We start from the raw sequence: 45,642 nt of genomic DNA, 5'->3' as shown, positions 1-45,642 counted from the left end.
GCCCCATGGGGGATGTGGTTGGTCTCGGGGTTGGACCCCCCCAACACCCCAGGCCCCCCAAAACCCCCCCCCCCCCCCCCCCCCCCCCCCCCCCCCCCCCCCCCCCCCCCCCCCCAGGACCTGTCGTAGGGGAGTCCGGATGGAACTGGCGGTGGAGACCAGAGCGCTGGGCAAGCGTTACGGGCGCACCTGGGCGGTGCGGGACTGCGCGCTGGAGGTGCCCGCCGGGCGGATCGCCGCGCTCGTCGGCCCGAACGGCGCGGGCAAGACGACCCTGCTGCACCTGGTCGTCGGGCTGCTGCGGCCCGACGCGGGTGAGGTGCGGGTGTTCGGCCGCGACCCGCGCGAGGGCGCTTCGGTGCTCGCCGACATCGGGTTCGTCGCGCAGGACACCCCGCTCTACCGCGACTTCACCGCGGCGGAGCTGATCACCATGGGCGGCAAGCTGAACCGCCGCCGCTGGGACGCCGCGCTGGCCCGCGAACGGCTCGCGGCGCTGGGTATCCCGCCGGACCGGCCGGTCGGCAAGCTCTCCGGCGGCCAGCGGGCGCAGGTCGCGCTGGCGCTGGCGCTCGCCAAGCGCCCGCGGCTGCTGCTGCTCGACGAACCCATCGCGAGCCTGGACCCGTTGGCGCGCCGGGAGTTCATGCAGGCGCTGATGGGCGCGGTGGCCGAGAGCGAGACCACCGTGCTGCTGTCCTCGCACCTGCTCGCCGACCTCGAACGCAGCTGTGACCACCTGGTCTTGCTGCAGGGCGCCCGCGTCCGGCTCGCCGGGCCGGTCGACGAGCTGCTCGACACGCACCGCACGCTCGTCGGACCGCGGGCGGGCAGCGAGTCCATCACCGGCGTCGCCGAGGTGGTCCGCGCCAGCCACACCGAACGCCAGTCGACGCTGCTCGTCCGCCGCGGCGACGGCCCGATCGATCCACTGTGGACCGAACACGAGGTGACCCTGGAGGACCTGGTGCTGGCCCACCTCGCCGTCGGCGAAACCCGGGCGACGGCCGAAGCGTGGGGGGTGCCGGCATGATCTGGCTGACCTGGCGCCAGCACCGCAGGCAGGCGCTGTTCACGCTGGTGGCCCTCGGGGTGCTCGCCGCGATCATGGTGCCCACCGGCCTGGCGATGCATTCGAAGTACAACGGACTCGGGCTGCCCGCGTGCCGGGCCGCGCTCGGCAGCGCGTCGATGATCACGCAGACCGAGGCGACGGCGAACTGCGAGAGCCTCGGCCACCAGTTCCAGCAGCAGTTCGGCGGCATGGTGTTCGTCGCGGTCCTGTTCGTCATCCTTCCGGTGCTGGTCGGGGTGTTCTTCGGCGCGCCGCTGGTTTCGCGCGAGGTCGAGCAGGGCACCCACCGGCTCGTGTGGACCCAGGGCGTCAGCCGCCTGCGGTGGGGCCTGGTGAAGTTCGGCCTGGTCGGCGCGATCACGGCGGTGCTGGCCGTCGGGTACGCGCTGGGCGTGTCGTGGTGGTTCCAGCCGCTGGTCAGCGCGAGCACGGGCCGGCTGACGTATCTGTCCTTCGACGTCCAGGGGATCGTCCCGATCGCGTACACGCTCTTCGCGCTCGCGCTCGGCGTCTTCGTGGGGACGTACTGGCCGAAGGTGCTGCCCGCCATGGGGACGGCGCTGGTCGGGTACGCGGTGGTCCGCATCGCCGTCGAGGTCCTCGCGCGGCCGCGGTACCTGCCGGCGCAGACCCTGACGTTCGCGCCGGAAGGAAAGCAGACCCCGAACCCGGCGTCGGGCGACTGGGTGATGTCGGAAGGCGTCCGCAACGCGGCGGGAGACCTGGTGCTGCCCGACGCCCGCATCGGCCCGTGCCCACCGGGCGGCTGCGGCGCCGGCGGAGGCGTGGGACCGGGCGCGTACAACTGGATGGAGTACCAGCCGGGCAGCCGGTTCTGGACGTTCCAGGGGATCGAGACCGGCATCTTCGTGCTGCTGACGGCGGCACTGGTGTACTTCGCGACCCGCCGGCTGCGCACGATCGCTTAGGCGTTCTGGCGGCGGACCATCTCGGTGATCCAGACCGGCGCGAACGGCGACGTGCAGTTCGGGGTGGTGAGCGCCCAGCCGGCGCTCGCGACGACCGGGTCCGGGTCGGCGTACCAGGCCAGCCGCAACGCTTCGGCGTGCGGGCTCTTCTTCACGACGTAACCGACGAGCCAGTCGTGCACCTTGGGGTGCGCGCCTCGCGCAGCATGGTGTCCAGCTCGGCCCGCTCGAACGCCCTCGGGCGGCAGATCAGGGTGGCCGGCAGCTTGGCCGCGGTGTCGCCGGTCGCCCAGAGCTCGCGGGCGAGCTCCTGCTGCGTCTTCAGCCGTTTCGCGACCGCGCGCAGCTTGCCGAGGTTCACGCCGTGGTCGTCACCGTGCTTCTCGTTCACCGCCCGCGTTTTGGTGTCCTCGAGCGCGGAGAGCTCGGCCGTCACCTCGGCCGCCGCCGCGGCACGCTCCGACGAACGGCGGATTTACAACGTTGTATCGAACGGGTAAGACTGTTTTTACAACGTTGTAACGACAAGCGGAGGCTGATCCCGTGTCGCTGAGCCGCAGGCAGTTCGTCACCGGAGCCGTCGCCGCCACCCTGCTGACCGGCGCGAACGTCCGGGAAGCCGGGGCCGCCGTGCTCCGCTGCCGGAAGGTCGCCCCCGCCTCGGGTGGGTTCTACACGCCGAACGCGGCGCCCCTGAAACCCGCCGCCTTCCTCAAGCTGCCGCCCGGCGCGGTCACCGCCCGCGGCTGGCTCGCCGGCCAGCTGCGGCTGCAGCTCGACGGCCTCTGCGGGCACTACGCCGAGACGTCGCACTTCCTCGACTTCACCACCAGCGGCTGGGTCCACCCGGAGCGCACCGGCTGGGAAGAGGTGCCCTACTGGCTGCGCGGGTACGTCGACCTCGCCGCCGTCACCGGGGACGCCACCGCGAAAGCCACCGCCGCCAAGTGGATCGACGCCATCCTCGCCACCCAGCAGTCCGACGGCTTCTTCGGGCCCACTGCCCTGCGCACCGCGCTGAACAACGGCCCCGACTTTTGGCCGTACCTCCCGCTGCTGCAGGCGTTGCGCTCCTGGCAGGAGTACACCGGCGACACGCGCGTCGTCCCGTTCCTGACCCGGTTCCTCCGCTACATGAACGCCCAGGGCAAGAGCGCGTTCGACTCCAGCTGGGTGTCCGTCCGCTGGGGTGACGGCCTCGACAGCGTCTTCTGGCTGTTCAACCGCACCGGCGACACCTTCCTGCTCGACCTCGCCGACAAGATCCACAGCTTCGGCGCCAGCTGGGTGAACAACCTCCCGAGCCTGCACAACGTCAACATCGCCCAGGGCTTCCGCGAACCCGCCCAGTACGCGCTGCGGTCCGGCAACGCGAGCCTGACCCAGGCCACCTACTCCGACTACAACACGGTCATGGCCACCTACGGCCAGTTCGCCGGCGGCGGGTTCGCCGGGGACGAGAACGCGCGGCCCGGGTTCGGCGACCCGCGCCAGGGCTTCGAGACCTGCGGGATCGTCGAGTTCATGGCGAGCCACCAGCTGCTCACCCGGCTGACCGGCGACCCCGTCTGGGCCGACCGCTGCGAGGACCTCGCCTTCAACTCCCTGCCCGCCGCGCTCGACCCGGCCGGGCGCGCCGTGCACTACATCACCAGCGCGAACAGCGTCGACCTCGACAACGTGCCCAAGAGCGAAGGCCAGTTCCAGAACGGCTTCGCGATGCAGGCCTACCTGCCGGGCGTCGACCAGTACCGCTGCTGCCCGCACAACTACGGCATGGGCTGGCCGTACTTCACCGAAGAGCTGTGGCTCGCCACCCCGGACAACGGTCTCGCCGCCGCGATGTACTCCGCCAGCAGCGTCACGGCGAAGGTCGGTGACGGCACCGCCGTGACCATCACCGAGGACACGACCTACCCGTTCTCGGAGCAGGTCACCTTCACCGTCCGGACGCCGAAGCGGCTGGCGTTCCCGCTGTACTTCCGGATTCCCGCGTGGTGCGCCGCGCCGCGGCTGGTCGTGGCCGGGGCGGCGGTGGCGGCGACGGCCGGGCCGTCGTTCGTGAAGGTCGACCGGACCTGGGCGAACGGTGACGTCGTCACGCTCACCCTGCCGCAGCGCACGACCACGCGGACCTGGTCGGCCAACCACGACTCCGTGTCCGTCGACCACGGCCCGCTGACCTACTCGCTGAAGGTCGGCGAGAGCTACCAGCAGATCGGCGGGAACGCGCAGTTCCCGGAGTACGCGGTGCACGCGACGACGCCGTGGAACTACGGCCTCACCCCGGGCGCCGCGCTGACCTTCTCCGCGGCCGGCGGCGCGTTGCCCGCCAACCCGTTCACGCCCGACACCACGCCGGTCAAGATCACCGCGCCCGCGCGGAAGATCGCCGAGTGGACGACCGACGACCAGAACGTCGTCACGCCACTGCAGGCGTCCCCGGCCCGCAGTGACGCGGCGGTCGAGACGGTCACGCTGATCCCGATGGGCGCCGCGCGGCTGCGCGTCACGTCGTTCCCGACGGCCGATCCGAACGGCCACCCGTGGTCGCCCGGCGGCGGGGGAGCGGGCTTCCGGATCGTGAACCGCAACTCCGGCAAGGTGCTCGGCGTGGACCAGATGTCCACTGCGGACAGTGCGCGGGTCGTGCAGTTCGCCGACAACGGCACCGACGACCACGTCTGGCACCTGGTCCCGAACGGGGACGGCTGGTACCGGATCCGCAACCACCACTCCGGCAAGGTGCTGGGCGTGGACCAGATGTCCACCGCGGACAGCGCGATCGTCGTCCAGTTCACCGACAACGGCACCGCGGACCACCTGTGGCAGCTCGTCGACAACGGCGACGGCGCGTGGCGGCTGAAGAACCGCAACTCCGGCAAGGTCATGGGCGTCGCGGGAATGTCCACGGCGGACAGTGCGCAGGTGGTGCAGTTCGCGGACTCGGGCACCGCGGACCACGTGTGGTCACTCGTGCCCGACGGCCGGGTCCGGGTCGAGAACCGCAACTCGGCCAAGGTGCTCGGGGTGGATCAGATGTCCACTGCGGACAGTGCGCGGGTGGTGCAGTTCGCCGACAACGGCACCGACGACCACCTGTGGACGTTCGAGCCGGCCGCGGGCGGGTGGTTCCGGATCCGCAACGTCCACTCGGGCAAGGTGCTCGGCGTGGACGTGATGTCGACGGCGGACAGCGCGATCGTCGTCCAGTTCGCCGACAACGGGTCGGCGGACCACGACTGGCGGCTGCGCGACGACGGCAGCGGCTGGTTCCGGATCGTGAACCGCAACTCCGGCAAGGTGCTGGGCGTCGCGGGGATGTCCACGGCGGACAGCGCCCAAGTGGTGCAGTTCGGGGACACCGGGACCGCCGACCACCTGTGGCGGCTGCGTTAGCCGGCGAACCGGGTCAACGCTTGACGCCGACGATCCCGGCCACGCACTTCGCCGAACCCGACAGGGGCGTGAGCCGGGGCCCGTCCGGCCACCACTCGTCGCACACCGCGAGGCCCGGCGCGGAGGTCGCGTTCGGCTGGAGGAGCTCGAGGCCCGGCAGCATGGCTTCGATCTCCACCCGCGTGCGGAACCGGCCGGCGCCGAGCGGGCCCTGCGTCAGGATGTTCTCGATGCGCTTGGCGATCTCGGTCAGCTCCGGCACCTCGGGGTCGAAGAAGTGCGACAGCACCACGTACGAGCCGGGGGCGAGCGCGTCGATGTACTGCCGCATGACGTCGGCCGCGCCGTCACCTTCGAAGTGGTGCATCGTGCCCACGTGCAGCAGCGCGACCGGCTCCGAGAAGTCGACGTGCTGGCGGACGACCTCGTTGCCGAGCACCGCTTCGGGCTCGAAGATGTCCGCTTCGACCATGTGCGTGAAGTCGTTCTCCACGAGCAGCGCCCGGCCGTGCGCGAGGACGACGGGGTCGTTGTCGATGTAGACGACCGTGTGGTCCTTGTCGATGCGCTGGACGATCTGGTGCGTGTTCTCCGCCGTCGGCAGGCCCGAGCCGCAGTCGACGTACTGGCGGATCCTGGTCTGGCTCGCGAGCATCCGCAGCGCGCGGTTGTGGAAGCCGCGGTTGCCACGGGCGATGTCGACGGCTTCCGGGACCGCGGCACGGATCTTCTCCATCACCACGCGGTCGACTTCGTAGAAGTTGTTGCCGCCGAGGAACCCGTCGTAGATCCGCGCGATGCTCGGCCGGGCGGGGTCGACTCCGACCGGCTTCTGGCTCGGGGACAGCGTCTCGGACATGGCGACCTCGCAGGACTCCGGCGCGTGGCGTTGGGCCACCCAGCGTAGTAGCTCGGGTCCGCGCGGTGAAGACGAGGTCAGCCGCTGGGGCGAAGCCGCTGGTCGGGGATGTCGTCGCGGGCGCGCTCGGCGCGTTCGCGGCGCAGCCGCTCGAGGTGCTGCTCGATGCGGCGGTCGAGGTCTCGCGCGGCCTCGGACAGTTCCGTCAGGTCGCGACGGGACGCCGGGTGCTCGATGGCCCCGGTGTCCACTTCGTCCCCTGCCCTGTCCACTACCGGCACCTCCCGGATCGGCCTGGCCCCCGCCTTCCCTGCGTTACTGCCCCACCGGGCGCTCGCCAAAACACCCCGGGTCGTGAGCCTCGGCACGCCGCTGCCGCCGTCCGGTGGACCCGTCCCGAAATCCCTGGTGCCAATTCTGACCACATGGTAGAAATTGAGGACCCGCCACCGTGACCCCAGGAGCTGGGATGAGCCCGCTTTCCGTGCAGCTGTACTCGGTCCGCGACGCCTTCGCGGCGGACCCCGCCGACACCCTGCGGCGGCTCGCCGCGATCGGCTTCACGCAGGTCGAGCCCTACGGCGTCGTCGAGAACGTCGAGGCCCTCCGGGCCGGCCTGCCGGCGAACGGGCTGACCGCCCCGACCGCGCACGCGCGCCTGCTCGGCGCCGACCAGGCGGCCGTCTTCGCCGCGGCGGCGGAGCTGGGCATCGGCCTGGTGATCGACCCGCTCGTCAAGCCCGAGCAGTGGCAGGACCCGGCCGACATCGCCGCGACGGCCGAGGCGCTGAACGCCGCGGCGAAGGTCGCGGCCGAGCACGGCGTCGGCGTCGGCTACCACAACCACTGGTGGGAGCTGGAGTCCCGGATCGACGGCCGCAGCGCCTTCGAGGTGTTCGCCGACCAGCTCGACCCGGCCGTCGCGCTCGAGGTCGACACGTACTGGGCCACCGCCGGCGGCGAGGACGCGGCCGCGCTGCTGGGCCGGCTCGGCGACCGCGTCCGGGCCATCCACGTCAAGGACGGCGGCCTCGCCACCGACGCCTCCGGCCAGCTCCCCGCCGGCCAGGGCCGGGTGCCGGTCGCCGAGGTGCTCGCGGCCGCGCCCGCCGCGCTGCGCGTCATCGAGTTCGACGCCTACGACGGCGACCTCTTCGAGGCCATCGCCGCCAGCCACGCCTTCCTCACCGGCGCCGGCCGGTGACCGGCGGCCCGGTCGGCGTCGGGGTGATCGGCGCCGGCGTCATCAGCGGCACCTACCTCGAGAACCTCACGAGCTTCCCCGACGTCCGCGTGCTGCGGATCGCCGACCTCGACGCCGCCCGCGCCACCGCACAGGCGGAGAAGTTCGGCGTCCCGCACGCGAGCACGGTGCCCGAGCTGCTCGACGACCCCGGGGTCGAGATCGTCGTCAACCTGACCCTCCCAGCGTCGCACGTCGAGGTCGGGCTCGCCGCCCTCGAAGCGGGCAAGCACGTCTGGGCGGAGAAGCCGCTCGCCCTCGACCGCCAGACCGGCCGCAAGCTGCTGGACCGCGCACGGGAGAAGAACCTGCGCGTGGCCAGCGCGCCCGACACCGTGCTCGGCGCCGGCCCGCAGACCGCCCGCCAGGCCGTCGACGCGGGCCGGATCGGGCGGCCGCTCACCGCGCTCGCGCTGTTCCAGGTGCCCGGGCCGGAGAGCTGGCACCCGGCGCCGGAGTTCCTCTTCCAGGCCGGCGGCGGGCCGCTGCTCGACATGGGCCCGTACTACCTGACCACGCTGGTGCAGCTGCTCGGCCCGGTCCGGCGGGTCACCGCGGCCGGCGGCCGGGCGCGCGAGACCCGCGTGATCGGGTCCGGGCCGCGCGCCGGGACGGAGTTCCCGGTGACGGTGCCGACCACGGTCACCGCGCTCGTCGAGTTCGAGGCGGGCGGCTCGGCCCAGCTCGTGCTGAGCTTCGACTCGGCGCTCAAACGGGCCGGGTTCGTCGAGGTGACCGGCACGCTCGGCACCGCCGTGCTGCCGGACCCGAACCGCTTCGACGGGCCGACCCGGCTGCACCTGCTCGGGCACGAGGAGCCGGAAGAGCTGCCGGCGCACGGGCACGCGGCGTCGCGCGGCACCGGCGTGCTGGAGCTGGCCCGGGCGATCCGCGCGGGGGTGCCGGAACGCGCGTCCGGCGAGCTGGCCTACCACGTGCTCGACACGATGCTGGCCATCGACGAATCGATGACCCGCGGGCAGTCCGTCGAAGTCGTCAGCAGTGTCGAGGTCCCGCCCGCGCTGCCGGCGGCCTGGGACCCGTACGCGAAAACCCTCTAGATCGGGACGGTGAGCAGGTTCTGCAGGGCGAAGCGCAGCGAACCGACCAGGTCCACGTCAGCGGGCGCGGTCAGCCACTGCACCTGCAGGCCGTCCATCAGCGCGATGAACGTCAGCGCGGCCATCCCGGGCTCGACGCCGTCGCGCAGCTCGCCGCGGGCGGCCAGGGCTTCGAACGACTCGTGCACGCTGGCGCGCGCGGCCCGGTAGTGGCGCACGAAGTACTCGTGCGCCGGGTGGTCCGCGGCGACCGCCTCGGCGGCCAGCCGCGAGTAGAGGTCGACGATGCCGGGGTGCCGGACGTTGTGCCCGGCGAGCGCGACGAAGTGGCGCAGGACCTCGATGCCGGGCGGCACCGTCAGCTGCTCGCGCTCGGAGTCCTCGGCGTCGCGCCGTTCGAGCACCGCGGCGAGCAGGGCCTCCTTGGTGGGGAAGTGGTACAGCAGGCCCGCGTGGGAGATCCCGACGCGCTTGGCGATCTCCCGCAGCGACGAGCCGTGGTAACCGAGCTCGCCGTAGGCCGCGGCCGCCGCCGTGATGATGTCCTCACGGCGGATCCGGCCCTTCAGGTAGCCCCCGGTCACGGGGTCGCGGTGGTCTCGGCGGCGTGCACGGCACCATCATGCCGCAGCGGCTTTTCGCACAACCGACGTGAGCGGACGAACAAACCGGTTGTGCGAAATCCGGTGGCTTGCGAGCATCGCGGGGTGAAGAGCGCGGAACGCCAGCGGATCATCGTCGAGCGGCTGCGGGACGCCGACCAGGTCGCCGTCACCGAGCTGGCCGAGGTGACCGGCGCGTCGGAGATGACCGTGCGCCGCGACCTCGACCACCTCGCCGCGAGCGGGGTCCTGCGCCGGGTGCACGGCGGCGCCGTGGCGGCCTCGCCGTCCGGGATCGAGCCCCCGTTCGCGGCCCGGGCGACGGCCGCGACCGCGGCGAAGCGGGCCATCGCGGCCGCCGCGGCGGAGCTGATCCACGACGGCGAAACGATCGTCCTCGACAGCGGCACCACCGCCCTCGAGCTGGCCCGGCTGCTGCGCGGGCGCTCGGTCACCGTGATGCCGCTGTCCCTGCACGCGGCCCGGGAGCTGGCCGAGGCCCCGGGGATCCGGCTGCTGCTGCCGGGCGGCGAGCCGCGGCCGGGGGAGCAGGCCCTGGTCGGCCCGCTGACCCTGGCTTCGCTGCGCGCCCTGCGGTTCGACGTCGCCGTGCTGAGCCCGTGCGCGTTCGGGCTCGACACCGGGCTCACCGCCTTCGACCTCGGCGACGCCGAAGTCAAGCAGCAGGCCCTCGACGTCGCGGCCCGGGCGATCGTGCTCGCCGACGGCGCCAAGTGGGGCCGTGCCGCCCTCGCCCACGTCTGTCCCGCCGATCGCGCGGACGTCGTGATCACCGACCCCGGCGCGCCCGAAGACCAGCGCGCGGCCCTGGCCGAACGCGGCGTGCTCGTGCACGTCGCCGTCCCCACCCCCACGGAGAGCCGATGACGACCGCACCGCCCCGCCCGCGCGCCGCCCGCGCCGCGACCTTCATGTTCTTCGCCCTCAACGGGTTCGGGATGGGCATGTGGGTCGTGCACATCCCCAACGTCGAGCGCGCGACCGGCATTTCGCACAGCACCCTGGGCGCGCTGCTGCTGGTGCTCGGCGGCGCGGCGTTCGCCGGCATGCAGATCTCCGGTCCGCTCGTCGACCGGCTCGGGCACCGCAAGCTGGTCCCGGCGGCGGGGGTGTTCCTCGGCCTCGCGCTGTGCGCGCCGGGGTTCGCTAACTCCTGGTGGACGCTGGGGCTCGCGCTCGCGCTGTTCGGCTTCGGCAACGGCGCGATCGACGTCGGCATGAACGCGCACGCCGTGGTGGTGGAGCGGGCCTACCCGCGCCCGATCATGGCGGCCTTCCACGCGATGTGGTCGATCGGCGGCGCGTTCGCGGCGGTCATCGGCGCGGCGACGCTCGGCGCCGGCGTCCCCACCGGGGTCACGCTCACCTGCACCGGCCTGTTCTGCGTGCTGCTTTCCCTGCTGGCGGCCCGGTTCCTGATGGAGCCGTCGGACGCGCCCGCCGTCGAGGAGACCGCGGCGGAGGCCGCGCCGGTCCGCCGCCGGCCGCCGGGGCGCGTGGTCTGGCTGCTCGGCCTGCTCGCACTGGCGCTGATGCTGTCGGAGGGCGTGGCGAACGACTGGGCCGCGCTGCACATGGAAAAGGTGCTCGGCACGTCGGCCTCGACGGCGGCGTTCGCCTACGGCGCGTTCGCGGTGGCGATGACGACCGGCCGCTTCCTGACCGACCGCGTCGCGGCCTGGGCCGGCCCGGCCGCGATCGTCCGCTACGGCGCGGCGCTCGCGGCGGTCGGCCTGTCGATCGCCGCGGCGGCTCCCTGGGTGCCGCTGTCCCTGGTGGGCTGGGCGCTGTTCGGCCTGGGCCTCTCGGGCGGCGTCCCGCAGCTGTTCACCGCGGCGGGCAACCTGGACACGCGGGCGTCCGGCGCGCTGATGGCCCGCGTGGTCGGCCTCGGGTACGTCGGGCTGCTGGCGGGGCCGGCGGTGATCGGCGGCCTGACGCGGTGGATGCCGCTGAACGTCACCTTCGTGCTGCCGGTGGTGCTGTGCGTCCTGGCGGCGCTGTTCGCCGGGGTGCTGAGCCCGAAGCCGGAACCGGCGGAACAGCCCGTCGGCTGAGCCTCACCCCTCCCGCAGGCTGCGCGCGAATTCGCGTGCCCGGGCCACGCACTCGGCGTGCCTCGCCGCCGCCCGGGGCCGGAAGTCGCGGTCGCCGGCCGGCTCGGTGCCGGTTTCCCCCTCGTCCATGGTGAGGTGGGTGAGGAAGGCGACCAGCTCCGGGCGGGTCGCGGGCGACGCGGCGAGCTCTTCGCGGACGTCCGGCGGGAACCCGCTCGAGTACCGGGCGCCGTGGTACTCGTCGACCACCCCGAGAAACAGCGCGTCGAGGTTCGGGAACGACGCCGGATCGACGACCTCGGGCGGGAGCGGGACGGCGAACGGGCGCCGGGCTTCGTTCCAGCAGTCCTGTTCCAGGTCCAGCTCGACCAGCGTCCGGGCCGCCCGGGAGGCGGCCAGCTCGGCCAGGCCGTCGTCGCCGATCACGTTGTCGTGCAGGTTCAGCTCCCACAACCCGGGCAGCGCGCTCCAGGCCGCCAGCGCCTTGGCGCCCGCCGAGCCGATGTTGTTGTAGGCCAGGGAGATCCCGGTCAGCGCGGGCATCGGCCCGAGCGCTCGGACGTCGTGGTCGCCGAGCTCGCAGGCGGCGACGTCGAGCGTGCGCAAGGGCGGCCGGACCGGCGTGTCCGCGGGCCAGCCTCCGACGGGGTTGTTCGAGACGTCCAGCTCCGCGAGGTGACGCAGGTGCTCCGACGTCAGCAGGGCGCGGAGCCCGGCGGCGCCGAGCCCGGTGGCCGCCAGCCCGAGCCGGGCCAGGTTCTCCGCGTTGGGGGAGCGGGCCCAGGCTTCGGCTCCGGCGTCCCCGAGCGGTTGGACGGTGGGCCTGGTGTAGTACGGCGAGCCGCCGCTGCCGGACAGGTCGAGGTCCGTCAACGCGGGGAACCGGACGCCGGTCGCCAGGTGCCGGGCGCCCGTCTCCGTCAGGGAGTTCTTGCTGAGGTCCAGCTGCCGCAGCCGGGGGAAGGACCCGGTGAACGCGGCGGCGGTCCGGTCGGTGGCCACGACGTCCGTGAGCGTCAGCCGCTCGACGCGGTCGCGGTCGAGCGCGCCCACGACGTGCGTGAGCGCGGCGTCGCCCAAGGGCAGCAGGGTGAGGTTCAGCTCGGTCAGCTGCGGCAGGACTCCGGAGATGGCGGCCAGGCCGCGCGCACCGAAGCCCTCCCGGCCCATCGGCAACGGAATTCCCTGTAGCCGCAACACTTTCAGGCCGGACAGGTCCGCCTCGGCGAAGAAGATCTCGCAGGCTTCGTCGGCCTCCTCGTGGACGTTGCCGAAGAACGGCGTCCCGCCGGGGTGGCTGCGCTCGGCGGCGCAGCGGAAACCGAGCGCCAGCCGCTCGAGCCGGGCGAGCCCGGGGCAGGCCGCGAGCTCCCGCGCCTCCCCGGCATCGGCGATGAGGACGTCGGCGGAGCGCAGGTCCGGGACGAGATCGGCGCGGAGCAGGTGCACCAGGTCCGGTGCCCGCACGCCGGCGTGGCGCAGTCGCAGGGGCCGCCCGGCGGGCGGGCGGAACGGCGGTTTGCCGAAGTGCCACAGGTCTTCGCGGATGTCGAGCAGGTCCAGCGCCTCGAGCCGCGCGAGTTCGGGTGCGGCGGCCAGGTTCGCGACGAGCGTGGCGTCCGTCGGCATCAGGGCACCGAGACGCAGTGAGCGCAGGTTCTCCCAGCCGGGCAGGTCCCGGACGACCGCTTCGAGCGGTTCCCGGGCGAACCAGCCGAGGTCGAGGTGGGTGATCCCGCGGAACTCCGGCCGCGCCCGCGGGTCCGGGAACGCCGGGTTCGCCGTGCCGGGGTGTCCGGAGCGCCGCGCGATCGACCGCGCGAGCCGCCAGCCCGGCCGCGAATGGCCCGCGTCCAGCGCCGCGAGCCAGGACCACGGCGCTTCGCGCACCTCGTCGGGCCAGGACGCCAGCCGCCGCTCGCAGAGCTCGACGAGGTGCGCCGGGCTGCCCGCGCGGCCGAGAAGCGCGCAGAGCGCCCGGAACGCGAGCTTGCCCGGTGGCCCGCTCAGCGCCCGCTCGATCTCCGCCTGGTGGTCGATCATGGGCGCCACGCTAGCGAGAGGCACCGACAAAAACCGGTGAGCCGATCACCAAGTGGCTAGTGTCGACAGTTGGCGACTTGCTCGATTCCGAATCCTTGACACAGCGCAGGACGGAGTCGCACACTCTCCCGAAGTGTCGACACCTTGCGATCCGCAGTGCAGCCATCGGCAAGGAGGAGCGGTTGTGACCCACCCACCAACCCCGGACGAGGCGAGGGCCCGCTGATGTCCGAAACGAACGTCTGCCTGGACGCACGGGACCTGCTGCTCGGGCACAAGGCCCGCCGCGGCGGCGCCTTCTCGACCGCGTGCCTGGACCTGAACCTGCAGATCCGCGACGAGGAGTTCGTGGTCATCGTCGGGCCGAGCGGCTGCGGCAAGACCACCTTCCTGGAAGCCGTCGCCGGGCTCGTCCCGGTCGCCGGCGGCGCGCTGGAGCTGGCCGGCCGCCCGATCACCGGGCCGGGGCCGGAACGGTCGCTGGTGTTTCAGCACGCCTCGCTCTACCCGTGGCGGACCGTGCTCGACAACGTCCTCTTCGGACCGCAGGTGCAGGGCAGGCTCAGCGACCGGACCCGGAAAAGGGCCGAAGAGCTGCTCGACGTCGTCGGCCTGGCCAAGGTCGCGAAGAAGTACCCGCACGAGCTGTCCGGCGGGATGAAGCAGCGCGTCAACCTGGCCCGCGCCCTGGCCACCGACCCGACACTCCTGCTGCTCGACGAGCCGTTCGGCGCGCTCGACGCGCAGACCCGGGAGACCCTGCAGGACGAGCTGCTGCGGATCTGGCAGGCCGGTGCGGTCGGCACCAAGAAGACCGCGATGTTCGTGACGCACGACGTCAACGAGGCCGTGCTGCTGGCCGACCGCGTGCTCGTGTTCTCCCCGTCGCCCGCGCACGTCGCGCTGGAAGTGGTCATCGACGTCCCCCGGCCCCGCGACGCCGCCTGGCGGCGCAGCGCGGAGTTCCTGGCCTACGGCGACAAGATCCTTTCGGCCCTCCACCACGAACCCGCCCCAGCTTCGGAGCCGAGCCATGACAACAGCGTCACTCCCGCGCACGACACCACCACCCGCACCGGCGACACTGCCGGCGAGCTCAGGCTGGGTGCAGCGACACCGTAGCGGCCTGCTCGGCACGGCCGGCATCCTGATCGTGCTGGTGCTGTGGCAGCTCGCCACGGCGACCGGCCTCGTCGACGTCTCCTTCAGCAGCAACCCGCTGCGCATCGCCGCGGCCGAGGGAAAGCTGTTCGGCAGCGGCGAAATCTACCCCGCGCTCGGCGCGACCGGCCTGGAACTGCTGTGGGGACTGGGCATCACGTTCGTGCTCGGCATCCCGATCGGGCTGGTGCTCGGCCGCAGCCGGGTGCTGCACGACATGACCGAGCCGATGGTCAACATCCTGTATTCGGTGCCGTACGTGATGTTCCTGCCGATCATCATCTTCTGGTTCGGCATCGACAACACCTCCCGCGCGATCGTCATCGTGTGGGCCGCGATCCTGCCGCTGATCATCAACATCACCGCAGGCGTGCGGAACCTCGACAGCGACTACACCCGCGTCGCGACAGTGTTCTGCACGCCGCGGCTGAAGTTCTTCTACACCATCGCGTTGCCCGCGACCCTGCCCTACATCCTCGCCGGCGTCCGGCTGGCCGTCGGCCGCGCGCTGGTCGGCGCGATCGTCGCCGAGCTGTTCCTGGCCAGCCAGGGCCTCGGGTACTTCGTGCAGACGCAGACCTCGAACTTCAACATGGACTCGGCGATGGCCGGGATCGTCATCCTCGCCGTGCTCGCCCTGGTCCTGAACTGGGCCGTCCGGCTCGTCGAACGCCGTTTCACCCACTGGGCAGGTGCAGAATGAAGACACTCCTCGCGGCCGCGACCCTCCTGCTCGCGCTCACCGCGTGCAGCGGCGGCGCGGGCGGCACGGTCACCGCCGACGCGAGCGGCGCGCTGCCGGTCACCATCGGCTACACCGCGCTCGGCGCGGGCTACTCCGACCTCTACACCGCGCAGGACTACGGCATCTTCGCCAAGCACGGCCTGAACGTGAAGCTCACCCGGCTCAACGACAGCTCGCAGCTGGTCGCCGGGCTGGCCAGCAACAGCGTCCAGGTCGGTGTCGGCGTCGCCGCCGACACCGCGGCGGCCATCATGAAGGGCGCGGACCTCAAGTACGTCGCGATGTCCGAACCCCACTACAACCTGGAGATGTGGGCGAGCCCGGACGTCCGGTCGGTGGCCGGGCTCAAGGGCAAGAAGGTCGCCATCACCTCACCCGGCTCGGAAAGCGACTTCGGGCTCACGGCGTTGCTGGAAGCGAACGGCCTCAAGCGTGAAGACGTCACGGCGGTCTTCGTCAAGGGCGTCCCGGCCGAGGTGGCCGCGCTGGGCAGCGGCGCGGTGTCGGCGATCCTCACCCAGCCGCCCAACGGCACCGAGAGCCGGAACAAGGGCGCGCACCGGCTCGCCGCGCTGTCGAACATGCCGTTCCCGCTCGGCGCCTACACCGTGCAGTCGCGGTACCTGCAGAGCAACCGTGAGGTCGTCAAGCGGTTCGTCGCGGCGGAAGCCGAGGCGCTGCAGTACATCCGCGGGCACAAGAACGAGACGGTGAAGAGCATCCAGAAGTACAGCGGCGTGCAGAGCACCGAACTCGCTTCCTACGCCTACGACTTCTTCCTCGACGTCTGGGCGAAGACGCCGGTGGTGGACGAGAAGGTGATCAAGCAGGCCTTCGACGAAGCCGCGGCGAACGCGAAGACCACCGCGCCGCCGGACATCACGAAGTACATCGACAACAGCCTCACGGCGTCATGACCTTCGAAGCCGAGTGGGCGAAGTACCTGACCGAACGGGACCGCGCCGTGCTCGCGACGACGTCGTGGGCGAAGCGGGCCCCGTTCGGCCTGGGTACCAACCCGGCGGTGCTCGTCGTCGACCTCTACTACGCGGCGCTCGGCCTGCCCCGTCAGGACATCCTCGGCGCGGTGGAGGACTGGCCGAGCGCGTGTGGTGACGACGGCTGGGCCGCGGTCGACCGGACCGCGCCGGTGCTGGCCGCGGCCCGCGACGCCGGCGCGCCGGTGCTCTACTTCCACGCGACCCCGGCGAGCCACGGCCGGTGGAACCGCAAGCCGGGTTCGACGCTGACCCCGAAGTCCACTGTGGACCCGAATGCCATCGTCGCCGAAGTGGAACCCGAGCCCGGTGACATCGTGCTGGAGAAGATCGGGCCCAGCTGCTTCCACGGCACCCCGCTGGACACGATGCTGCGGATGGGCGGGCACGACACGCTGTTGGTCGTCGGGGAGGCCACGAGCGGGTGCGTGCGCTCGACCGTCGTCGACGCCTGCAGCCGCGGCTACCGGGTCGGCGTGGTCGGTGACTGCTGTTTCGACCGGTTCGAGGCGTCGCACTGGCTGAGCCTGTTCGACCTGGACCAGAAGTACGCGGACGTGCTCACCGCGGAGGCGGCGATCGAGCGCCTCCGCCAGACCTCGCGAAGGGTTCCGCATGACCGACCTGCGTAAGTGGCTCACCGAGACCGAGGCGGCCGGGGAGATCCAGACCGTCGAGGGCGCGCACTGGGACCTCGAGATCGGCGCGCTGTCCCAGGTCAACTACCGGCGTTCGCAGCCGCGGGCGCTGATGTTCGACAACATCAAGGACTACGCGCGGGGCCTGCGGGTGCTGTCCGGTTCGGTCAGCAACCCGCGGCTGCTCGGGTCGGTGCTCGGCCTCGGCTGGGACAACACCGACGAGGACCTCGTCGAGAAGCTGGCCGTCAAGCCGGGGGAGTGGATCGAGCGTTCCGGCGACTTCCGTGCCGTGACCGTCGAGGACGGCCCGCTGCTGTCCCACGTGGACGACGAGATCGACCTGCTGAAGTTCCCGGTGCCGCGCTGGCACGAAGGGGACGGCGGCCGGTACATCGGCACCGGCTGCGCGGTGGTCACCCGCGACTACGACACCGGCCGGATCAACCTCGGCGCGTACCGGATGCAGGTGCAGGACGACGGCCGCTCGGCGAGTGTCAACATCGAGGCGGGCAAACACGGCGCCCAGCACCTGCGCCGCTGGTTCGAGGCCGAGGGCCGGGCGCCGATCGCGGCGTCGCTGGGCCACCACCCGGCCTACCTGGTCGCGGCCGGCGTCGAGGTGCCCGGTGACGTCTCGGAGTACGACTACGTCGGCGCGATGGCCGGTGCCCCGGTGCGCACGATCGCCGGGCTCGCGACCGGGCTGCCGCTGCCGCACGACGCCGAGATCGCCATCGAGGGCTGGGTGCGGCCGGACGACAAGCGCCCGGAAGGCCCGTTCGGCGAGTGGACCGGGTACTACTCCGGCTCCCGCGACCCGATCCTCACCATCGACGTCGAGAAGGCCTACTACCGCGACGACCCGATCCTGCTCGGCGCGCCGCCGGGCAAGCCGCCGCACGACTACTCGTACATGCGGACAGTCATGAAGTCCGCGATCATCACCGACTCGCTGCGCAAGACCGGCCTGCCGGGCCTGCGCGGCGTCTGGGCGCACGAAGCGGGCGGCGGGCGGTCGCTGCTGATCGTGGCGATCGAACAGCGGTACGCGGGCCACGCGCGGCAAGCGGCGTACCTGACGTCGCAGCTGCCGAACGCGGCGTACATGAACCGGTTCACCGTCGTCGTCGACCACGACGTCAACCCGCGCGACCTCGGCGAGGTCGTCTGGGCGATGTGCGGGCGGACCGACCCGTCGATCGACATCGAGGTGATGCGGCGGACCTGGGGCAGCCGCGTCGACCCGCTGACACCGCCGGGCGCGGTGCCGTTCACCAGCCGCGCGATCATCGACGCCTGCCGTCCGTTCGAGCGGCTGGGCGACTTCCCGGCGGTCGCGGAGTCGAGTCCCTCGTTGGTCGCCGACGTGAGCCGGCGCTGGCCCGAGGTGCTCGGTTAAGTGACCGCGGTCGACCTGCCGGACCTGCGGCGAGAGCTGCTCTTCACGGCGTTGCGCGGGGTGGAGGGCAGTTCCTCGCTGGCGTTCACGATCTTCCAGGAGGTCGCGATCGGCATCGTCGAAGGGCGGCTGCCGCCGGGCCACGAGGTCAACTCGGCCGAGCTCGCCCGCCGGTTCAGCACTTCGCGCACGCCGGTGCGGGAAGCGTTGCTGCTGCTGGAACGCGAGTCGCTGGTGATCGTCCCGCCGCGGCGGCGGCCGTACGTGTCCCCGGTGGACATGGCCCAGGTGCGGGAGATCTACGAGATCCGGGCGTCGCTCTACGCGCTAGTGAGCGAGCTGGTCGTGGCGCGGGCCTCGGACGCGGAGATCGCCGGTCTCCGGCGGTGGCAGGGACTGCTGGAGTCGGACGCGCAGGCGGGCGACGTCGACGCGTACTTCTGGCACAACGTGGGGTTCCGCAACGCCGAGGCGAGCCTGTCGAAGAACGGCGAGCTCCAGCGGCGGCTCAGCTCCCTGGGCCTGCAGATGCACCGGTTCCGCCACCTGAGCCTGTCGCTGCCCGGCCGGCTCCTGCATTCGGTGGCCGACCACGAGCGGCTGGTGAACGCCTACGCCGACCGGGACGCCGGGCTGGCGGCGGCGGTGAGCCGGTCGCTGGTGATGCGCGGGTACCGGGCGATCGAGCGCTCCGGCGGGGTCTGACTTGGCTTTTGCGACAAGTCGTCGTATCGTTTGCGACAGATTGTCGTAAACGGAGGTTTTCATGAACACACTCGCCGACCGCGCCGAGCTCCTCGACCTGATGGGCCGGTACGCCGACATCGCCGACCAGAAGGAGTACGAGACGCTGCCCGGCCTCGTCTTCACCGACCCGCTGACGCTCGACTTCGAGTCGGTCGTCGGCATGCCGCCGATGACCGTGCCCCTGCCGGACTACCTCGAGAACCTGCGCGCGTCCTTCGCGCCCTTCGTGGCGACGCACCACGTCATCACCGGTCACGTCATCACCCTCGACGGCGACCGCGCGAAGATCCACGCACACGTCCGCGCCGAGCACTGGGTCCCGGACGAGGTCGCCGCCGGGGGACCGAACCGCTGGCTGGTGGCCGGGTTCTACGACGACGAAGCGGTCCGCACGGCCGCCGGCTGGCGGCTCACCCGCGTGAAGCTGACCGCGAACCACCAGGAGAACGCGCACCTCGCGGCCGCGGCGGCGGTACGGTAGCGCATGCCGCGGATCCGGGGAGCCAGCATCGAGGAGCACCACGAGCTGGTGTGGGCCGCCCTCGCCGACGCGATGCGGCAGCTGGTCGGCGAGCGGTCCTACGACTCGATCACCATGGGCCACATCGCGGACCGGGCCGGGCTCGCCCGCAACACGCTCTACAACTACGGCCGCGACAAGGGCGCGCTGGTCCTGGCGCTGACCCGGCGCGCGTGCCGTCCCCTCCTCGAGCGGGTCGCCGCGATCGCCGCGCGGACCGGCGACCCGGCCGGCGACCGGATGCGGGAGATCGTCGACGCGGTCCTGGAGGCGTCCACCGACCAGACGATGCAGCTGATGTTCCTGCCGGGCTCCGGCCCGCTGGTCGACGAGGTGCCGAAGGGGCCCGAGAACCCGTTCCACACGATCGTGGCCGAGGTGGAGCACGTCGTACGCGACGGCATCACCCGCCGGGAGTTCCGCGACGTCGGCGACGTGCCGCTCGTGGTGGAGCTGCTGTCCGGGGCCATGCGCGCGGGCGCCGAGCGCATCGGCCGGGACCCGGCCGCCTTCCCGGCGACGGTCCGCGCGGCGCGGGACGTCGTGCTCGCGGCGCTGGCCCGCGGGTCAGTCCTCGAGGCCTGACCACCCCGAGGCCTCGATCGACTGCAGCCCGGTCATGATGATCGACCGCGTCAGCGCCACGGCCAGCGCCGCGTCCCGGTCGGCGTAGGCCGCCAGCAGCCGTTCGTGGTCCTCCACCGACCGGTCCAGCCGGCCCGGCAACGACAGGCTGACGTGCCGCAGCTGCAACGTCCGCAAGCCGAGCGAGCTCAGCAACCGCGTCAGCTGGCGGTTCCCCGCCACCTCCGCCTCGGCCTGGCGGAAGGAGACGTTGTGCCAGAAGTACGCGTCGACGTCGCCGCGCGCGGCGTCCTCCCGCAGGTGCTCGTGCCAGGTCCGCAGCGGCGCCAGGTCCGCGTCCGCCGCCACGATCAGCTCGCTCACCAGCGCGTGCAGGCTCGCCCGGATCTCGTACAGCTCACGCGCCTGCGCCAGCGTCACCGGTGCGACCCGGGGCCGGCGGCGGGCGGGGATGTCCACCAGCCCTTCGCGCTGCAACGTCAGCAGCGCCTCCCGCACCGGCGTGCGCGAAGTGCTGAAGCGGCGGGCCAGGTCGACGGAGTTGACGTCGGCGCCAGGGGGCAGGCTGCCGTCGATGATGCGGACCGCCAGGTCCTCGACGATCCGGTCGACCAGCGAGACATCCCCGGTTCCGTCGCGCAGCAGCCGGCGCAGGATGTCGCCGCCGAGGCGGTCGCCGGTCAAGAGTGCTCCTCCGGGTCGGTGGTCGCTACCAGCCGCAATACTTCCAGCATCTGCCGCGCGGCGGGGGGATGACCCGCCTCGAGCAACCGCACCGCCGCGATCCGGCGGCGGGGCGCCGGCCCGGCGAGCGGCACCGCGACGACGTCGGGGCGCTGGGCGACCAGCGCGAGCCGCGGGGCCGCGCCGATGCCGATCCCGACCGCGACCAGGCCCTGCACCGACAGGTAGTCCTCGGCCGCGAAGCCGATCCGCGGCTCGAACCCGGACAGCCGGCACAGGGTCGTGAACGCCTCGTCGTAGGGCGGCCGGTGGCTGCGCACCACCCACGTCTCGCCGGCCAGCTCCCGCAGCTCCACTTCGGACTCCCCGGCGACCGGGTGGTCCACCGGCACCAGCACGCACAGCGGGTCGTCGGCCAGGTGGACCCACTCGACGTCGGCCGGCACCGACCGCGGGTCGAAGTCGTAGTCCCAGACCAGGCCGAGGTGGATCGAGCCGTCGCGCAGGGCCGCGGTCATGTCGGACGCGTGCGCCGAGTGCAGGACGAGCTTCGTCTCCGGGTACCGGTGCTGGTACTCGCGCACGACGCGGGGGATGAGGTCGGCCCCGGCGGTCGGGAACGCGCCGAGCCGCACCGACGAACGCTGCGCCTTGAGGTCCGACATCTCCTGCTCGATGTGGGCGATCGTGCCGAGCAGGCCGGTGCTGCGCTCCGACAGCAGCTTGCCCGCCTCGGTGAGCTCGATCCCGCGTGGGCCGCGGATCATCAGCGGCACGCCCAGCTGCCGTTCGAGCAGCGCCATCTGCTGGGAGACGGCGGAGTGCGTCATGAACAGGGCCTCGGCGGCCGCGGTGAACGAGCCGTGCTCGGCCACCGCGGAGAAGATCTGCAGCCGCCGCGCCTCCAGCACTCCGGTCCCCTTCGTCACCGCCCCAGCAGGTCGGCCGGGTCGGCCCTGCTCAGCTCGCCGTCCCACGGCTCGGGGGCCAGCTCCGATAGTCCCACCCGGGCCAGCGCGCGGCGAGCGGTGTAGTCGACGAGGTCCCCGACGGTCCGCGGCCGCGGGTAGAACGCGGGCACCGGCGGCGCGACGATCGCGCCGGCCTCGGTCACCGCGACCATCGACTTCAGGTGCCCCAGGTGCAACGGCGTCTCGCGGACCATCAGCAGCAGCGGCCTGCCCTCCTTGAGGCAGACGTCGGCGGCGCGGCTGACCAGGTCGTCGGTGTAGCCGGTGGCGATCGCCGAGAGCGTCTTGATCGAGCACGGCGCCACCAGCATCGCCGCGACCGGGAAGGACCCGGACGCGATGGCCGCCCCGATCTCGCCCGGGCGGTAGGTGACGTCGGCGAGCGCGCGGACGTCGGCCACCGTGAGGTCGCATTCGTGGCGCAGGGTGAGGATCCCGGCCTTGGACAGCACCAGGTGCGTCCGGAACTCCGGCCGCTCGCGCAGGAGTTGCAGGATGCGCACGCCCAGGCACGCTCCGCTGGCGCCGGTGATCGCCACGACCACGTTCCGGGGTTCCGTCACGACCGCCACCTTCCACTGGGGACTCGTCCGGCCATCGCAGCACGAACGCCCGCCGGAAGCGATACCCCGGCTGTCAGTTCTCCTTACAGCTGCTGCCAGGAAAGGGCGCTGGTCCGCCGCGCGGGCCCGGCCTAGCGTCGGGACACAACCCGACGGTGGAGGTGAGTCGGACGGAAGTCCTCGACACGCACGCGCACATCGTGCCGCGCTCGCTGCTGACCACGCTGGAAAAGGCCCCCGTGGCGGGGTTCTCGGCGCGGCGCACCGACGCGGGCTGGGTCGTGGCGGTCCCCGGCGCCGGGGACACCCGGCCGATCGGCGCGCGGATGACCGAAGCCGCACCCCGCGCGGCCTGGGTGCGTCAATCCGGTGTCACGCGGCAGATCCTCTCGCCGTGGCTGGACATCCAGTCGGCGCCGTTGAACCCGACCCGTGCCCGTGACTGGGCGCGCACGGTCAACGACACGATGGCGGAGTCGGCGGACGGCACCGTCGTGCTCGCTTCGGTGGCCACCGACAACGGTGACCAGGCGGCCGGCGACCTCCTCGAAGCCTGGAAGCGCCCGGAGTTCGCCGGGCTGCTCCTCAACACGGACCCGCCCGCCGGCCCGGCCCCGCACGAGCCGTCGTTCGATCCACTGTGGACGGTGGCGGCGGCCGAAGGGATCCCGGTCGTGCTGCACCCGCCGACGTGCGGGCCGTCGGGCGACCTCGCGTCGCTGGGCACGATGGGCAACGTCCACGGCCGGCTGATCGACAACACCGTCGCAGTCACCAAACTGATCCTCGCCGGGGTCCTCGACCGCCACCCGGACCTGCGGCTGGTGCTGGTGCACGGCGGCGGGTTCCTGCCCTACCAGGCCCACCGCCTCGACGGTGGCTACCGGACCAAGGAAGCGTTCGCCGGTGAGCTCCGGCGCGGGAAGCCGTCGGCGTACCTGGGCGACTTCCACTACGACACGGTCGGGCTGTCCGGCCCGTCGATCGGGTTCCTGGCCGGGCTCGCCGGCCCCGGGAAGGTGCTGCTGGGCAGCGACTACCCGTTCGCTCTCGGCGACCCCGAGCCGGTCCGGACCGTCCGCGAAAGCGGGCTCGACGCCGCGGCCGTCGAAGCGATCCTGCACACCAACGCCGAGACGCTCTTCCGGAGGCCCGCATGAGCCGCCCCCTGGCCGTCCGCCGCCGCGGCGCGGGTGAGCCGCTGGTCCTGCTGCACCCGCTTGCGTTGTCCGGAGAGCTGTGGACCCCGCTCGCCGACGCGCTGTCCGACGAGTTCCAGGTGTTCGCCCTCGACCTGCGCGGTCACGGCGACAGCGCGTGGGACGGCAAGCCGTTCGGCATCGAAGACCTCGCCGACGACGTCGGGCGGACCCTCGACGCGCTCGACCTGCCGTCGGCGAGCCTGCTCGGCCTCTCGCTGGGCGGCAGCGTCGCGGTGAACTTCGCCGGGCGGTACCCCGGCCGCGTCCGCTCGCTGGTGCTGGCCGACACCACGGCCTGGTACGGCGAAGACGCCGTCACGACGTGGGCCGAACGCGCGCAGAAGGCCGTCGCCGTGTCGCGGGCCAAGCAGGTGCCCTTCCAGCTGGACCGCTGGTTCTCCCCGGAGTTCCTCGACACGCACCCGGACGAGGCCGAGCGGGTGGTCAAGATCTTCCTGCGCACCAACAGTGAGGCTCACGCGGCGGCGTCGATCGCCCTGGGCGCCATGGACTCCCGGCCGCTGCTGCCGTCGGTCACCGCGCCGGCGCTGGTGCTGGTCGGCCGGCACGACTACGCGACCCCGCCGTCGATGGCCCGCGTCCTCGCCGACGGGATCCCCGGCGCCGAGCTGGAGATCCTGCCCGACCTGCGGCACCTGTCGCTGCTCGAACGCCCGCTGCTCGCCGGCCGCGTCCGGCAGCACCTGCGCCGTGTCACGGAGACCCGATGAAACCCGCCCGCTTCACCTACCACGCGCCGCGCGAGCTCGACGAAGCCCTCGAGCTGCTGGGCGAGCACGGCGACGAGGCCAAGGTCCTCGCCGGCGGCCAGAGCCTGATGCCGATGCTCAACTTCCGGCTGGCCCACATCGAGCACCTCGTCGACATCAACCGCGTCGGCGAGCGGTTCGCCACCCCGACGTTCGGCGACGACCGGATCACGATCCCCGCGCTGGTCCGGCAGCGGCACGTCGAACGCTCACCCGAGGCCGCGCGGCTGCTGCCGGTGCTCACCGAGGCCCTGCACCAGGTCGCCCACCCGCAGATCCGCAACCGCGGCACGATCTGCGGCAGCCTGGCCCACGCCGACCCGGCGGCCGAGCTGCCGAGCGTGCTCGCCGTGCTGGACGCGCGGTTCACCCTCGCTTCGGCGCGTGGCGTGCGGACGGTGCCCGCGTCGGACTTCTTCCTCTTCCACCTCACCACCGCGCTCGAGCCGGACGAGCTGCTGCTGGAAGTCAGCGTGGCCCGGCCGCCGGCGAACCAGCTCTCCGCGTTCCGCGAGTTCGCCACCCGCCGCGGGGACTTCGCGCTGGCCGGCGTCGCCGTGGTGTGCGAAGTGGACAACGGCGTCGTCACGGCGTGCCGGATCGCGGCGGCCGGCGTCGCGCCGACCCCGCAGCGGCTCACCGACACCGAGCAGCTCGTCCTCGGGCAGCCCCTCGGACCCGACCTGGGCGCGGCCGCCGAGGCCACCGCCCGCGCCCAGGTCGACCCCACCGGCGACATCCACGCGAGCGCCGGGTACCGCGCCCGGCTCACCGGCGTGCTGGTCAAGCGCGCGCTCGCCGACCTCACGGAGAAGGCCCATGCCTGAGCCCACCCACCGCGTCCGGGGCACGGTCAACGGCGCGGCGTTCGACGAAGACGTCGACTCGCGCCTGACGCTGGCCGACTTCCTGCGCGAGAAGCTGCGGCTCACGGGCACACACCTCGGCTGTGAGCACGGCGTCTGCGGCGCCTGCACGGTGATCGTCGACGGCGCCGCGACCCGCTCGTGCCTGATGCTGGCGGTGCAGGCCGACGGCGCGGCGCTCGAAACCGTCGAAGGCCTGGCGGTCGACGGCGAGCTGGCGCCGCTGCAACAGGCGTTCAAGCGCAACCACGCCCTGCAGTGCGGGTTCTGCACGCCCGGGTTCCTGATGAGCGTCACAGCCGCGCTGCGCGAGGACGACGTCCACGACGAGGCGCAGGCGCGTGAGGTGCTGAGCGGGAACATCTGCCGCTGCACCGGTTACACCGGGCTGGTCCGGTCCGTTTTGGACGTCGCGAAAGGACAGCTTGGTGCGTGAAAAGATGATCGGCGCCCAGCTCTCGCGCCGCGAGGACGAGCGGCTGCTCACCGGCCGCGGCCGGTACCTCGACGACCTCGACCTGCCCGACGCCCTGGCGGCGGCCTTCTTGCGGTCGCCGCACGCGCACGCGCGGATCACGGCGTTCGACGCTTCGGAGGCCCTCGCACTTCCTGGTGTCGTCGCGGTTTTCTCGGGTGCAGACCTGGCGGAGATCCAGAAACCGCTGGCGCCCAAGGTGCTGCACCCGCAGCTGCGTGACTACCCGCGGCTGCCGATGCCGCCGGAGGAGCTGCACTACGTCGGCGAACCCCTCGCCGTCGTCGTCGCGGAATCGCGGTACCTCGCCGAGGACGCGCTGGAACTGATCGACGTGGACTTCGAGGTGCTGCCCGCCGTCGGTTCCACGGCCGCCGCGCTGCGCCCCGGCGGCCCGCCGGCCCACACCGGGGACGAGTCCAATGTGGCCGTCCTGCTCACGCAAAGCGCGGGGGACGCGACGGCGGCGTTGACGGCCGCGCCGCACACGCTGAGCGAGGAGTTCTACCAGATGCGCGGCGGGGGCCATTCGATGGAACCGCGGGCGGTGGCCGCCCGGTTCGAGCCGGCCACCGGGCAGCTGACCATCTGGGACACCACCCAGTCGCCGCACTACGCGCGCCAGCAGCTGTCGCTGATCTACGAGATGGCCGAGGACGACCTACGCGTGATCGCCCCGCCGGACGTCGGCGGCGGGTTCGGGCCGAAAGCCCAGTTCTACGGCGAGGAAGTCGTGATCCCGTGGGTCGCGAAGAAGCTACGCCGCGCGGTGAAGTGGGTCGAGGACCGGCAGGAGAATTTCGTCTCGGCGATGATGGAACGCTCGCAGACGCACCGGATCGACGTCGGCTTCGACGACGACGGGCGGCTGCTCGCGGTCAAGGACGTGATCGAACACGACCAGGGCGCGTACTGTGCCGGACTGCAGGTGCCGTCGATCACGACCTCGACGGTGCCCGGCCCGTACAAGGTGCCGAACATCGACATCGAGCTGCGGGCCTGTTACACCAACATGGTCCCGACCTCGTCGGTGCGGGGCGCGGGGCGGCCGCAGGCGGTGTTCGTGATGGAACGCATGATGGACCGGATCGCGGCGCACCTCGGCCTCGACCCCGCCGAGGTCCGGCGGCGGAACCTGATCCAGGCCGACGAGTTCCCGTACCGCGTCGGCATCATGTTCCGCGACGGCAGCCCGCTCACCTACGACAGCGGCGACTTCCCGGCGTTGCTGGAAGGTGCGCTCTCCCGGCTCGGCTACGACGAAGCCCGGCGTGAGCAGGAGAAGCTGCGGGAAGAAGGCCGCTACGTCGGCATCGGGCTCGCGGTGTACGTCGAAGGTTGCGGTCTCGGCCCGTACGAGGGCGCGAAGATCCGCGTCACCAACCGCGGCCGGATCCTGGTGACGCTCGCCGCGGCCGGGCAGGGCCAGGGGTACGAGACGGTCTACGCCCAGATCGCCGCCGACGGCCTCGGCCTCGACATGGCCCACATCGACGTCACGACCGGCGACACCGCGCGGATCCCGTTCGGCCAGGGCACGTTCGCTTCGCGCATCACGGCCACCTGCGGCCCGGCGGTGTTCGACGCGGCGAAGCAGATGCGGGCCCGGCTGCTCGACACGGCGGCGGTGCTGCTCGGCTGCGACGTGTCCGAAGTGGACTTCGACGGCGACCACGCGTGCCTGGGCGGCGACCGGGAGAAGTCCGTTTCCCTGCAGCAGATCGCGCAGGTCGCGAACATCGGCAAGCACGGCATCACGCTGCCCCGCGGGATCACCGCCGGCCTCGAGACGGCCAGCTACTTTTCACCCGAGCGGGCGGCGTACGCCAGTGGCGCGCACGCGGCGCTGGTCGAGGTCGACCCGGAGACCGGCGAGATCACGATCCTCAAGTACGTCATCGGCCACGACTGCGGGACGGTGATCAACCCGCTGCTGGTGGACGGGCAGGTGCTCGGCGGGTTCGCCCACGGCCTCGGCAACGCGATGTACGAGGAGGCCGTCTACGACGACGAGGCCACTCCGCAGGCCACCAGCTACCTGGACTACGCGCTCGTCTCGGCGGCCGAGGTGCCCCCGGTCGAGCTGTTCCACCTCGAGTCGCCCAGCCCGCTCAACCCGCTCGGCGCGAAGGGCGCGGGGGAGGGCGGCACGGTCCCGCCGCCGGCCGCGATCGCCAACGCCGTCGAGGACGCGCTGCGCCCGCTCGGCGCCCGCGTCACCCGCGCGCCGGTGACCCCCGCGCGCATCGTCGATGCCCTGCTCGCCGCCGAAAAGAAGGTCTCCTGATGCTGATCGAGAACTCCTTCGAGGTCGCCGCCGACCCCGACGAGGTGTACCGCTTCCTGCAGGACGCCCACAACGTGGCTGCGTGCTTCCCGGGCGCCGAGCTGACCGAGGACCTCGGCGAGGACTCCTACCGCGGCAAGGTGAAGATCAAGGTCGGCCCGGTGACCGCGGCGTACCAGGGCGTGGCGAAGGTCGTCGAACGCGACGCCGTCGCGCGCACCGCGGTGCTGCTGGCCGACGGCAAGGACACCCGCGGTTCGGGCACGGCCAAGGCCCGCGCGACGATGCGCGTGACCCCGGCCGGCACGGGGGCGAACGTCGTGCTGGCGACGGATCTGACGATCTCGGGCAAGCTCGCGCAGTTCGGCCGCGGGATCATGGCCGACGTCTCGGGCCGGATGGTGGGGGAGCTGGCCTCGCGGGTCCGGGCCCGAATCGAGGGCGGCGAGGAGCCTCTGCAGGCCGCCGCCCCGCCCACCATCAGCGCGCCTGCTGCCGCACCGCCGCCTTCCGAGGTGCCGCCGATGAAGGCGGCCGAGCTGGTCCGCATCGTGCTCGCCGGGATGCTCGAACGCTGGGCCGCCCGGCTGCGCGCTCCCCGTCCCGTCCGCTGACCCCGGTCCCCAGGAGTCCCCATGGCCACCCGCATCACCGTCGACGCGCCGGTCGAGCCCGTTCCCGTCTTCGACGTCGGCATCAACGACAAGGTCCGGCTCGGCAGCGCGGTCGGGCTGGGGATCCAGAACATCCTCGGCATGGCGGGCCTGCTGATCTTCCCCGCGCTGATCGGCACCGCGTTCAAGCTGTCCGCCGCCGACACCGCCTACCTCTACGGCGTCACGTTCATGACGTCCGGGCTGGTCGTGGTCCTGCAGTCGGTGCTCCTGCTGCGGCTGCCGATCATCCAGGGCCCGTACGCGGGCTCGCTGGCCGCGCTGCTCGCCGTCGGGCACGGGCGGGGCGGGCTCGGCGCGGCGTTCGGGTCGATGGTCGTCGCCGGGCTGATCTGGTGCGTGATCGCCGTCCCGCTCAAGCGCTTCGGGCCGATCACATACCTGGCCAAGTTCGTGCGCGACCCGATCATCTCCGGGGTGCTCGTGCTCATCCTGGCGACCCAGCTGACGAGCACGGCCCTGCCGAACTGGCTCGGCGCCCCGACCAGCCCAGGCTTCCCGTGGGTGAACCTGCTCGCCGGCGGGGTCGCGGCGGTGCTCGTCATCGCGCTCACGTTGCTGCCCAAGGGAACCCTGCTGCGCCGCGGCGCGGTCCTGGTGGCGGTGGTCGCCGGCACGGTCGTCTACGCGTTCCTCGCCCCGACGAGCTTCGGCGCGGTGGGGGAGAACCTCGGCGTCACCGTGCCGCGGATCTTCCCGTTCGGCTTCGAGGTGCACGCCGACCTGGTGCTGATCTTCTTCATCACGCTGCTGCCCGCCATCGCCGAAAGCATCGCCACCTACGACATCGTCGCCGACTGGGGCGGGCAGGAGCTGTCCGGCCACCGCGTCGCGCAGGGCGTGTTCGGCGAGGTGCTCGGCAGCACGGTCGGCGCGGTGTTCGGCGGTCTGTCCACACTGGCCTACCCGGACAACATCGGCCTGCTGCGCGTCACGAAGGTCGGCTCGCGCTACGTCACGCTCGCCACCGGCGTGATCCTGCTGGTGCTGGGCGGCCTGGCGCCGTTCGACCGGCTGCTGCAGGCGGTCCCGCTGCCAGTGCTCGCCGCGGCCGGCACCGTGCTCTTCGGGGTGCTGTTCGCCAGCGCGATCGACGTCCTTTCGGGCGTGCACTGGTCGCGCGACAACCTGATGCTCGCCGGGTTCCCGTTCATCACGGCGATCGGCGGCCTGTTCGTCCCCGCGCCGACGTTGAAGGTGATGCCGGCGGTCGTCCAGCTGATCCTCGGCCAGCCACTCATCCTCGGCACCGTGCTGCTGGTCGTCCTGAAGCTGGCGTTCGGGCTGCGCCGGAGCTAAACCGCGGGGCCGCCTCGCGCGTGCACGGCGCGGGGTGATGCGGATGCCGGGGTTCGGCGGGGTGCTGCGCGTCCGGGAGTTCCGGGCGCTCTGGCTGGCCGAGGCGCTGTCGGTGTGCGGCGACCAGGTCGCGCGGGTGGCGCTGGCGCTGGTCGTGTTCGACCGGACGAGCTCCGCGGCGCTGACCGCGCTGACGTACGCGCTGACGTTCGTCCCGGCCGTGCTCGGCGGGGTGCTGCTGTCCGGCCTGGCCGACCGGTACCCGCGCCGCGCGGTCGTCGTGACGACGGACGTCCTGCGCGGCCTGCTGGCGGCGGCGATGGCCGTGCCCGGGTTGCCCTTGTGGCTGCTGTGGGCCCTGATCGGCGTGCTGACGCTGGCGGCGGCGCCGTTCAAGGCCGCCCAGCTCGCGCTGCTCCCGGACGTCCTGCCCGGCCCGCTCTTCCAGGCGGGCATGGGCCTGCGGCAGGTCACGATCCAGGCCGTGCAGGTGGCCGGGTTCGGGCTCGGCGGGGTGCTCGTGACGGCGACCGGGCCCACCCTGGCGCTGCTCGCCAACGCGGTGACGTTCCTGGCGAGCGCCACGGTGGTCCTGCTGTTCGTCCACCCGCGGCCGGCGGCGCGGGCCACCCGGACGTCCGGCCCGCCGGCGAAGACCGGCCCGGTGCTGGTCGCGGTCTACGCGTTCGCGGCGATGATCGGCTTCCTCGTGGTGCCCGAAGGACTGGCGGCGCCGTACGCGGCGGCGGCCGGGATCGGCTCGGCCGGCGTCGGCGTGCTGATGGCGGCGGACCCGGTCGGCAGCGTGCTGGGCGGCTGGTGGGCGGCCCGCACGGCGTCCCGGCCACGGGCGGCGCCCCGGTCGGTCGCGGTGCCGGCGGCGCTGGCCGGGCTGCCACTGCTGGTGGTCCCGCTGCTGCCGGGCCCGTGGTGGGCGGCCGGCTTCTGGGCGCTGTCGGGCGGCCTGTCGACGGTGTACCTGATCCGCCTGCAGGCGGCGGTGGTCGACCTGGTCCCGGACGACCGCCGCGGCACGGTGATGGGCCGCCTGAGCACGTGCCTCACCAGCTCCCAGGGCGTGGCGATCGTCGGCGCGGGCCTGCTGGCGGAACAGCTGGGTTCGGCGACGGCGATCGCGATCTCGGGCGGCTTGGCCACGGTGACGGCGTTGGCGGCCGCCGCGGTCTGGCGGTCGACGGCTCGGGCCGGGTCCCTCGCCCCGGCCGCCTAGTGGTGGTGGGCCAGGGTTTTGTGCACCCGGTCCGCCCCCTCCGCCGGTTCGGTGTGCACCACGACCGCGGTCAGCCGCGGGATCGTGTGCAGCAGCCGGTGCTCGACGGCGTGGGCGAGCGCGTGCGCGTCGGCGACCGTCAGGTCCGCGGCCACCGTCACCGCCAGCTCGGCCCGCAGGTGGTGACCGATCCAGCGCATCCGCAGGTCACGCGTGTCCAGCACGCCGGCCACCTCGCGGGCCGTCCGCTCGGCCAGTTCGACGGACGCCGGGTCGACGGCGTCGAGCAGCCGCCGGAACACCTCCTTCGCCGCGTCACGCAGGACGAACAGGATCGCGACCGTGATGCCCAGCCCGACGATCGGGTCGGCGGCGGGGAACCCGAGCGCGACCCCGGCCGCGCCGAGGACGACTGCGAGCGAGGTGAAGCCGTCCGTGCGGGCGTGCAGCCCGTCGGCGACCAGGGCGGCCGAGCCGATCGCGCGGCCGACCTTGATCCGGTAGCGCGCCACGAGCTCGTTGCCGACGAACCCGACCACCCCGGCCGCGGCGACCACGCCCAGGTGCCCGACCGGCCGCGGGTCGAGCAGCCGCAGCACGGACTCGTACCCGACGAGCACCGCCGAAGCGGCGACGACCAGCACGACGACCACCCCGGCCAGGTCCTCGGCGCGGCCGAGACCGTAGGTGTAGCGGCGGGTGGCCGCGCGCCGGCCGAGCAGGAACGCGATGCCGAGCGGGACGGCGGTCAGCGCGTCGGCGAAGTTGTGGATCGTGTCGCCCAGCAGCGCCACCGATCCGGTGACCAGCACGAGCACCAGCTGCGCGACGGCGGTCGTGAACAGTGCGGCGAACGACCACCCGAGCGCCCGGATGCCGCGCCGGCTGGTCTCGAGGGCGTGGTCGACGCGGTCGGTGCTGTCGTGGCTGTGCGGGCGCCACCGCGAGTGGCCGTGTCCGTGTCCCATGGCAGTAGTCTATCTGCGCACACACGCAGATACGCAAGTAGTAAGGTAGCCGGCATGCACACGTCGCTGCCGGACTTCGACATGCCCGCCGAAGAGCAGGTCCACCTGGCCGCGGAGACGTTCCGGCTGCTGGCCGACCCGACCCGCGTCAAGGTGCTCTGGGCGTTGCTGCAGGGCGAGTCGTCGGTGGCCTGCCTGGCCGAGCTGGCCGGCGCGGCCCCGACGGCGGTCAGCCAGCACCTGGCCAAGCTCCGCCTGGCCGGGCTGGTGAAGGGCCGCCGCGAGGGAACGTTCGTCTACTACTCGGCGGCCGACAACCACGTGCGCGGCCTGCTGGCCCAGGCACTCCACCACGCGGACCACGTCGACCGCGGCATCACCGCCGGCGAGCACACGCACTAACCGAGCGGCTCCTGCAGCTCCGTCACCCAGCCCGCCGGGTCCGCCGGGCAGTCCAAGTACAGCTCCCGCTGCGGCCCAGTCGAGGCGAAACCGTGGTCGGCGACCCATCGGACGACCGCCTGCCAGCTCGGCAGGACCCCGTCGATCGCGCCGTGGTGGACCAGGGTCGCCGCGCGGGTGGCCGGCAGGTCCGCCACCGTCAGGCCGTCGAGGTCACCCGGCCCCACCGCCGCCGGGATCGCCGCGTGCACCACGACTTCGTCCTCGGCGCGCTGCTCGTAGTAACACGTCAGGCGCCCCGCCGGGGTGACGTCCGCGCGCGGCAGGCGGCGGCCCAGCTCCGCGCACAGTGGCCGGACGACCGGTCCGATCGCCTCCGGCGCGAACCCCGCCGCGATCCCCGTCAGCTCCACCACCCGCACGGCGGGCAGCTCCTTGACCACCACGTCGTGCGCGGGCGGGCGGCCTTCGTCCTCGATCGTCCGCAGCCGCGCTTCGACCTGCGCCAGCCGGGCCGCGCCCTCGGCCAGCGCCGCTTCGAGCTCCGCACGTCGCAGCGCCAGCATGCCGCGCACCTGCTCGACCGTGACCTCGTCGGCCAGCAGCGCCGCCACCTGCTCGAGGGTGAACCCGAGGTCCTTCAGCGCGACGATCCGGTTCAGCCGCGCCAGCTGCCCCGCCGTGTAGCTGCGGTAGCCGGACGCGGGGTCGACGCGCGCCGGCCGCAGCAGCCCGAGCGCGTCGTAGTGGCGCAGCATCCGGACCGACACGCGGCCGTGGCGGGCGAAGTCGCCGATCGAGAACACGCCCCGATCATTCCCCAGGCGCGGCGAACCCGCCGACGACGTCCGCGGCGAGCTCCGCGAACGTGATCGCCGTGGTGTCCTCGTGCGCGGGCCCGACCACCTGGAGGCCGACCGGCAGCGCGCCACCGACCGGCGCGCTCACCGCGGGCAGCCCGGGCAGGGACGCCTGCGCGATCCAGAACCCCTGGTCGTCGTAGCGGTGCCGGTCGTCGTGCGGGAACGCGGTGGTGAAGACGGTGGGGCAGAGGAAGACGTCGACATCCCGGAAGTACCGGGCCCACGCCGCTTCGAAGGCCGTGCGCCGTTGTTCTTCCTCGGCGAACCCTGCCAGCTCACGGCCTTCCTGGGCGGCGAAGAACTGCTCGACCTGGAAGCCGAACGACTCCGCCTGGGCCATCGGGTCGACGCCGTCCGGCCAGCCTTCGGTGATCTTCACCCCGGTTGCCGCGAGCGCGTCGACGGCGTCCGTCAGCGCCTGGCCGACCTCGCCGGTCACCGGGCAGCGCGGGTCGTCGAGGACAACGCCGACGCGGAAGTCCGCCAGCCGGGTCCGGCGAGACGGCGCGAGCGCCTCTTTGCTCGTCACGTCCAGGGCAAGACGGAGATCCGCGGCCGAGCGCGCGAGCGGCCCGACGGCCGACGGGAACTCCCGGGCGAGTGCCGTGGGCGGCCCGGGTGGCTGGAACCCTTGCAGGGAAACGGTTCCCGGGGTGGGCTTGAGCCCGTAGACGCCGCAGTAGGCCGCTGGGATCCGGATCGACCCGGCGAGGTCCGAGCCGTAGTCCAGAAAGGACAGTCCAGCGGCGAGCGCGGCCGCGGCGCCCCCGCTGGAGCCGCCCGGCGTGCGGGCGGGATCCCACGGGTTCAGCGTCCGCCCGAAGAGCGGGTTGGCGGTCTGCCCGAAGTCGGCGAGCATGTGGTGCACGTTCGACTTGCCCACGACGATCGCCCCGGCGTCCCGCAGCCGTCCGACAACCACGGCGTCCCGGTCCGCGACGGCGTCGGCGAACGCCGGCTCACCCCAGGTCGTCGGCAGCCCGGCCACGGCGAAGGCGTCCTTGATCGTGATCGGCACCCCGTGCAGCGGCCCGAGGTGGTCCCCGCGCCGGACGGCCCGATCGGCTTCCGCGGTGGCGTCGAGCGCGAAGGCGCGGCGGGTCGCGACGACGGCGTTGACTTCGGAGGCGTCGATGCGGGCGAAGAGCGCTTCGGTGAGTTCACGGGCGGAGAGCGCGCCCCGGCGGATGTCGGCGGCCACCTCGGTGGCGGAGCGGAAGAACGTCATGGGGTCCGGGATAGGACCTGACACGGTGTCAGGGTCAAGGGTTTCCGATCGGAGCCGCGGTGGTAGCTCAAGGTGATCGCCGTCCGAGCCGCGGACGGCCTGGCGGAGGGACGACCGATGCCTGCTCACCTGACCGCACCACCGGCACCGCCCGAGCCGGCGCCCCCGGACCCGGCGCCGCCCGGCCCCGGCCGCGAGCGGCCCATTCCGGAACCGGGCGGCGTGCCCGTTCCCGACCCGATGCCGCCGGAGCCCGCGCCGGGACCGGACCGGCGTTAACTACGAGAAACAGATGATATGAGAGTCATATGATCTGTGGTACGGTCGAGTCATGGCAACAGCGCAGAACTACCGGCGGATGGTCAACGCGGGGAACAAGATCGTCGTGGGCCTCCAGCGGCTCGGCGTCGCATTCGGCCCGATGCAGCTGCTCACGGTCGCGGGACGCCGCACAGGCGTCCCGCGCACGTTCCCGATAGCGGTCATCAGCCTTGAGGGCGGCCGTTACATCTTCCAGGCGTACCCGAAGGCGGCCTGGGTGGCGAACGCACGAGCCGCGGGCGAGGTGACGCTCACCCGCGGCCGCCGCACGTCGACGGCCCGGTTGACGGAGGTCCCGGTGGAGGAGCGACGCCCGTTGTTGCGACAGCTGGTCGAGCAAAGCCCGGCGAGCGTGGGCAAGCGGTTCGTGACGACCGGATTGGCGGATGCTGCGACGCCGGAGGCAGCGGCGGCCGCTGCGGAGAGGATTGCGGTGTTTCGGGTGGATTCGGCGTGACTCGGGAGGAGGGGGCTCGCGCTTCAGGCTGAAGCGGGCCGCGCCAGGCCGATCGCGGGCCGGGTCATTCTTCAGCGGGCTAGCTCGCCGGGCAGTCTCAGGCGCCGCGGCACCGAGCCGACAGCAGCTCCAGCCCTCGCCGGTCCGGCGCCCGTCCGTGCTTGGCCATGACCGGCGCGAGCAGCGGCCCCCGAGCCCGGCCGCGGTCGGGCTCACTCGCCGCGGCACCGAGCGGACAGCAGCTGCAGCCCTTCACCGGAGAACCGCTCCGCCGCCTTCCGCCCGGTCATCGCCATGATCAGCGCGAGCAACGGCCCGCACCTCCGGTCCAGCCTTAGAAGCCGCGGGCACCGAGCCGACGGCAGTCAGCCCCTCGTCGGGCGACCGTTCCACCGCCGCCTCTCGCTCGGTCATGGCCATGATCAGCGCGAGCTGCGGCCCCCGCACCGCCGTCCGGCCGTCCTCACTCGCCGCGGCACCGAGCCGACAGCAGCTCCAACCCCTCACCAGACAACCGCTCCACCGCCGCCCCCCGCCCAGTCATCGCCATAACCAGCGCCAGCAACGGCCCCCGCACCTCCGGCCCAGCCCCCGCCGACCACTCCGCATCATCAGCCCGCAGCGTCAACCCCGCGATCCGCTTCTTCGCACCGATCAGCAGGTTCGACCCGCGATAGAACTCAGCCACCCGCACCAGCGTCGTGGTGGGAAAAGCGCGGTCCAGCCCCAGCGGCCACCGGATGTCCGTCCCGTGCACCACGATCTCCCCGAGCCACGACTCCGCCGGCCCCGGCGGCCCAGTCGTCGCGTTCGCGTGCGACCGCAGCTGCTCAAGGGTCGCTTCCGGGCCGTCGGCTGTCTCGCGGCGGACGTTGGCGGCGCTCATCGCCGCGAACCGGAAGCCCGAACCGGCCAGTCGGGTGAAGAACCCGATCGGTGTCAGCTTCGCCGTCGCGACCACGTGCCCGAGTACTTCGTGGACCGTCCACTCGCGACACAGCGATGGCGTCGCCCAGGCCGCCGTGGGTAAGCCGGCCAGGTCGTCGGCCAGTGCGGCGCGTTCGCGGTGGATCTCGGGCCAGGGTCCGGCCTGGTGCATCGGGCCTCCTCGGGCCGTCCGGGACCACGTGAGCCCGGTGCAGTCAGGTCGCCCGCGCCGCCCGCGGCGTTACAACGGCGGACGGATGTCTGAGACCGCGCGCCGGCGGGTACCAGCCCGGCATGGACGAAAAGATCCCCGAACGGTCCGAGACCCGCGCCGAGCTGCTGCCCGAGGAACAAGCCGTCGAAAGCGACGACCCCGAAGCCCAGGCCCGCGAAGTCCTCCGTGACTCGGACCGCCGGACCGAGGACCCGGCACCCACCATGCGCCGCCGCCCCGAGGAAACGACCTAGCGCATCGCCGGCACTCGGGCTTCACCGCGCAACGCCAGCACCGCGCCCAGCCCGAGCGCGGCCACCACGGCGAAGAAGTAAAAACCCCACGGATACGCGACCCCGGCCGTCACCAGCGCCCCGGTCACGAACGGCCCGAGGATCGACCCGAGCCGCCCGACCGCCGACGTCAGTCCGAGCGCCGTGCCGCGGGCCTGCGCCGGGAACGCCTGCGCGACGTACCCGTAGATCAGCACCTGCGCCGAGAACACGAACACCCCGGTCAGCAGCACCACCGTGTTGAGCAGGAACGCGTTCCCGATGCGCAGGCTCAGCGCCGCCAGCAGCACGGCGCCCGCGCCGAACCAGATCCGGGCGATCGGGCGGATGCCGAACCGGTCGGCGATCGTGCCGGCCAGCACCAGCCCGAGCACCGCGCCGATGTTGAGCACCAGCAGCAGCGTGATCGACGTCGAGATCGGGTACCCGGCGGTCCGCATCAGCTGCGGCAGCCACGTGTTGAGCCCGTAGACCAGCAGCAGCCCCATGAACGAGCCGGTCCACACCGCGATGCTGATCCGCCGGAAGCGCGCGCCCAGCAGGTCGCGCAGCCCGACGCGCTCGGTGTCATCGCGAGCCGCCAGGTAGGCCGCCGACTCCGGCAGCTTCCACCACATCAGCGGCACCACCAGCAGACCGGCCACGCCGCCGCCGTAGAACAGCCAGTGCCAGTCGTCGGTCACGGCCAGTGCCAGGAGCGACGTCAGCACCGCCCCGACGTGGTAACCCGTCATGGTGAACGTGCTCGCGCTGGCCCGCCGCCGCGCGGGCAGGTTCTCCGACATCACCGTCAGCGCCACCGGCATGCACGCGCCGAGGCCGAGCCCGGCGACGAACCGGAACGCCCCGAACATCGCGACGCTCGAGGCCGCCGGCGTCAGCAGCGTGAACAGCGAGAACAGCAGCACCGAGCCGATGAGCATGCCGCGGCGGCCGAACCGGTCGGTGAGCGGGCCGAGGAACGCCGCGCCGACGGCCACCCCGACCAGCGACACGGTGGCGACCGCGGTCGCCCCGGCCGCGGTGAAGCCGAGGTGGCCGCTCTTGAGCAGGGTCGGGATGGTCGCGCCCAGCGCCACCAGGTCGTACCCCTCGAGCAGGACGGTCAGCCAGCAGAGGACCGCCGTCCACACGGGACGCGCGGGAGACGTCGTTGTCATGACCGCTTTCCTTTCAGAACGGGTAGCCCGCGATGTCCGCGCGGACGGTCAGCCACTGGGTTTCGGTGAAGGCCTCGATGTTGGCCTGGGCGCCGCCGAAGCGGGAGCCGTTGCCGGAGTCGCCGACGCCGCCGAAGGGGGCGGTCGGCTCGTCACCGACGGTCTGCTCGTTGATGTGCACCTTGCCGGAGCGGACCTCGTCGGCCAGCGTCATCGCGGTGCCGACGTCCCCGAGGATGCCGACCGACAGGCCGTACTCGGAGTCGTTCACCAGCCGCGCGGCTTCGTCGAGGTCGCGGTAGGCGCGCACCGGCGCGACCGGGCCGAAGATCTCCTCACGCCACGCGGGTGTCGAGTCGGACAGTCCGAAGAGGACGGTCGGCGGGTAGAACGGCGCGTCGGGCTTGCCCCCGGCCAGCACCCGGGCACCCGCCGCCACACTCCGGTCGACGACGTCGGTGACGTGCGCGAGCTGCCGCTCGTCGATGATCGGGCCGAGCGCGACGTCGCCGGTGGCGGGGTTGCCGACGGGCAGCCGCCGCGCCTTCTCCGCCAGGGCCTCGACGTATTCGTCCACTTGGGACTCGTGCACGAGGTGACGGCCGGTGGTCATGCAGATCTGGCCCTGGTGCAGGAACGAGCCGAACGCGCCGGCGGAAGCTGCCTTGGCGACGTCGGCGCCCGGCAGCACGACCAGCGCGTTGTTCCCGCCCAGCTCCAGGTGCACGCGCTTGAGCGTCCGCGCGGCGGCCTCGCCGACCTTGCGCCCGGCCGCGGTCGAGCCGGTGAACGACACGACCGACACCTCCGGCGCGTCGACCACCGCGGCGCCGACGGCGGCGTCACCAGGCAGCAGCTGCAGCAGGCCGGAAGGCAGTCCGGCCTCCTCGAAGATCCGCACGATGCTCACCCCGCCGGACACCGCCGTGCGCAGGTCCGGCTTGAGCAGCACGGCGTTGCCGAGCGCCAGCGCGGGCGCGACCGACCGGATCGCCAGGATCAGCGGGAAGTTGAACGGCGAGATCACCGAAACCACCCCGGCCGGGACGCGCCGGGCCAGGGACCAGCGCGGCTCGCCGGTGCTCAGCACCTCGCCACGCGGATGGGTCGGCAGAGCCGCGGCTTCGAAGCAGATCCCGGCCGCCATCTCGGTTTCGATCGCGGCCTTCCGCCGGGTCGAACCGGCTTCGCGGACGAGCCAGTCCTGCACCTCGGCCGCGTGCTTCTCCCACAGCTCACCGGCGCGACGCAGCACCGCCGCACGTTCGGCGGGCTTGCGCCGCGCCCAGTCACGCTGGGCTTCCGCCGCCGTGGTCGCGGCCGCGGCGACGTCTCCCGGCGTCGCGATGCCCACCGTGCTCAGGGTTTCACCGGTGGCCGGTTCGACCACGGCGTGGGTGCCGCCGGTGCCGCGGGTGAAGCTGGTGTCGAGCAGGGTCATGATCACTCCGGGGAGGTCGGTTCGGTGTCGACCTGGATCAGCCGCGGGCCGTCCGGGGTCGTCCTGAGCTGGGCACGCAGGTCGTCGAGCCCGGTGACGGTGGTGGCCGGGACGCCGTAACCGGCCGCGATGGCCGTGAAGTCGAGGCCGGGGATCTCCGTGCCCGGCACGTCCGGCGTGCCGAGCAGCTCGCCGAACCACTTCAGCGCGCCGTAAACGCCATTGCGCAGGATCACGAACGTGACCGGGACGCGGTAGTGCGCGGCGGTCCACAACGCCGTGATGCCGTAGTTCGCCGAGCCGTCGCCGATCACGCCGACCACCGGGCGGTCCGGGCTGCCCATCGCCACCCCGACCGCGGCGGGCAGGCCGAACCCGAGCCCGCCGGCCGCGGGGAAGAAGTACGAGCCCTCGCGGCGCAGGTCCAGTTGCCGCCACCAGGCCGAGTTCGTCGATGTCGATTCGACGACGTAACGGGTGTCCGCGGCCTGCGTTTCGCGCAGCGCGGCGAAAACCTGCTCCGGGTGCAACGCGGACGCGCCGGTCTTCGGCTCCGGGTTCGGGACGAAGCCGCCGTCGGAGGTCCGCGCGGGCACCCGAGCCAGCAACGCTTCGATCACCGGCGCCGGATCGGCCACCAGCGCGTCGCCCATCGGCGCGCGGGTCGCGGCGCCGAAGTCGTCGGTCACCTGCAGCAGCCGCGTGCCCTCGGGCAGGAACCGGCCGGGCACGTGCTGGTGGTAGCGGAACACCGGCGCGCCGAGCACCAGCACGAGGTCGTGCCCGGTCAGCGCGGCCGAGACCGGCGCGATGCCCGCGGGCAGCACCCCGCGGAAGAGCGGGTGCCGGTTGGGGAAGGGCAGCCGGTGCGGCGACGGCGCCACCCAGGTCGGCACGCCGAGGTGTTCGGCGAGGGCGACGGCCCGGTCGAACAGGCCGGTCGTGTCGAGGTCCCCGCCCAGGACGAGCGCAGGGTTCTTCGCGGCGGCGACCTGCGCCACCAGGTCGTCCAGCTGGGCCTCGGACGGCGTCAGCCCGCTGCGGACGGTCCGGTCCAGCGTCACGGCGGCGTTCGTGTCCAGCTCGACGGCCCAGTCGTCGTAGGGGACCGACAGGTAGCTCGGCCGCCGGTGCAGCTCGGCTTCGAACACGGCCTGCGCGAGCGAGCGCGGGACGTCTTCGGCGCAGCTCGGCTCGCCGGACCACGCGGCGAGGGGCCGCATCAGCTGCGTGGCGTCGACGTTGGCGAGCATCGCCTCCATGCCGATCGCCGAGCGCACCTGCTGGCCGGCGGTGAGCACCAGGGGAGAGCGCGAGTAGACGGCGTTGGTCAGCGCGCCCATCGCGTTGCCCGACCCGGCGGCGGCGTGCAGGTTGACCAGCACTGGCCGGCCGGTCGCCTGCGCGTAGCCGTCGGCCATCCCGACAACGGCGCCTTCGTGCAGGCCGAGGACGTACCGGAAGCCGTCCGGCAGCTCGGCCAGGAACGGCAGCTCGTTCGAGCCGGGGTTGCCGAAGATCGTGGTCAGGCCACGGCGGTGCAGGAACTCGTGGGCGAGCCGGCGGGCGGTGGGCATGCGCGGGTCCTCCTCGGGCGGGTTGGCCCAGACCCTAGGGACGCCACCGGCCTGTGTTCCAATAAATGTTGCCTCGGTCGTTCATAGACGGGATCGATGATGCGGGACTTCGACCTCAACCTGGTGCGCACGTTCGTGCTGCTCTACGAGACCCGCAGCGTCACCGCGACGGCCGAGTCCCTGCACGTCACGCAGCCGACGATCAGCTACAGCCTGCAGAAGCTGCGACGCCGGTTCTCCGACGAGCTGTTCCGCCGCACCGGCGGCGGCCTGGAGCCGACGACGACCGCCCGCGCGCTCTACGAGCCGCTGCACAGCGCGCTGTCGGAGATCGAAACGGCGGTCAGCGGCGCCTGGTCGTTCGACCCGGCGACCGCGCGGGCGGCGTTCACGCTGTGCCTGTCCGACCTGGGGGAGATTTCGCTGCTGCCGCGCCTGATGGCGGCGCTGCCCGCGGCCGCCCCCGGGGTGACGCTGACCGTCCGCCCGCTCGACGTCGAGCGGGCCGCCGACCAGCTCGGCCGCGGCGAGATCGACGCGTTCATCGCGTCCCCGCTGATCAGCTCGCAGCGCGTGGCCCGCATCCCGCTGTTCTCGGAGGGCTACCTGGGCATGGTCGCGGTCGGCCACCCCCGGCTGCGCACGCGCGTGACCTTCGACGAGCTGGCGGCGGAACGCCACGTGACGGTGTTCGGGCCGACCGGCCACGACGGCCCCCGTCGCGCGCTGGAGGCGGCCGGCCTGCTCGACCGCGTGGTCCTCGAGGTGACGCGCTTCGCGGCCCTGCCGTACCTGGTCCAGGACGGTGAGCTGGTGGCGATGGTCCCGCGCCTGGTGGCGGAGGTCTTCGCGGCCGAGCACCGGGTCCGGCTCTTCGAGCTGCCGATGGACGTCGAGCCGGCGCAGGTGTCGGTGTACACGCGCCACACGCACGCGCGGAGCCCGGCGCAGCACTGGCTTGTGAACTTCATGCGCGAGGTGCTGATTTAACACGCATTTTTCTTCGCGCCCATTTCACGCCGAAAGATCTGGGCCGAACGTGTAATCCTTCGTGCTGAACCGATCCCGCCCTGCCTAGTGTCGATCACGGTCCTGACAACCGAGCTAGGGAGGAAACCGGTGAAGCTCGTCCGCCTGGTCAAGAAAGCGCTTCCCAAGAAGAGCCTGAAGGCTTACGCCTGGTACGGCTGGATCTGATCACCCGCGGCCGGTCCCGGCCACCGGGACCGGCCGCGCTTCCCTTCGGAGGAGTGCCGAACGTGGTCATCGCCCCCGCTCACCGCGCGGTCGTCTTCGCGCCCCGGCTCGACCAGCTGCTTCGTGACCACCGCGACGACGGGCTGTTCCGGCTCGACGCGGACACCGTCGGGATCGCCGACCCGGACCTGATGGACGCCGTGCTGCGCGCCCGCCCGGCCAACGCCGAGGAACGGCCGACCTTCAAGCCGGTGCTGGGCCGCGCGGTCACCCGGGCCGAGTCCGCGAGCCTGATGCAGGCGCTCGCCGCGGACGTGCGGGCGGCGCTGAAGCGCCCCGCCGGCCGTCCCGACCTCACCGGCGCCTGGCCCGCCGTGCCCCACGACCACCTGCGGCAGTTCGTCTTCGGGCCCGAGCTGCGCCGGTTCCGCGTGCTCGTCGACCGCCGCCTGGAGCTGACGCCGAAGCTGACGTGGTCGGCTGTCACCGCCGGCGCCGCGCTCGTCCGGCCGCCGGCTCCGGACGTGCCGCTGTCCACCCTCGCGCGGCAGGTCGTGGCCGCCGAAAGCCTGGCCGAGCGGCGCTTCCGGATGTACCTCTACCGCCGCGTCGCCGGGCCGATCTGCTTCACCGTCGCCGCTTTGGTGACCAACGCGCTCTGGCTGGGCGCGCCGTTCGACGACGACGTCCCGAACGAATACGTCATCAACGAAGCGCTCCGGTTGCTGCCGCCGTCGTGGAACGTCCTGCGCGTCCGCTCGCCGGAGTTCACCGAGGTCGACGCGCGCATCACGCCCGGCGACGACGTCCTGCTGCTGCCCCTGCTGAGCCACCGCTCACCGAAGCTGTGGGAGGCGCCGGACGAGTTCCGGCCGCGGCGCTGGGCGGAGCTCGACGCCGACCGCCACCCGGGGTACCTGCCGTTCGGGCACGTCAGCGAGCGCTGCTGGGGCCGGCACCTGGTGCTGCCGCTGGCCAGCCGCCTGCTCGACGTCGTCCGCGCCGAAGGCCTGGTGCCCGACCCGCGCCGCACCAGCGCGCGGGTCGAGCTCGACGGCCTGCTGGAGCTGGCCGACGTCAAGGTGGTCAGGTCGCGTCGCAGCGGGAGCCGTTGAGGGCGAAGTCCCCGGCCGCGGGGTTGCCGCGGTCGAAGTCGCCGTTGAACCCCGTGGTGACGCTCGCGCCCGGCGCGAGGGTGGTGTTCCACGACGCCGCGGTCACTGTGACCCGCCCGCCGCGCTGGTCGTAGTCGCCGTCCCAGCCGTGGGTGACGCGCTGGCCGGCGGTGAAGCTCCAGGCGAGCGTCCACGGCGACAGCGTTCCGCCGCCCTTGTTGGTGATGGTGACTTCCGCGGTGAAGCCGTCGTCCCACTGGTCCTTGACCGTGAACCGCACCGCGCACGTTGCCGCCGGCGGTGGTGGGGCAGGCTGGGTCTGCACGGCCGCCGCGGAGGTCGAGGACGCCGTCTGCCGCAGCACCGTCGGGATCGGCGTGGGGCTCGGGGGCCGGACACTGGACGTCGTCGGGCGCGGCGTCGTCGCCGGCGCGAGGGGACCCGGTGACGCGGCGGCCTGCCGCCCGGGCGAGCTCTCCGACGTCACCGCGATCAGCACCAGGCTGCCGAGCACCACCACGGCGCCGCAGAGCGCGGAAACCCACCGGATCCGCCGCCCGGCGCGCTGCTGGCCCGCGGCCGCCTCGCGTGCCCGCTGCTCGAGCCGTTCGCGGTAGCCCTCGCCGGTGTCGTCCTCACGAGCGGGCCCGGCCGAGGCCGGCTCACCGAGCGAGCGCGGTGTCGCGCCCGTCTCCCGGAGCAGCTCGGCGACCGAGATCTCGTCGTCTCGCCGACGGTCGGCGCGCGCCATACGGAACCTCCCGTTCTGCGGCCCGACCGGCGAATCCTAGGAAGCCGGGGCGGGTCTTGTAAACCACGTGCACACCGCGTGCACCCGCCGTGCACAAGACGCAGACATCGCGGGAGTTCCCTGAGCTGGTGGCCGGAACACCCGGCCCGGTCCCAGGAGGTTCGGATGTCCGACAAGAAGATCATCGCCGTGGTGGGCGCCACCGGTCAGCAGGGCGGCGGGGTGGCCCGCGCGATCCTGGACGACCCGGAGCAGCGGTTCACGCTGCGGGCGCTCACGCGCAACCCGGATTCGCCGGCCGCGCAGGCCCTCGCCGCGCGCGGCGCCGAGGTCGTCAGCGCGGACCTCGACGACGAAGGAAGCCTGACGAAGGCGCTTCAGGGCGCGTACGGCGCCTACTTCGTCACGGCGTTCTGGGAGTACAACTCCGTGGAGCGCGAGCAGCAGCAGGCCCGCGCGATGGCCGCGGCCGCGAAAGCCACCGGCCTGCGGCACGTCGTCTGGTCGACCCTGCCGGACACGCGCCTGCACCTGCGCGACGACAGCGTCCCGACGCTGCACGGGCAGTACAAGGTGCCGCACTTCGACAGCAAAGCCGAGGCCGAGGCGTTCTTCGTCGAGGCCGGCGTGCCGACGACGTTCCTCTCGACGACCTTCTACTTCGAGGCGTTCGTCGACTTCTTCCGCCCGGTCCGCGACCCCGACGGCGTGGTCGCGCTGCACCTGCCGATGGGCGAGCGGCGGCTGCCGGGCATCGCGGCCGAGGACATCGGGCGGACCGCGTTCGGCGTCTTCGCGCGCGGCCCCGAGCTGGCGGGGGAGACGATCAGCATCTCCGGCGAGAACCTGACCGGCGAGCAGTACGCGGCGGCGTTCGCGAAGGAGCTCGGCACCGAGGTCGTCTACCGGCCGGCGAGTGTCGAGGACGTGCGCGCGTCGGGGGCGCCCGGCGCCGACGACCTGGCGAACATGTTCTTCTACTACGCCGAGCACGAGAGCGCCTTCGCCGGCGCGCGCGACCCGGAAGCCGTGCGGGAGCTCAACCCGCGGCTGCAGGACTTCGCGACCTGGCTCGCCGAACACCACGACGCGTTCAAGGGGCTGTGATGCAGTTCGGGATTTTCGGGGTCGGGGACATCGCCCCCGACCCCGCGACGGGGCAGGCGCCCACCGAGCACGAGCGGATCAAGCGGATGGTCGAGACGGCCGTCCGCGCCGAGGAAGCCGGTCTCGACGTCTACGCGACGGGGGAGCACCACAACCCGCCGTTCGTGCCGTCGTCGCCGACCACGCTGCTGGGGTTCGTCGCGGCGCGCACGAGCCGGATCACGCTGTCGACGTCGACCACGCTGATCACCACGAACGACCCGGTGAAGATCGCCGAGGACTACGCGATGCTGCAGCACCTCGCCGACGGCCGCGTCGACCTGATGCTCGGGCGCGGCAACACCGGGCCGGTGTACCCGTGGTTCGGCAAGGACATCCGCGACGGGATCGCGCTGGCCGTGGAGAACTATGCGCTGCTGCGGCGGTTGTGGCGCGAAGAGGTCGTGGACTGGTCGGGCCGGTTCCGGACGCCGCTGCAGGGGTTCACCTCGACGCCGCGGCCGCTGAACGGCGT

46 protein-coding genes and 1 pseudogene (1 of these 47 running past the window's edge) are annotated in these 45,642 nt (G+C 72.6%); 31 read left to right on the top strand and 16 right to left on the bottom strand.

Annotated features, from left to right (window positions below; all coding sequences use genetic code 11):
* Positions 1-139 precede the first annotated feature (139 nt).
* Positions 140-1,033, top strand: a complete 894-nt coding sequence (locus tag ACZ63J_RS33530; RefSeq protein ID WP_465401390.1) for an ABC transporter ATP-binding protein — start codon at positions 140-142, stop codon at positions 1,031-1,033.
* Positions 1,030-2,004 carry a transporter gene (locus ACZ63J_RS33525; protein ID WP_465401389.1) on the top strand — a complete coding sequence of 325 codons (975 nt, stop codon included), beginning with the start codon at positions 1,030-1,032 and terminating at the stop codon, positions 2,002-2,004. The genes ACZ63J_RS33530 and ACZ63J_RS33525 overlap by 4 nt, the downstream gene beginning before the upstream one ends.
* Here ACZ63J_RS33525 and ACZ63J_RS33520 read toward each other — a convergent pair.
* Positions 2,001-2,479 (bottom strand): annotated as a pseudogene (locus ACZ63J_RS33520) (DNA alkylation repair protein). The gene ACZ63J_RS33525 and the pseudogene ACZ63J_RS33520 sit on opposite strands and share 4 nt — an antisense overlap.
* Before the next feature lie 68 nt (positions 2,480-2,547).
* Between ACZ63J_RS33520 and ACZ63J_RS33515 the strand changes: the two are divergent.
* Positions 2,548-5,403, top strand: a complete 2,856-nt coding sequence (locus tag ACZ63J_RS33515; protein ID WP_465401388.1) for an RICIN domain-containing protein — start codon at positions 2,548-2,550, stop codon at positions 5,401-5,403.
* A 13-nt stretch (positions 5,404-5,416) separates the two neighbouring features.
* Here the strand turns inward: ACZ63J_RS33515 and ACZ63J_RS33510 are convergent, their stop codons facing one another.
* A complete protein-coding gene (locus ACZ63J_RS33510; RefSeq protein ID WP_465401387.1) occupies positions 5,417-6,262 on the bottom strand; it encodes an SAM-dependent methyltransferase in 846 nt (281 codons plus the stop codon).
* Between the two features lie 77 nt (positions 6,263-6,339).
* On the bottom strand, positions 6,340-6,534 hold the full coding sequence (locus tag ACZ63J_RS33505) for a hypothetical protein (RefSeq protein ID WP_465313641.1): 195 nt from the start codon (positions 6,532-6,534) through the stop codon (positions 6,340-6,342).
* A 197-nt stretch (positions 6,535-6,731) separates the two neighbouring features.
* Here ACZ63J_RS33505 and ACZ63J_RS33500 point away from each other — a divergent pair, with 197 nt between their 5' ends.
* Both ACZ63J_RS33500 and ACZ63J_RS33495 read left to right on the top strand, forming a co-directional pair.
* Positions 6,732-7,466, top strand: coding sequence for a sugar phosphate isomerase/epimerase family protein (locus ACZ63J_RS33500; RefSeq protein WP_465401386.1), 735 nt, complete (start codon positions 6,732-6,734; stop codon positions 7,464-7,466).
* Positions 7,463-8,566, top strand: coding sequence for a Gfo/Idh/MocA family protein (locus ACZ63J_RS33495; RefSeq protein ID WP_465401385.1), 1,104 nt, complete (start codon positions 7,463-7,465; stop codon positions 8,564-8,566). The genes ACZ63J_RS33500 and ACZ63J_RS33495 overlap by 4 nt, the downstream gene beginning before the upstream one ends.
* Here ACZ63J_RS33495 and ACZ63J_RS33490 read toward each other — a convergent pair.
* Positions 8,563-9,150 carry a TetR/AcrR family transcriptional regulator gene (locus ACZ63J_RS33490; protein ID WP_465401384.1) on the bottom strand — a complete coding sequence of 196 codons (588 nt, stop codon included), beginning with the start codon at positions 9,148-9,150 and terminating at the stop codon, positions 8,563-8,565. The genes ACZ63J_RS33495 and ACZ63J_RS33490 overlap by 4 nt on opposite strands.
* A gap of 123 nt (positions 9,151-9,273) precedes the next feature.
* On the opposite strand from ACZ63J_RS33490, the gene ACZ63J_RS33485 reads away from it, so the two are divergent.
* On the top strand, positions 9,274-10,056 hold the full coding sequence (locus ACZ63J_RS33485; RefSeq protein WP_465313645.1) for a DeoR/GlpR family DNA-binding transcription regulator: 783 nt from the start codon (positions 9,274-9,276) through the stop codon (positions 10,054-10,056).
* Positions 10,053-11,246: an MFS transporter gene (locus ACZ63J_RS33480; protein WP_465401383.1), complete on the top strand. Its 1,194-nt coding sequence runs from the start codon at positions 10,053-10,055 to the stop codon at positions 11,244-11,246. The genes ACZ63J_RS33485 and ACZ63J_RS33480 overlap by 4 nt, the downstream gene beginning before the upstream one ends.
* A 3-nt stretch (positions 11,247-11,249) precedes the next feature.
* On the opposite strand, the gene ACZ63J_RS33475 is transcribed toward ACZ63J_RS33480, so the two are convergent.
* Positions 11,250-13,289, bottom strand: a complete 2,040-nt coding sequence (locus ACZ63J_RS33475) for a leucine-rich repeat domain-containing protein (RefSeq protein ID WP_465401382.1) — start codon at positions 13,287-13,289, stop codon at positions 11,250-11,252.
* Positions 13,290-13,514: 225 nt separating this feature from the next.
* Here ACZ63J_RS33475 and ACZ63J_RS33470 point away from each other — a divergent pair, with 225 nt between their 5' ends.
* The 8 genes from ACZ63J_RS33470 to ACZ63J_RS33435 all read left to right on the top strand — a co-directional run bounded on the left by ACZ63J_RS33470 (position 13,515) and on the right by ACZ63J_RS33435 (position 20,085).
* Positions 13,515-14,411, top strand: a complete 897-nt coding sequence (locus ACZ63J_RS33470) for an ABC transporter ATP-binding protein (RefSeq protein ID WP_465401381.1) — start codon at positions 13,515-13,517, stop codon at positions 14,409-14,411.
* On the top strand, positions 14,395-15,153 hold the full coding sequence (locus tag ACZ63J_RS33465; protein ID WP_465401380.1) for an ABC transporter permease: 759 nt from the start codon (positions 14,395-14,397) through the stop codon (positions 15,151-15,153). The genes ACZ63J_RS33470 and ACZ63J_RS33465 overlap by 17 nt, the downstream gene beginning before the upstream one ends.
* On the top strand, positions 15,150-16,112 hold the full coding sequence (locus tag ACZ63J_RS33460) for an ABC transporter substrate-binding protein (RefSeq protein ID WP_465401379.1): 963 nt from the start codon (positions 15,150-15,152) through the stop codon (positions 16,110-16,112). Before ACZ63J_RS33465 ends, ACZ63J_RS33460 begins: the two co-directional genes overlap by 4 nt.
* The gene (locus tag ACZ63J_RS33455; RefSeq protein ID WP_465401378.1) at positions 16,109-16,825 is read left to right on the top strand and encodes an isochorismatase family protein; all 717 of its coding nucleotides are present in this window, start codon (positions 16,109-16,111) and stop codon (positions 16,823-16,825) included. The genes ACZ63J_RS33460 and ACZ63J_RS33455 overlap by 4 nt, the downstream gene beginning before the upstream one ends.
* Positions 16,809-18,233 carry a UbiD family decarboxylase gene (locus ACZ63J_RS33450; RefSeq protein WP_465401377.1) on the top strand — a complete coding sequence of 475 codons (1,425 nt, stop codon included), beginning with the start codon at positions 16,809-16,811 and terminating at the stop codon, positions 18,231-18,233. Before ACZ63J_RS33455 ends, ACZ63J_RS33450 begins: the two co-directional genes overlap by 17 nt.
* Positions 18,234-18,938, top strand: a complete 705-nt coding sequence (locus ACZ63J_RS33445; RefSeq protein WP_465401376.1) for a GntR family transcriptional regulator — start codon at positions 18,234-18,236, stop codon at positions 18,936-18,938.
* 61 nt (positions 18,939-18,999) lie between these two features.
* Positions 19,000-19,461 (top strand): nuclear transport factor 2 family protein, encoded by a 462-nt coding sequence (locus ACZ63J_RS33440; RefSeq protein WP_465401375.1) that lies wholly within the window; start codon positions 19,000-19,002, stop codon positions 19,459-19,461.
* A gap of 3 nt (positions 19,462-19,464) precedes the next feature.
* Complete coding sequence (locus ACZ63J_RS33435; RefSeq protein WP_465401374.1) at positions 19,465-20,085, top strand: TetR/AcrR family transcriptional regulator; 621 nt, start codon at positions 19,465-19,467, stop codon at positions 20,083-20,085.
* Here ACZ63J_RS33435 and ACZ63J_RS33430 read toward each other — a convergent pair.
* The 3 genes from ACZ63J_RS33430 to ACZ63J_RS33420 are packed head-to-tail and all read right to left on the bottom strand — an operon-like array spanning position 20,068 to position 22,303.
* Positions 20,068-20,769 carry a GntR family transcriptional regulator gene (locus ACZ63J_RS33430; RefSeq protein WP_465401373.1) on the bottom strand — a complete coding sequence of 234 codons (702 nt, stop codon included), beginning with the start codon at positions 20,767-20,769 and terminating at the stop codon, positions 20,068-20,070. The genes ACZ63J_RS33435 and ACZ63J_RS33430 overlap by 18 nt on opposite strands.
* Positions 20,766-21,698: a LysR family transcriptional regulator gene (locus tag ACZ63J_RS33425; protein WP_465401372.1), complete on the bottom strand. Its 933-nt coding sequence runs from the start codon at positions 21,696-21,698 to the stop codon at positions 20,766-20,768. Before ACZ63J_RS33425 ends, ACZ63J_RS33430 begins: the two co-directional genes overlap by 4 nt.
* Positions 21,695-22,303, bottom strand: coding sequence for a UbiX family flavin prenyltransferase (locus ACZ63J_RS33420; protein ID WP_465401371.1), 609 nt, complete (start codon positions 22,301-22,303; stop codon positions 21,695-21,697). The genes ACZ63J_RS33425 and ACZ63J_RS33420 overlap by 4 nt, the downstream gene beginning before the upstream one ends.
* Positions 22,304-22,464: 161 nt before the next feature.
* On the opposite strand from ACZ63J_RS33420, the gene ACZ63J_RS33415 reads away from it, so the two are divergent.
* Genes ACZ63J_RS33415 through ACZ63J_RS33380 form a run of 8 tightly spaced genes read left to right on the top strand, consistent with a single transcriptional unit; the run spans position 22,465 to position 31,107 of the window.
* Positions 22,465-23,463: an amidohydrolase family protein gene (locus ACZ63J_RS33415; protein ID WP_465401370.1), complete on the top strand. Its 999-nt coding sequence runs from the start codon at positions 22,465-22,467 to the stop codon at positions 23,461-23,463.
* Positions 23,460-24,236, top strand: coding sequence for an alpha/beta fold hydrolase (locus tag ACZ63J_RS33410; protein WP_465401369.1), 777 nt, complete (start codon positions 23,460-23,462; stop codon positions 24,234-24,236). The genes ACZ63J_RS33415 and ACZ63J_RS33410 overlap by 4 nt, the downstream gene beginning before the upstream one ends.
* A complete protein-coding gene (locus ACZ63J_RS33405) occupies positions 24,233-25,102 on the top strand; it encodes an FAD binding domain-containing protein (RefSeq protein WP_465401368.1) in 870 nt (289 codons plus the stop codon). Before ACZ63J_RS33410 ends, ACZ63J_RS33405 begins: the two co-directional genes overlap by 4 nt.
* Entirely contained in the window at positions 25,095-25,577 is a 483-nt protein-coding gene (locus ACZ63J_RS33400; RefSeq protein WP_465401367.1) for a (2Fe-2S)-binding protein, read from the top strand. The genes ACZ63J_RS33405 and ACZ63J_RS33400 overlap by 8 nt, the downstream gene beginning before the upstream one ends.
* A complete protein-coding gene (locus ACZ63J_RS33395) occupies positions 25,570-27,903 on the top strand; it encodes a xanthine dehydrogenase family protein molybdopterin-binding subunit (RefSeq protein ID WP_465401366.1) in 2,334 nt (777 codons plus the stop codon). Before ACZ63J_RS33400 ends, ACZ63J_RS33395 begins: the two co-directional genes overlap by 8 nt.
* Positions 27,903-28,517 (top strand): SRPBCC family protein, encoded by a 615-nt coding sequence (locus tag ACZ63J_RS33390; protein ID WP_465401365.1) that lies wholly within the window; start codon positions 27,903-27,905, stop codon positions 28,515-28,517. Before ACZ63J_RS33395 ends, ACZ63J_RS33390 begins: the two co-directional genes overlap by 1 nt.
* Positions 28,518-28,538: 21 nt before the next feature.
* Positions 28,539-29,876 carry a uracil-xanthine permease family protein gene (locus ACZ63J_RS33385; protein WP_465401364.1) on the top strand — a complete coding sequence of 446 codons (1,338 nt, stop codon included), beginning with the start codon at positions 28,539-28,541 and terminating at the stop codon, positions 29,874-29,876.
* Between the two features lie 43 nt (positions 29,877-29,919).
* Entirely contained in the window at positions 29,920-31,107 is a 1,188-nt protein-coding gene (locus tag ACZ63J_RS33380) for an MFS transporter (RefSeq protein WP_465401363.1), read from the top strand.
* Here ACZ63J_RS33380 and ACZ63J_RS33375 read toward each other — a convergent pair.
* The gene (locus tag ACZ63J_RS33375) at positions 31,104-32,075 is read right to left on the bottom strand and encodes a cation diffusion facilitator family transporter (protein WP_465401362.1); all 972 of its coding nucleotides are present in this window, start codon (positions 32,073-32,075) and stop codon (positions 31,104-31,106) included. The two genes, ACZ63J_RS33380 and ACZ63J_RS33375, sit on opposite strands and share 4 nt — an antisense overlap.
* A gap of 54 nt (positions 32,076-32,129) precedes the next feature.
* Between ACZ63J_RS33375 and ACZ63J_RS33370 the strand changes: the two genes are divergently transcribed.
* Complete coding sequence (locus ACZ63J_RS33370) at positions 32,130-32,477, top strand: ArsR/SmtB family transcription factor (protein WP_465313649.1); 348 nt, start codon at positions 32,130-32,132, stop codon at positions 32,475-32,477.
* On the opposite strand, the gene ACZ63J_RS33365 is transcribed toward ACZ63J_RS33370, so the two are convergent.
* Together ACZ63J_RS33365 and ACZ63J_RS33360 are read right to left on the bottom strand one after the other, a co-directional pair.
* Entirely contained in the window at positions 32,474-33,283 is an 810-nt protein-coding gene (locus tag ACZ63J_RS33365) for a MerR family transcriptional regulator (RefSeq protein WP_465401361.1), read from the bottom strand. The two genes, ACZ63J_RS33370 and ACZ63J_RS33365, sit on opposite strands and share 4 nt — an antisense overlap.
* Positions 33,284-33,290: 7 nt before the next feature.
* On the bottom strand, positions 33,291-34,568 hold the full coding sequence (locus ACZ63J_RS33360; RefSeq protein ID WP_465401360.1) for an amidase family protein: 1,278 nt from the start codon (positions 34,566-34,568) through the stop codon (positions 33,291-33,293).
* A 331-nt stretch (positions 34,569-34,899) separates the two neighbouring features.
* On the opposite strand from ACZ63J_RS33360, the gene ACZ63J_RS33355 reads away from it, so the two are divergent.
* Entirely contained in the window at positions 34,900-35,346 is a 447-nt protein-coding gene (locus ACZ63J_RS33355) for a nitroreductase family deazaflavin-dependent oxidoreductase (RefSeq protein ID WP_465401359.1), read from the top strand.
* 463 nt (positions 35,347-35,809) lie between these two features.
* Here ACZ63J_RS33355 and ACZ63J_RS33350 read toward each other — a convergent pair whose 3' ends face one another.
* Complete coding sequence (locus ACZ63J_RS33350; RefSeq protein ID WP_465401358.1) at positions 35,810-36,445, bottom strand: maleylpyruvate isomerase family mycothiol-dependent enzyme; 636 nt, start codon at positions 36,443-36,445, stop codon at positions 35,810-35,812.
* Between the two features lie 122 nt (positions 36,446-36,567).
* Here ACZ63J_RS33350 and ACZ63J_RS33345 point away from each other — a divergent pair, with 122 nt between their 5' ends.
* On the top strand, positions 36,568-36,741 hold the full coding sequence (locus tag ACZ63J_RS33345; RefSeq protein ID WP_465401357.1) for a hypothetical protein: 174 nt from the start codon (positions 36,568-36,570) through the stop codon (positions 36,739-36,741).
* Here the strand turns inward: ACZ63J_RS33345 and ACZ63J_RS33340 are convergent.
* Genes ACZ63J_RS33340 through mdlC form a run of 3 tightly spaced genes read right to left on the bottom strand, consistent with a single transcriptional unit; the run spans position 36,738 to position 40,958 of the window.
* Positions 36,738-37,940, bottom strand: coding sequence for an MFS transporter (locus ACZ63J_RS33340; protein WP_465401356.1), 1,203 nt, complete (start codon positions 37,938-37,940; stop codon positions 36,738-36,740). The genes ACZ63J_RS33345 and ACZ63J_RS33340 overlap by 4 nt on opposite strands.
* A gap of 13 nt (positions 37,941-37,953) precedes the next feature.
* Positions 37,954-39,381 carry a benzaldehyde dehydrogenase gene (locus tag ACZ63J_RS33335; RefSeq protein WP_465401355.1) on the bottom strand — a complete coding sequence of 476 codons (1,428 nt, stop codon included), beginning with the start codon at positions 39,379-39,381 and terminating at the stop codon, positions 37,954-37,956.
* 2 nt (positions 39,382-39,383) lie between these two features.
* A complete protein-coding gene (mdlC, locus tag ACZ63J_RS33330) occupies positions 39,384-40,958 on the bottom strand; it encodes a benzoylformate decarboxylase (protein WP_465401354.1) in 1,575 nt (524 codons plus the stop codon).
* A 96-nt stretch (positions 40,959-41,054) separates the two neighbouring features.
* On the opposite strand from mdlC, the gene ACZ63J_RS33325 reads away from it, so the two are divergent.
* From ACZ63J_RS33325 to ACZ63J_RS33315, 3 genes are all read left to right on the top strand, one after another.
* On the top strand, positions 41,055-41,948 hold the full coding sequence (locus tag ACZ63J_RS33325; protein WP_465401353.1) for a LysR family transcriptional regulator: 894 nt from the start codon (positions 41,055-41,057) through the stop codon (positions 41,946-41,948).
* Between the two features lie 87 nt (positions 41,949-42,035).
* Entirely contained in the window at positions 42,036-42,155 is a 120-nt protein-coding gene (locus tag ACZ63J_RS33320) for a tryptorubin family RiPP precursor (protein WP_465311139.1), read from the top strand.
* A 62-nt stretch (positions 42,156-42,217) separates the two neighbouring features.
* Complete coding sequence (locus ACZ63J_RS33315; protein ID WP_465401352.1) at positions 42,218-43,270, top strand: cytochrome P450; 1,053 nt, start codon at positions 42,218-42,220, stop codon at positions 43,268-43,270.
* On the opposite strand, the gene ACZ63J_RS33310 is transcribed toward ACZ63J_RS33315, so the two are convergent.
* Positions 43,242-44,021 (bottom strand): cellulose binding domain-containing protein, encoded by a 780-nt coding sequence (locus ACZ63J_RS33310; protein WP_465401351.1) that lies wholly within the window; start codon positions 44,019-44,021, stop codon positions 43,242-43,244. The genes ACZ63J_RS33315 and ACZ63J_RS33310 overlap by 29 nt on opposite strands.
* 165 nt (positions 44,022-44,186) lie before the next feature.
* Here ACZ63J_RS33310 and ACZ63J_RS33305 point away from each other — a divergent pair, with 165 nt between their 5' ends.
* Entirely contained in the window at positions 44,187-45,128 is a 942-nt protein-coding gene (locus ACZ63J_RS33305) for an NmrA/HSCARG family protein (protein WP_465401350.1), read from the top strand.
* Positions 45,128-45,642, top strand: the beginning of a protein-coding gene (locus tag ACZ63J_RS33300; protein ID WP_465401349.1) for a CE1758 family FMN-dependent luciferase-like monooxygenase. 535 nt of this gene lie beyond the right edge of the window; 515 of the gene's 1,050 nt are visible here — the first part of the coding sequence; it begins with the start codon at positions 45,128-45,130; its stop codon lies beyond the right edge, outside the window. The genes ACZ63J_RS33305 and ACZ63J_RS33300 overlap by 1 nt, the downstream gene beginning before the upstream one ends.

The sequence above is a fragment of the Amycolatopsis sp. NPDC104863 genome (genome assembly GCF_055582965.1).
Note: the sequence above shows the minus strand (reverse complement) of the source record. Positions and strands in the feature narration are given on the sequence as shown.

Coding starts and splice junctions, on each gene's coding strand:
- ACZ63J_RS33380 (WP_465401363.1), top strand. CDS start 29,920: ATGCCGGGGTTCGGCGGGGTGCTGCGCGTCCGGGAGTTCCGGGCGCTC.
- ACZ63J_RS33340 (WP_465401356.1), bottom strand. CDS start 37,940: ATGACAACGACGTCTCCCGCGCGTCCCGTGTGGACGGCGGTCCTCTGC.
- ACZ63J_RS33460 (WP_465401379.1), top strand. CDS start 15,150: ATGAAGACACTCCTCGCGGCCGCGACCCTCCTGCTCGCGCTCACCGCG.
- ACZ63J_RS33510 (WP_465401387.1), bottom strand. CDS start 6,262: ATGTCCGAGACGCTGTCCCCGAGCCAGAAGCCGGTCGGAGTCGACCCC.
- ACZ63J_RS33480 (WP_465401383.1), top strand. CDS start 10,053: ATGACGACCGCACCGCCCCGCCCGCGCGCCGCCCGCGCCGCGACCTTC.
- ACZ63J_RS33400 (WP_465401367.1), top strand. CDS start 25,095: ATGCCTGAGCCCACCCACCGCGTCCGGGGCACGGTCAACGGCGCGGCG.
- ACZ63J_RS33360 (WP_465401360.1), bottom strand. CDS start 34,568: ATGACGTTCTTCCGCTCCGCCACCGAGGTGGCCGCCGACATCCGCCGG.
- ACZ63J_RS33355 (WP_465401359.1), top strand. CDS start 34,900: ATGGCAACAGCGCAGAACTACCGGCGGATGGTCAACGCGGGGAACAAG.
- ACZ63J_RS33335 (WP_465401355.1), bottom strand. CDS start 39,381: ATGACCCTGCTCGACACCAGCTTCACCCGCGGCACCGGCGGCACCCAC.
- ACZ63J_RS33375 (WP_465401362.1), bottom strand. CDS start 32,075: ATGGGACACGGACACGGCCACTCGCGGTGGCGCCCGCACAGCCACGAC.
- ACZ63J_RS33435 (WP_465401374.1), top strand. CDS start 19,465: ATGCCGCGGATCCGGGGAGCCAGCATCGAGGAGCACCACGAGCTGGTG.
- ACZ63J_RS33390 (WP_465401365.1), top strand. CDS start 27,903: ATGCTGATCGAGAACTCCTTCGAGGTCGCCGCCGACCCCGACGAGGTG.
- ACZ63J_RS33350 (WP_465401358.1), bottom strand. CDS start 36,445: ATGCACCAGGCCGGACCCTGGCCCGAGATCCACCGCGAACGCGCCGCA.
- ACZ63J_RS33410 (WP_465401369.1), top strand. CDS start 23,460: ATGAGCCGCCCCCTGGCCGTCCGCCGCCGCGGCGCGGGTGAGCCGCTG.
- ACZ63J_RS33500 (WP_465401386.1), top strand. CDS start 6,732: ATGAGCCCGCTTTCCGTGCAGCTGTACTCGGTCCGCGACGCCTTCGCG.
- ACZ63J_RS33310 (WP_465401351.1), bottom strand. CDS start 44,021: ATGGCGCGCGCCGACCGTCGGCGAGACGACGAGATCTCGGTCGCCGAG.
- mdlC (WP_465401354.1), bottom strand. CDS start 40,958: ATGCCCACCGCCCGCCGGCTCGCCCACGAGTTCCTGCACCGCCGTGGC.
- ACZ63J_RS33470 (WP_465401381.1), top strand. CDS start 13,515: ATGTCCGAAACGAACGTCTGCCTGGACGCACGGGACCTGCTGCTCGGG.
- ACZ63J_RS33525 (WP_465401389.1), top strand. CDS start 1,030: ATGATCTGGCTGACCTGGCGCCAGCACCGCAGGCAGGCGCTGTTCACG.
- ACZ63J_RS33345 (WP_465401357.1), top strand. CDS start 36,568: ATGGACGAAAAGATCCCCGAACGGTCCGAGACCCGCGCCGAGCTGCTG.
- ACZ63J_RS33530 (WP_465401390.1), top strand. CDS start 140: ATGGAACTGGCGGTGGAGACCAGAGCGCTGGGCAAGCGTTACGGGCGC.
- ACZ63J_RS33385 (WP_465401364.1), top strand. CDS start 28,539: ATGGCCACCCGCATCACCGTCGACGCGCCGGTCGAGCCCGTTCCCGTC.
- ACZ63J_RS33450 (WP_465401377.1), top strand. CDS start 16,809: ATGACCGACCTGCGTAAGTGGCTCACCGAGACCGAGGCGGCCGGGGAG.
- ACZ63J_RS33440 (WP_465401375.1), top strand. CDS start 19,000: ATGAACACACTCGCCGACCGCGCCGAGCTCCTCGACCTGATGGGCCGG.
- ACZ63J_RS33475 (WP_465401382.1), bottom strand. CDS start 13,289: ATGATCGACCACCAGGCGGAGATCGAGCGGGCGCTGAGCGGGCCACCG.
- ACZ63J_RS33455 (WP_465401378.1), top strand. CDS start 16,109: ATGACCTTCGAAGCCGAGTGGGCGAAGTACCTGACCGAACGGGACCGC.
- ACZ63J_RS33305 (WP_465401350.1), top strand. CDS start 44,187: ATGTCCGACAAGAAGATCATCGCCGTGGTGGGCGCCACCGGTCAGCAG.
- ACZ63J_RS33325 (WP_465401353.1), top strand. CDS start 41,055: ATGATGCGGGACTTCGACCTCAACCTGGTGCGCACGTTCGTGCTGCTC.
- ACZ63J_RS33405 (WP_465401368.1), top strand. CDS start 24,233: ATGAAACCCGCCCGCTTCACCTACCACGCGCCGCGCGAGCTCGACGAA.
- ACZ63J_RS33370 (WP_465313649.1), top strand. CDS start 32,130: ATGCACACGTCGCTGCCGGACTTCGACATGCCCGCCGAAGAGCAGGTC.